The following is a 57671-nucleotide window of genomic DNA, read 5'->3' as shown; positions in this document are numbered from 1 at the left end:
AGCAGCGACGCATCCGCATGGCGCAAACTCAGCGTCATCAGGATCTGCGCCATGCCGCCAAACAGTCCGCAGCCGGTCAACAGCAGCAACTGACCGCCATCCGGCGTCCGCCAGTCAAAGAACAGGGTAGCCAGGCCGATAAACGTGGTCATCAGGGAAAAATAGAACACAATGGCGCCGGGTTTTTCGATACCGTTAAGAAAACGGATCTGCACTGAGGAGGTGGCCGAGCACAGCGCCGCCAGTAGGGCGAAGAGCACGCCGATAATCGGGGTTGAGCCGCCGGTGCCCAAATAGGCGGACATCATGACCATAATGCCGGCAAAGCCGATGATGACCGCCAGCCAGCGGGAGACGCGCACGCTTTCTTTTAACAACATCGCGGCCATGACGACGGTAAACAACGGCGCCGCATAGCTGATGGCGGTGGCATCGGCCAGGGAGATAGACACCAGCGCCAGATAGTTGAAGTACATGCCGCCGGTACCGGAAAACCCGCGGATGAGATGGCCGAAAATATTCTTTGTTTTAATCAGCTCGAGAATATTGCCCTGAAACTTCAGCCAGACGAGTAACAGGAACAGCGCCACGAACGAGCGGAAAAATATCACCTCCCCGGTGGGAATCAGGCCCTGCAATCCTTTAACGCAGGCAAGCATTAATGTTGCGCACAAGGCCGACATTAATTTCAGTAATACGCCCGTCTTTGCATCCATCACTGATATTCACTCTGTCACTTAACCACCCGCCCATCGGGAAATCATGCCTACCATAGAGGGGTAACCCGCGTTGCGGTTAAGATAATTTTGCTCTGCCTGGATACTTTTTCCTTATACCCGCGATACGCGCCCACCCTCTGGTCATACATATTGCATATCACCACACAATGTTTCCCTCTTATACAAGGCCGATGGTTGCTTATATAGTGGGTTTACTGAGAGGCAATGGCGAGGCATTCACGATTATCCCTCTGATTTTCCATTGTTTAACTCATCTTCCGCGCGTAACGGATACGCTGGGGGTACCGCCGGTAGACAGGCTCTTAATTGAAATGTCGGGGAAATGCTGATGAAGTTGACGTTACTGCCTTGCGCTGTGCTATCCATGTCGCTGCTGATGGCGCACGCTTCCGCTAAAGCGGATGAACTTGCCGAGATCCAGGCGCGCGGCCAGCTGAAATGCGCGGTCTATTCCGACGTTCCGCCGTTCTCTGCGCCGGATCCCACTACCCGTCAATTGGTGGGGATGGACGTGGACTTATGCGCGGCGCTGGCCAAACAGATGGGGCTGCCGGTTGAACTGGTGCCGACCTCGGTGGAGGCCCGCATCGCGATTATCGCCACCGGGCGCGCGGATGTGTTGATCGCCAACCTGGCCTATACCAAGACCCGCGGTAACCAGATTCAATTCAGCGATCCCTATTATGTGGCCAAAGAGATGCTGGTGGTGAAAAAGGTCAACGAGGATAAAACCCGCGCTGATTTTAAAGGCAAACGCATCAGCGCCACCAAGGGCAGCACCTCGGAACAGTCGATTTATCTGGCCGGCGCCAAAGCCCTGACCTTCCAGGATACCGCCTCCGCTTTCCTTGCTCTCGAACAGAATAAAGCGGTCGGTTTCGTCACCAATACCATGACCGGCATTAAATTGATCTCGCAGGCGAAAAAAGATGGCGTTGAACTGGCCATGATCAAGGAGCCGATGGCCCTGGAACCGATTGGGGTGGGCATGAAAAAAGACGAACCGGCGTTACTGGCACAGGTTAACGCCGGGCTGAAAGCGATGGAAGATCAGGGAACCATCGACGCCATCTGGAATAAATGGATTGGCCCCGGCACCGAATATCACATGGTGCGTGAAGAGAAAGTCCAGCCCTTATCCAGCCTGAAGTTCGAACCACTGGAATAATTGATGGACATGCTTTCCCGGGGAACCGCCGCGCGTACCGCTTTTCTCCTCGCCGGGCAGGACGAAAAGGTAAAAATATCCACCATCGGCAGCCGCGCCTGGCTGATTGAAGCCCCGGGTGATTTCGCTTTACCCGCCCAGCGGCGTATCTGGGCGTTGGCGGCCGCCCTGGGCCGCCGGGACGAGGTGGAATCGGTGATTCCGGGGGTAACCAATCTGCTGGTGCTGTTTCGCCAGACCCAGCCTGACAGCGACCTGGTGTATGCCCTGCTGCATCAGCTATGGGAGCAGGCGCTGGCGGTCAGCCCGGTGGGCAAATTGATTGAGATACCGGTGGTCTATGGCGGGAAACAGGCGATCGATCTGGACACTGTTTGCCGGCATAGCGGATTGCCGGCGGCGGAGGTGATCCGTCGTCATTACCAGGGGGATTATACGGTGTTCGCCTTGGGCAGCGCGCCGGGATTTGCTTATCTGCACGGCCTGGATCGGGCTATTGCCACCCCGCGCAAGCGCGTCCCTTCGCTGCATATGCTCAAGGGCACCGTGACCATTGGCGGCGCGCAGACCGGCGTGTCGGCGTTAAACGGGCCAAACGGCTGGAATGCCATCGGCTTTGCCGACATAACGGTATTCGACGCCGGCGCCGCTGAACCGGCCCTGATGGCGCCGGGCGATAGCGTGCGGTTCCTGCCGGCGAGGATTGAACTGTGATTGAGGTGATGGCTACCGGGCCGCTTAACACGGTGCAGGATCTCGGGCGCACCGGATTTCGCCATATCGGCGTGTCGGTCAGCGGAGCGATGGATTCGCTGGCGCTGCGCGCCGGCAATATTCTGCTCGGCAATGATGAGAACGCGGCCGGTATTGAAATCCAGCTGTTTCCTTTTCGGGTGCGATTTCTGGCCGCGACCAGTATCGCGGTGGTCGGCGCGGATTGCCGCGCGCAACTCGACGGCGTGGATCTGCCGCCCTGGTGGGGCTGCCCGGTACGAGCCGGTCAGCAACTGGAGCTGCGATTTCCCCGTCAGGGCGCCCGGGGTTACCTTTGCGTGGCCGGCGGTATTGATGTCCCCGTGGTCATGGGCTCGCGCAGTACCGCACTGCGCGGCGGCTTTGGCGGCCTGGAAGGACGGCCGCTGAAAAAAGGCGACCGCCTGTCTCCCGGGGCGACGGCATGTCCGCCGCTGCCCCCGGAGGGATTGGGCATCGCGCCGCCGTCGGTGGCGCTGGGCGGGGTCTTTCCCCAAACGCCGGATGGCGTGATTCAGCTGCGCGCGATCCCCTCCGGGGAATATGAACTCTTCGCGGCGGATGCCAAACGGTTCTGGTCGCAGCATTGGACCGTATCGACGCACAGCAACCGCACCGGCTACCGGCTCTCGGGCCAGCCGCTCCATCCGTCGAAAGCGGTGGAGATGCGTTCCTATGGCTTGATGCCGGGCGTGGTTCAGGTGCCGCCCGCCGGCGAGCCCATCATTCAGCTCAGCGATGCCAATACGGCGGGAGGATATCCAAAAATCGCCGGTATTATTGAAGAAGATTTATGGCGGCTGGGCCAGACATTGCCCGGTAAAAACATCCAATTGGTGCCGAGCGACGTCCGTGAGGCCATCGCCGTGGCGGTGGAAATCGACGCCTATTTGAATCAGCTGCGCGCCGTATGTCCGCAGATAAAGGTCGCCATTGGCCGGTAATGATTTCTCATAAAGCGGGTAATGACTATGAAGATAGATGTGAATTCCGACATGGGCGAAGGGTTTGGCGTTTATCAACTCTGCGACGATGACGCATTGATGCGGGTGGTATCATCGGCCAATATCGCCTGCGGGTTCCATGCCGGCGACCCGGATATTATGACGCGTATGGTGCGTTTGGCCAAAGCGAACGGCGTGGGGATTGGCGCCCATCCCGGCTTCCCCGATCGCCAGGGGTTTGGCCGCAAGGCGCTGCCCTTTAGCGCGCAGCAGATTCGCCAGCAGGTGCTCTACCAGCTCGGGGCGCTCAGCGCCATTGCCAAAGCGGAAGGGGCGGTGGTGGCGCACGTCAGCTTCCATGCGGCCATGGGCAACCAGATTAACGCGGATGAATCGCTGGCGCTGCTGGTGATGCGGGCGATAAAAAGCGTCGACCCTCAGCTGATCATCTTTTCCCAGCCGGATACGCCTATTGAGCTTGCGGCAAAAGCCTGCGGGATGCAATCCATCACGCTGTTTCTTGCCGATCGCGCTTACGATCCGCGGGGTCAGCTGGTAGCGCGCGGGATCGCCGGCGCGGTGATTACCGACGAGGCGGCGGTGCGCGCCAGGGTGCGCCAGTTTTTATTGTCCGGCACCGTGGCGACCCTTGACGGGCCGGTGATCCCGGTCAGGGCCAGGTCCATCCTGATCCACAGCGATACGCCGGGATCCCTCGGGCTGGCCCGCATCGTGCGCAGCGAAATCGAGGCGAATGGCGCCGCTGTCGCCCCGGCAGCCGAGGTGTTGGCATAGCGCCTCGTTTGCAGCCGGCAAAATGCGCCAAAGCCCGATTTCAGCAAACGCGCGGTGATATAAAACCCAAGGCCGCGCGCCGCCCCGGAAACCCTGATGACGCGCTGTCCCGCTTCTGGCATGGCCTGTCCCCGGTTAGTGGATTCCCCGGCAGAAAGCGGCGATGCGATCGCAGCCTTCTTGCAGCATTGCCATACTGGTGGCGTAAGACAGACGAAAAAACGGGCTTATGCCATATGCCGCGCCCTGTACGGTCACCACATGGTGTTCCTCGATCAGTGCCAGCACAAAATCGGCGTCGCTGGTAATCCGCCGTCCGTTGCGCGTGGTCTTGCCGATAAACGCGGCGATATTGATAAACAGATAAAATGCGCCCTGCGGTTTATGGCAGCTCAGGCCGTTAACCGCGGCCAGACGCTCCAGCACGTAATCGCGGCGCTGGCGATAAATCTCCGCCCGTTCCCGCAGCAGATCCTGTGGCCCCTCCAGCACCGCCACCGCCGCCGCCTGGGTCAGGGTACAGACCCCGCCGCTGTTCTGGGTATTGACGTTGCTCATCGCGTTAATCAGGTCCTGCGGGCCACCGCAGAAGCCGAGACGCCAGCCGGTCATCGAGTAGGCTTTGGATACGCCATTCACGGTGAGTACCCGGTCGTAAAGCCGCGGTTCCACCTGTGCGATAGTGTAAAACGTCACGCCATCATAAATCAGATGTTCGTAGATATCGTCAGTCAATATCCAGATCCCGGGATAACGCAGCATTACCTGTGCAATAGCCAGCAGGTCCGCGCGCGTGGCAACGGAACCGGTAGGGTTGCCGGGATAGTTAAGCAGCAGCCATTTTGTTTTGGGCGTAATGGCGGCGGCCAAATCGGCGGGGTAAGGCTTAAACCCGTTGCTTTGGGGACACAGAACCGGTACCGGGATACCGCCGGCGAATTTTACAATATCGGCATAGCTTATCCACGACGGGGTGGGAATGATCACCTCGTCGCCCGGATTAATGGTCGCCAGCATGGCGTTAAAAATAATCTGTTTGGCGCCACCGGCGGTAATGATCTGACAGACATCATATTCAAGCTGGTTATCGCGTTTAAATTTGCGCGCAATAGCGGCCCGCAGCGCGGGGGTGCCGTCGGTGGGGGGATAACGCGTATCCCCGGCGCGGGCTGCGGCATAGGCCGCCTCGATAGCGTGTTCCGGCGTCGGGAAATCGGGTTCGCCGGTCGATAAACCGACCACGCGCACGCCCTGGGCGGCAAGGTCCCGCGCCTTCTGTGTCATGGCTACGGAAGCGGAAACGGCAACATTTTTCAGGCGATCGGCTATATCAGGCATGATCCGGGGATTCCAAAGGTCGGCGGCGACAAGAATGACGGCGCGCGAACACCCGGCGTCAGGTGATGCGCATCGGCAGAAGTCAGATAATCAAGTCCATGGAGTGACTTGCGGTCGGGATTAGGATAAAAGCGAAGGGCGTCAACGCGCTAATAGCGCTTTGTTGTGGAGGCATAACACAAAACAATAGTTATAAACATCATTGGCCGGCCACAGGCTATTGATCCCCATGACGCCGCTTCATAAGCGAAGGGAATCGCCACCGGGTGAAAATGTGTTGGTTTTTTGCGCCTCGATCATATTACTGTTTGATCATTATACCGATAAAGAGTGTTATCGAATAAATCCAATAACTTAACTATTTTCGGTTCTTTGTTCCTGATTGCGGCTTATAACGATGACGGTTAGCGATAATCGTAAACCGAAAGTTGTTCGTCCACAGGATATCTGATGACCGATATTTCCGCTCCGACACCTGGCGCCAGAAAATGCACGTTATGGCAATCATATTATTGCGCCGGGGTAAGAGAATAACGGCGTTACGCACCGAAACGGTGCATCTCGCGCCGCCGGCTGGCGGGATTAAACCATGGAGCGCAGGGGTAGGCGCGGTTTTATTTTGTAATTAACTGATAATCAGGATTAAATTAATAATAACGCCATCATCGGCGTTGCATAAATTCTTATGGCCTTGATCTTGCATTTATCTCAAGCTTAAGGCTGTGAGGAACACATCATGAATCTGCGACGACTGAAATATTTTATTAAAATTGTTGACGTTGGCAGCCTGACGCAAGCCGCCGATATCCTGCATATCGCCCAGCCGGCGCTCAGCCAGCAGCTCGCCACCCTTGAGGGCGAGGTGAACCAGCAACTGCTGATCCGCACCAAACGCGGCGTGACGCCCACCGTCGCCGGCAAAATACTCTATAGCCACGCGCAGTCGATACTGCGCCAATGCGATCAGGCGCAAAGCGCCATTAACGGCGCCGGCCTGGCGTTGTCGGGCAACGTCTCGGTGGGACTGGCGCCGGGAACCGCCGCGCAACAGCTGGCGCTGCCACTTATGGAGGAAGTCCATCGCCAGCATCCCGGGATTGTCCTTTATTTTAATGAGAATTTCGGCACCACCCTCAGCGAACTGATCATGAACGGCCGGATGGATATGGCGGTGATTTACGGCAGCCGCGATATCCACGGCCTGCGTTTTATGCCGTTAATGAAAGAAGATCTTTATTTTGTTTGCGCCCACGATATCGGAGAACCGGTCAAAAACATCGATCTGTCGAGCGTCGCCCGCTATGAGCTGTTCCTGCCGCGTATCTACAATATCATGCGCAAAGTGGTGGACGACGCCTTTGTCCAGCAGGGGCTAAGCTATCGCGTCAAATGTGAAATCGAATCGCAGACCACCCTCAATGCGGCGGTGGCGGCCGGCCTGGGCTGTACCATTATGCCGGAATCGGCGGCCAGCGCCATGCTGCAGGCTTCAACCGCCTGGATGGCCAAAATCGTTAATCCCAATATCCAGGCTTCCCTGTCATTTTGCATGTCCGATCATCTGCCGCTGTCGCAACCCGCTGAAGTCGTGAAGGCCATTTTGCTGTCGCTGATGGCCAAACGCACGGTGGATAACCGCCCGCTGGCGCTGGCGGGATAATAAGCATCCCTTATCGCCGCAAAGCGAAACCCTCTTACCGGAAAATCACCCGCGCGGGTTACAGTCGTTTTATCGTTTAGCGTGGCATCGCACCGGTGCGTCGGTTATGGAAGGGTATGCAAAATCGTTGTCTGGAGCTTAAGGCCCTACGTCAGATGGCGCACAAGATGCGCCGGTCGGGATTAGCCAGCCTTGAGATCAGCGGCGGCAATTATCGCCTGCGGCTGAAATTTACCCCCGTCCAGCAAGCCGATCCCCCCCTGCGCACGAGCATGATTGCGCCGCCGACGGCCGTCACGATTGTGCGTTCGCCCATGCCGGGCACGGTATTACTCCACTATCCACCGGACGGTAAGCCTTTCAGCGCGCCCGGCGCGGCGGTGAAAAAACAGGATCTGCTGGCGCTGGTTAAAGTGGGGCTGGTCTATTTGCCGGTGCGCAGTCCGGTGGATGGCATCGTCGAGACCCTGGCAATCGGGCACGGCGCCGGCGTCGGTTATGACGATGAGCTCATCACCGTGCGCGACCACGCGCCAATCGGGTTGTTATAAGCCTCCTTTATCGCATCACATAGTTTATGTCTTATACCGGTTTTCATTTAGTGGATAGAGTCATTAATACACCAGGGCCGGCGCGATAACGATAGCGCCGGCAAGCAAAAAGGAGAGGGGACATGCCATTTTCAGATTATAAGACCGCGCTGGTGACCGGCGCGTCGGCAGGGATGGGGGAGGCAATCGTTGAGCGCCTGTGCAAAGAGGGCATCACCGTCCACGCCGTGGCCCGGCGCGCGGAACCGCTGGCCGCGCTGGCCGCCCGTACCGGCTGCATTGCCCACGTTCTTGATGTGAGCGACCTTGCGGCGCTGACCCGCCTGTGCCGTGAAATCGAGGTGGATATCCTGGTGAACAATGCCGGCGTTTCCCGGCCCGGCTCCATTCTTGACGCCGATGAGGAAGCCGTGGACACCCAGGTCGATGTAAACCTGCGGGCGGTGCTGCACCTGTGCCGACTGCTGGTGCCGGGCATGATGGCCCGTGATTGCGGCCACGTCATCAATATTACGTCCATTGCCGCCATTTACAATTTTAACGGCAACTCCATTTATCATGCCACCAAAGCGGGGGTTCATGCCCTGTCGCGCCAGCTGCGTGTGGACTGCTACGGCAAACGGGTGCGTATTACCGAGATCTGTCCCGGACGTGTGGCAACGGACATTTTTGGCAAGGTCATGGGCGATCTGGCGGAAGGACGCCGCCGTTTTATCGAAGGTTTTGAACTGCCGCTGGCAATAGATATTGCTGATGCCGTCGCGTTTGTCCTGGCGGCGCCGGCGGCGGTCAATATCGGCCATATGGAAATTACGCCCACACTGCAGGTGCCCGGCGGTTTATCCACCATGCGGCCGGGTGAAACGGTGCAATAAGCGCGGACCAGCCGCTTAGGAGAGAACAAACGATGACACTCGATTTCACGACGGTTTTTACCGGCCGGTATGGGCAAATGATCGTCGACGGCACGATTGTCACTCTCGAACTGGCGTTGGCCGCCTGGCTGCTGGCGATGGGCCTGGCGCTGCTGCTGGTGGTCATCCGCCTTACCCACAGACGTTGGGCGGTCATGCTGGTAACGGCTTATGTTTCTTATCACCGTAACGTTCCGACCCTGGTGCAACTGATGATGTGGTACTTCGCCATCCCGACGTTACTGCCGGAATCGTTGCAGATGTGGATCAATGATTTCAATGCCGAGTTTTTATTCTCGCTGTTCGCGCTGGGGCTATGCCAGGCCGCCTATTTTTCGGAGGATATCCGCAGCGGGCTGCGGGCCATTCCCGATGGCCAGAATGAAGCCGCGCGGGCGCTGGGGATGGGGTACGCGCGCGCCATGCGCCTGGTGATCCTGCCACAGGGCATGCGTAATGCGCTGCCGTCCCTGCTTAACCATACGGTATTGCTGTTTAAAAATACCAGCCTGGCCATGGTTATCGGCGTGGCCGAGTTGACCTACGTCAGCCGCGATATCGAGAACAAAACGTTTCGTACCTTTGAGTCCTATCTGGCGGCCTCGGTTGCCTATCTGTTTTTTTCATTGCTACTGATGGGTATCGGCGCGCTGCTGGCGCGGCGTTTCCAGCGCATCTCTGCGAGGTGAACCCATGTTGGATATCATTACCATAGTGCATGATAACTGGATGCTGCTGCTGCTGGGCCAGTATCCTAACGGACCGCTGGGGGGGATCGTCTGCACACTGCTCATCTCCCTGCTGGCGATGGCGTTTGCCTTGCCGCTGGGTATTGTCCTGGGCCTGGCCAGGATCGCGCCGTTTCGCTGGCTGAGCTGGCCGGCGGCCTGCTGGGTCTACCTGCTGCGCGGCATCCCGTTGTTAATGGTGGTATTTTGGACCTATTTCTGCGTGCCGTTGCTGCTCGGCCATAATATCAGCGGTTTTGCCACCATGCTTTGCACCCTGGTGATATACGAAAGCGCCTATATTGCGGAAATCGTGCGGGGCGGTATTCAGGCGCTCTCCGCCGGCCAGTATGAAGCCTCGCGGGCGCTGGGGATGAGCTATGGCAAAACCTTCCGACTGGTGATCCTGCCCCAGGCGCTGTTCAATACGCTGCCGAGCCTGGTGAGCCAGCTTATCTCCATCATCAAAGACAGCACCCTGGGCTACGTTATTAACGTACCGGAACTGACTTTTGCCGCTAACCAAGTTAATAATCAATTACTTACAAAACCATTTCAGGTTTTTGCCATCGTTGCCGCGGTTTATTACCTGCTCGGCTTCTGTCTCAACTGGCTGGCTAACCGGCTGGAACGGCATGTGACGCGTAAAAGCAACCGCCAGACCGGGGAGAAAACCGTGAACATAGCCGCCACCGACCAAAACACCATCATTATGAAGGAATTGATATGAGGCCCATGATTATATTCAACCAGGTCAATAAATGGTATGGCGACTATCAGGCGCTTACCGATCTGAGCGCGGAAATCAAGAGTGGTGAAGTCGTGGTGGTGTGCGGTCCGTCGGGGTCGGGGAAATCGACGCTTATCCGCACCGTTAACCGGCTGGAGCCCATTGAGCAGGGACAGATCCTGTTTGATGGTCTCGATATCCATGGCAGCAGCACCCGGTTGAACCAGTTGCGCACCCGTATCGGTTTTGTCTTCCAGAGCTTTAACCTCTTCCCCCATATTTCCGTTATCGAAAACATCATGCTATCACCGGTAAAGGTGCTTGGCTTAAAACGCGCCGAGGCGCGCGGGCAGGCCGGCGCGCTGCTGGAGCGGGTAGGGTTGTCTCATAAGGCGAATGCCTATCCGGCCCAGCTTTCCGGCGGTCAGCAGCAGCGGGTGGCCATCGCCCGTGCGCTGGCCATGAAACCGCCGGTGATGCTATTTGATGAGCCTACGTCCGCGCTTGACCCGGAAATGGTGGGGGAAGTGCTGAATGTGATGCGGGGGCTGGCGCAGGAAGGGATGACCATGATGTGCGTGACCCACGAAATGAATTTTGCCCGCGAAGTGGCCGATACCATCTGGTTTATGGACCAGGGAAGCATCCTGGAAAAAGCGGCGCCGGAAGACTTTTTCTCCGCGCCGAAACATCCGCGCGCGCAGCGTTTCCTCAGTGATTTGCGCCAGCACTAAACCGGGATTGGCCCATTGGAATCCGGTATTACACTGGCAAAACGAGCGATTGTGGCTGTTTTATAAAGTGGGACCAACGCCACTGGGACGCCTTTGTCGATATCAGCGCAGACCAGGGCGGACAATGGCAATCCGTAGCCGTACCGCTTGAGCATATCGACGCGGGTGACATGTCTCGGGACGGGTTTTGGCGGGGTCTAGGGCAAAATGCCCTGTGGGAAAACGACCTGGCGCGGGTGTTCCAATGGGACGGCGTGATTCAGCCAACGGCATGGGAGTCGCGCCAGGGCCACATCCATCTGCTGATGCGCAGTACCCGGGGACGGATTTGCCGCAGCGACTCCATCGACAACGGCCGAACCTGGTCGCCGGCGGACGCCACGGCGCTGCCGAATAATAACAGCGGAATCGACCTGGCGCATCTGGGCGGCGGCAGGCTGGCGCTGGTATACAACCCCATCGCGGACCACGCGCCGGCGGCAATAGTGCTAAGCTGTTATTGACTGCTTATCAGTGCCGATCGCCGGTCGCCTGAACGCCGGGGCGCGGGACGATTGGCGCTCAGGACATTGAAAGGAACGCCGCCCCATGCACAAACGTTTTACCCTTATCGGAACCGGCCCGATCGGAACCGGCCTGGCCCGCCGCGGACCGGCGCCGGCAGGCGGATATAGCGCCATCGGCCGCCAGCGCGCGGGCGTTGTTGCGCGATGCTGAAGCCGGAACGGACCCCCGCAGATCCCCTCAGCCGGTTTCACCCCGCCACCCGCGAGTGGTTCGCCGCCGCGTTCGCCGGGGCGACTCCCGCGCAGCAGGCCGCCTGGGCGGCGATTGGCGCCGGCGACCATACCTTGGTGATTGCGCCCACCGGTTCGGGCAAGACGCTGGCGGCCTTTTTGCACGCCATCGACAGCTTGTTCCAGGAGCGCGAACGCGATCCCGCGCGCGCGCGCCAAACCGCCACCCGGGTGATCTACATCTCGCCCATCAAGGCGCTGGGCGCCGATGTGCGACGCAACCTGAGCGTGCCGCTGCAAGGCGTCGGCGCCAGGCGCCGGCGGCGCGGCGATCCCGAGGTGGCGCTGACGGTGGGCATGCGCACCGGCGATACGCCCGCCGCCGAACGCGCCGGTCTGCAAAGACGACCGCCGGATATCCTGATCACCACGCCCGAATCGCTGTATCTGATGTTGACCTCCAAAGCGCGCGACACCCTGCGCGGCGTGACCACGGTGATTATCGACGAGATCCATGCCGTGGCCGGCGGCAAACGCGGTTCGCATCTGGCGCTAAGCCTTGAGCGGCTGGACGCTCTGCTGCCCGCGCCCGCCCAGCGCATTGGTCTGTCGGCGACGGTGCGTCCGGTAGAGCGCATTGCCCGTTTCCTGGGCGGCGCGCTGGCGGTAACCGTGGTAAACCCGCCGGCTGCCCGGCCCCTCGAGGTGCGCATCGCGGTGCCGGTGGAGGACATGACCGAAATACCGCCGCACGCCGATGCCTCCCCGGAGATGAAGGCTTCCGGACGCGCCGGCTCGATTTGGCCGCATGTGGAAGCCGGCATCCTCGAGCAAATCCTCGCCTGCCGTTCCACCATCGTGTTTACCAATTCCCGCGGACTGGCGGAGAAGCTGACGGCCAGGCTCAACGAGCGCTATGCCGCGCGCTGCGCCGCCTCACCGCCCGCGACGGAAGATGCCGCGCATTACCTGTCCAACTCGGGCGGCACCGGCAAGCGCGCCGCCGGCGAAACGCCGGCCATTGCCCGTTCCCACCATGGGTCGGTGTCGAAGGAGCAGCGTGCCGAGATTGAAATCGCGCTTAAATCCGGTGAATTGCGCTGCGTGGTCGCCACCTCCAGCCTGGAGCTCGGCATCGATATGGGACTGGTGGATCAGGTTATCCAGGTTGGCGTGCCGCCGTCGGTGGCAAGCGCGCTGCAGCGGGTGGGGCGCGCCGGCCATCAGGTGGGCGGCGTTTCGTCTGGCGTGATTTATCCGCGTACCCGGCGCGATTTGATTGACGCCACCGTGACGGTGGAGCGCATGCTGGCGGGGCGTCTGGAAGCGGTGGCGCCGCCGCGCAACCCGCTGGATGTGCTGGCGCAGCATACCGTTGCCGCGGTGGCCATGGAACCGCTGGAGATTGAGGCGTGGTACGCGCGGGTGCGGCGCGCGGATCCGTTTCGCGCCTTGCCGCGCAGCGCCTTCGACGCCACCCTGGATATGCTGGCCGGCCGCTATCCGTCTGAGGCGTTTGGCGAATTTCGCCCGCGCCTTATCTGGGATCGCGCCAGCGGCGTGCTCACCGCCCGCCCTGGCGCCCAGCAATTGGCGGTAATCAGCGGCGGCACCATCCCGGACCGCGGCATGTACAGCGTCGTCCTGCCGCAAGGCGAGGAAAAGAGCGGCGCGCGCCGGGTCGGCGAGCTGGACGAGGAGATGGTCTACGAGTCGCGGGTCAACGACGTGATAACCTTGGGCGCCACCTCCTGGCGCATCCAGCAGATTACCCACGATCAGGTGGTGGTCATCCCGGCGCCGGGCCGCTCCGCCCGCCTGCCGTTCTGGCATGGCGACAATGCCGGGCGCCCGGCGGAACTGGGGGAAGCCATCGGCGTCTTCCTGCGCGAGGCGGAGGCGGCGACGGCGGGCCAGCGGGGGGCGCTTGCCGAGGGGCACCCGCTGGCGGCGCGGCTGAAAGCCGCCGGTCTGGACGATAACGCGATAAATAATCTGGTGGCATTGGTGGCGGAGCAACGCGAGGCCACCACGGTACTGCCCACCGACCAGACGTTGGTGATTGAGCGCTGTCGCGACGAGAGCGGCGACTGGCGGGTTATGCTGCACTCTCCTTATGGCCAGCGCGTGCATGCCCCCTGGGCGCTGGCGATCGCCGCGCGCATCCATCAGCGGATGAACATCGACCCCGCCGTGGTGGCCGGCGACGACGGTATTATCGTGCGCATACCGGATAGCGTCGGCCGCCTTCCCGGCGCGGAACTGTTTGTTTTCGATCCCTATGCGCTGGCGCAAATCGTGACCGATGCGGTGGGGCAGTCGGCGTTGTTTATCGCCCGCTTTCGCGAATGCGCGGCGCGCGCCCTGCTGCTGCCGCGCCGCCGTCCCGGCAAGCGCTCACCGCTCTGGCAGCAGCGCCTGCGCGCCGGGCAATTGCTGGAGATTGCCCGGGAGCATGATGATTTTCCGCTGATCGTCGAGACCGCGCGCGAGTGCCTGCAGGACGTTTACGATCTGTCCGCATTGCAGACGCTGATGCAGCGGTTGCATGACGGCGCGGTGCGGTTGCTCGAGGTGACCACCGAGATCCCCTCGCCGTTTGCGGCCAATTTGCTGTTTGGCTATGTGATTGAGTTTATGTATCAGGGCGATGCGCCGCTGGCCGAGCGCCGGGCATCGGTACTGTCGCTGGACAGCGGGTTGCTGGGCGAACTGCTCGGGCAGGTGGAGCTGGGCGAATTGCTCGATCCCGGGGTGGTGGCGCGGGTCGGACAGGAATTGCAGCGCACCGTCGCCGAGCGTCGGGTGAAGGGCGCGGAAGGGGTAGCCGACCTGTTGCGCGAGCTGGGTCCGCTGTCGCGTGCGGAAATCGCGGCACGCCTGGCCGATGGGGACGCGGCCGGCGTGCTTGGCGATTATCTGGCGGAGCTGGAGACGGCGGTGCGGATCATTCCCGTGCGCATTGCGGATGAAACACGCTGGGCCGGCATAGAGGACGCCGCCCGTTTGCGCGATGCGCTCGGCGTCGGGCTGCCGCCGGGCATCCCGGCCGCGTTTTTGCAAGCGGCCGGCGATCCCCTGCGCGAGCTGCTCAGCCGCTATGCCCGTACCCATGCGCCTTTTACCCCGGCGCAGGCGGCGGCACGCTTTGGGCTGGGGGTGGCGATCGTCGATGAGCAACTGGAACGCCTGCGCGATCAGGGCAGGATCTTACCGTGCAATCTCGCCGACGGACCGGGATCGGAGACCACCTCCGGCGCCGGCGATAAACGCCGGTGGGTATGGGATGAGGTGTTCCGCCGCCTGCGGGCGCGTTCGCTACAGGCGGCGCGCGAGGCGACCCGGCCGGTGCCGCGCGAGGCGTTTGTGCAACTGCTGCTGGAACGCCAGGGGGTGCTGACCGACGCCGCGCCGTCGCCGGGCCAAGGTCCGTCCGCGCCGCCGGGCGCGTTTGCCGGCGTCGAGGGGGTAGCCCGGGCCATTGAACAACTGGCGGGAATCGCGCTGCCGGCATCTTTATGGGAGAGCCGGATTTTGCCCGCCAGGGTGCATGACTATCAAGCATCCTGGCTGGATGAACTGATCGCCGCCGGCGAGGTGCTGTGGGCCGGCCATGGCGCGCTGGGCGACGACGACGGGCTGGTGTCGCTGCATCTGCGCGATAACGCGGGTGAAACACTGCCGCTGACGGACGATAGCGCGGACACATCGCCGCCGGGCAATAACGCGGCAGTAACGCCGCCGCTTGCGAACGACGAGGGCGGCGCGACGGCGGCGCTGCGTCAGGCCATTCTGGCGGTGCTGGCCGATGGCGGCGCCTATTTTGTCCGCCAGCTGGCGCCTCTGGCCCAGGCGCGGTTGCCCCATGCGGGCGCACCGGCAATGGCGGCGGAGCCGTCGCAGGCGGAGGTGGCGCAGGCCGTATGGGATCTGGTCTGGCAAGGCCGGGTTACCAGCGACACCTGGTCGCCGCTGCGCGCGCTGTCGGGCGTACGCCCCCCCGCCCGTTCGCGCCCGGCCCGTTCCCCGCGGCACCGGCGCCAGATCGTGGGCTGGGTGCCGGTATGGACGCCGGCCAAAGCCGTACCGGCAAGCGGCGCCCGGTTTGGCGACGCGGCGCTGGCCGGCCGCTGGTCATTGCTGGGCGCGGAACCGGCCGGTCCCACCGTCAGGATGCTGACCCTGGTCGAGAACCAGTTCGACCGCTATGGCGTGATAAGCCGTGGCGTGGCGGTGGCGGAGCAGGTGCCGGGGGGCTTTCCCGCCCAGATGCCGGTACTGCGGCGCATGGAAGAGGCGGGCCGGGTGCTGCGCGGAAGATTTGTCACCGGCCTTGGCGCCGCGCAGTTTGCCGATAAAGACTGCATCGATCGTCTGCGTGAGCTGGCGCAGGCGCCGCCCGGCGAACCGCTGGCGGTGGCGCTGTCGGCCAGCGACCCGGCCAATCCCTTCGGCTGGCTGTTGCCCTGGCCGCCCAACCCCGCGGGCATCCGCCCGGTCCGGCGCGGCGGCGCCATGGTGGTGATATGCAACGGCAGGTTGGTCTGTTATCTGGGGCAAAGCGGCCGCCAGCTGTTAACCTTTGCTGAGGGCCATGATGCCGCCGCCGGCTGGCTCGCCGGGGCCTTGGGCGCCCTGGCGGCCGCGCTCGGGCGCGGGAAACGCCGCATGTTTACCCTTGAGGAGGTGAACGGCGCGCCGGCCGCCGGCCCGGTGGCGGACGCCTTATCCGCCGCCGGTTTCTCGCGCGTTCCTAAAGGATACGCCTGGTACGGGTGAACTGTGCTTGCCGCTATTGCGAAACTATCAGTTGATATTCCCTCCGAGCGCGCCGGCGTCCAGCAATTCCTGCCGTTCAGGCCCGGACGCCAGGTGCTTTCATCCTTTTTTACCGCGCGCGGCAAACGTGACTAGTCTGAAAAATTCTCCGCCGATCCCCCCAAATTCAACCAGTTGCTATTATCTATAGATAGCCAATCAAGTAATTCCATCATGATGGGTCCGTTGGCGCTTGTGCATTTTTGAAAATTTTTCATGTAAAGGATAATGAATTTGAGCAGCAGCGATGAAGAGCAGAACAGGCGGGAAGCGTCGTCTGAAAAAAACCATGATAAAGACAGTACACCCGGCGACGCTAAGCAGTCCGGGGATGAAAAACAGCAGCCGGAAGAGAAGAAGCCTTCGCCGCTGAAAAATCCCAAAGTGAAATGGACGCTGATTATCCTGGGCGTGGTGGCGCTTATCGCCCTGGTGGCCTGGCTGGTGTATTACCTGCTGGTCGGCCGCTATATGCAGGAAACCAATAACGCTTATCTACAGGCGGATTCCGTGGTGGTGGCGCCCCGGGTGAGTGGCTATGTGACCGCGGTGTTTGTCCAGGATAACCAGCGGGTCAAGGCCGGCCAGCCGCTGCTGCAAATTGACGAACGCACTTACCAGGCCACGCTGCAGCAGGCCCAGGCCGCGGTGGCGGTGCGCCAGGCGGATATTACCGCCGCCAACGCCAACCTGGTGACCCAGCAGGCCGCGCTGCGCCAGGCGAACGCCCAGGTGATGTCGGCCGCCGCCAGCCTGCATTTTGCCCAGTCCGAGGTGACGCGGTTCGCCCCGCTGGCCAAAAGCGGCGCCGATACCCACGAGCACCAGGCCAGCCTGAGCCATGACCTGGAGCGCGCCGGTTCGCAATACGAATCCGCCCAGGCCCAGGTGGCCAGCGCCAAAAGCCAGATCAAGGCGATGGAGGCGCAGATCGAGCAGGCCAATGCCGGGCTGGCGCAGGCGCAGGCCGACGCCGATCAGGCGCGGATCTCCGTGGGCGATACCCGCCTGACCGCGCGGATAGACGGCAATGTGGGTAATAAAACCGTTCAGGTGGGCCAGTTTGTCGCCGCCGGTACCCGCACCATGACCGTGGTGCCGGTCAGCGCACTTTACCTGATGGCTAACTTCAAGGAGACCCAGGTCGGGCTGATGCGCCAGGGCCAGCCGGTCACTATCGAGGTGGACGCATTGTCCGGCGTTAAACTCCAGGGCAGGGTGGAAAGCCTTTCCCCAGGCACCGGCTCGCAGTTCGCCCTGTTGCCGGCGGAGAACGCCACCGGCAACTTTACCAAAATCGTGCAGCGGGTGCCGGTGCGCATCAAGCTATTGGTGGGCGAGGAGGCGCGCAAGGTCCTGGTGCCGGGCATGTCGGTGGAAGCCACCGTGGATACCCGTTCGGCCAAAGAGGGTAAAAAACGCGCCGAGGATGAATCCGAACGCCTGAAAGAGCATAAGTCATGAGTGCGGCGCACGATAATCAGCAAGCGGGCGCGGGGGCGAGCGGCGGCAATGTGGAACCCGGCGCCTGGCTGGCGGTGGCCGCCGGCACCATTGGGTCGTTTATGGCTACGCTTGATATTTCCATCGTCAACGCCGCGCTGCCCACCATCCAGGGCGAGGTCGGGGCCAGCGGCACCGAAGGCACCTGGATTTCCACCTCCTACCTGGTGGCGGAAATCGTCATGATCCCCCTGACCGGCTGGTTTGTCCGCACGCTGGGACTGCGCAATTTCCTGATCATCTGCTCGCTGATGTTCACGCTGTTCTCGGTGCTGTGCGGGCTGTCCACCAGCCTGATAATGATGATTATCGGCCGCATCGGCCAGGGTTTTACCGGCGGAGCGCTGATCCCGACGGCGCTGACCATCGTCGCTACCCGCCTGCCGCCGTCCGAACAGGCCAAGGGCACGGCGCTGTTCGGCATGACGGTCATCATGGGGCCGGTGATTGGCCCGTTGCTCGGCGGCTGGCTGACCGAGAACGTCAGCTGGCACTACGCTTTTTTCCTCAATGTCCCGGTCTGCATCGGCCTGTTGGCGCTGCTGTTTATCGGGCTGCCCCATGAAAAAATGCACCCGCGCGAACTGCTTAACGGCGACTGGCTGGGCATTCTGGGCCTGGCGGCGGCGCTGGGCGGGCTGACCGTGGTACTGGAGGACGGCCAGCGCGAACGCTGGTTTGAATCGGAGATGATCATTTGGCTGACGATTATCTCCGCCAGCGGTTTCGTCGTGCTGCTGCTGGCGCAGTTTATCAGCCGCGAACCGGTAATCCGCCTGTCGATCCTGCTGGACCGGAGTTTTGGCGCGGTGTTCGCCATGGTGATGGCGGTCGGCATGATCCTGTTCGGCGTCATGTATATGATCCCGCAGTTCCTGTCGGCGATCGCCGGTTATAACACCGAGCAGGCCGGTTATGTGGTGCTGCTGTCCGGGGTGCCCACCTTGCTCCTGATGCCGGCGATGCCCTGGCTGATGCAAAAGGTCGATGTGCGCATCCTGGTCCTGGCCGGCCTTTCATGCTTTGCCCTGGCCTGCTATGTCAACATGAATCTGACCAGTCAAAGCGTCGGCATGGACTTTGTCCCCGGCCAGCTGTTGCAGGGGGCCGGCCTGGCGTTGGCCATGCTGTCGCTGAACCAGGCGGCGGTCACTTCGGTGCCGGCGGATCTGGCCGGCGATGCGTCGGGGCTGTTCAACGCCGCGCGCAACCTTGGCGGTTCCATCGGCCTGGCGATCATTTCCACCTTCCAGGAAAGGCGCATGACCTATCACACCCAGGTCATCGGCGAAGCCACCACCGCCAACTCGCCGCTGGCCCAGGACTATATGCAAAATCTGACCAGCCAGCTGCAATCCTCCGCCGGCGGCGACGCCGCCGCGCAGGCCTGGGGACGGCTGGCGCAGCAGGTGCAGGAGCAGGCGCTGGTCATGGCCTATAACGATCTGTTCTGGATTTTCGGCGTGATAGTGCTCTGCTCCATACCGCTCGCCTTTTTGCTCAGGCCATTGCCCAAGGGCAATTCTTCCCAAGCGATGCATTGAGAAACGTAAATAATGACCAAGCCAAGAAAACTGCCGTATCCCTTGAGCGTCGCCGCGCTGTCGCTGTCGCTGGCCGGTTGTATGCTCGGTCCCGATTATCACCAGCCTCCGGCGGTGGCCGGGACCGCCGCCACCGCCCTGCTGCGGGCCAATCAGCCGGGCGTGGCGCTGGCCCCGCCGGTGCAGCGCTGGTGGCTGTCGCTGCATGATAGCGATCTGGACTGGCTTATCGAACAGGCGCTGCAACACAATCCCAATCTGCGCGCCACCGAAGCGCAGCTGCGCTCCGCCCGGGCGCTGGTGCGACAGCGGCGGGCCGAGCTGCTGCCCCAGGTCAACGCCAGCGCCGCCTATGCCAATATCACGCCGCCGGATTCCATAAAAAACAGCGTGAACCAGGCGTCCGAAAGCGCGGCGGCAGCGGCGCAAACCTACGGCGGCACCGAGGCGGCACAGGCGGTGCGCTCGCGGCTGGGCAACGTGGACCTGGACACCGAGCTGTATAATGTCGGTTTCGACGCCAGTTGGGAACTGGACGTCTTCGGACGGCGGCGGCGCGCCGAGGAAGGGGCGCGGGCCGAGGCCGAGGCGTCCGAGGCGCGCCTGGCCGATGCCCGGGTGCAAATGGCGGCGGAGGTGGGCCAGGCCTATATCAATTATCTCGGCATCCGGCAACGTATCGCCATTGCCGAGCGCAACCTGGAGATGGTGAACAAAAGCCATCAACTGAACCAGCAGCGGCGTGAGCGCGGCGTAGCCTCGGAAATGGATGTGCAGCGATCGCAGCTACTGGTGCGCCAGCAGGAAGGGCGCTTACCGATGCTGCGGGCGCAGGCGCAGATCGCGCTGGATCAGCTCGCGCTGCTTATCGGCCGCGAGCCGGGCGTGTTGGATGCGCGGCTGGCGGGCAATAAACCGCTGCCGACGCTGCCGGCCGTGGTGCCGGTGGACGACGCGGCGTCGCTTATCCGGCGCCGACCCGATGTGCGCCAGGCGGAGCGGGAACTGGCCGCCTCATCGGCGCAGATCGGCCAGGCCATCGCGGGCTATTTCCCCCAGGTGACCCTGTTCGGCAGCGTCGGCATGACCACCACCTCGCCGAAGGATTTTAACTCCGACGCCATCAGCACCCTGTGGGCGCCTTTCCTGCGCTGGTCGTTCCTCGACTTTGGCCGGGTGAAGGCGCAGGTGGCCCAGGCCCGCGCCGGCAACGATGCCAGCGCCGCGGCTTATGAAGGCAAGGTGCTGGCGGCGCTGCAGGACGCCAACGGCGCGCTGGCGCGTTTTGGCGCGGCGCGCCAGCAGTTGGTCAGCGCCGGCCAGGCGCGGGAGTCTGCCGCGCGCTCGGCGGATTTGGTGTTGCAGCGCTATCGTGCCGGGGCAACGTCATTGATCGATGCGCTGGACGTTCAGCGCCAGCAGCTTTCCGCCGAGGATAGCCAGGCGCAGGCCCAGGTCGAGCTGCTGGTGGATTATGTGGCGCTGCAAAAAAGCCTGGGGCTGGGATGGGTCGCGCCACCGCCGGCAGCCGTTCACCGACCCTGACCCCCGGGTCAGGACACCGGCCTGGCCGGCCTGATACCGGCGGTTGTTTGGACCCTGAGCGCAATCACCAGTGCGGCGACCAGCATTACCGCACCCGCGGTGACAAAGACCCCGGTAACGCCGGCCAGACCGAATACCACCCCGCCCAACGCGGCACCCGCGGCTATCGATGATTGCACCGACGCGACGACCATGCCGCCGGCGGTTTCAGCCTGGTCGGGGACGGCGCGCGCCACCCAGCTTGACCACGCAACCGGCACGCCGCCGAACGCCAGACCCCACAGCGCGACCAACAGCATCAGCCCCGTTGCCTGGACCGGCAGCCAAATCATGCCGAAAGCGGCGATGCCGACCAAGGCGGGCATCAACGCCAGGGTAGCGCGCAGGCTACGCTCCATCAGCCAGCCGGCCAGTAGCGTACCGGCGAAATTGGCGACGCCAAAGCCCAGAAGCATCAGTGACAAGTGGTCAACATCAATGTGCGCCACGCTCTCCAAAGCCGGCCGGATATAGGTAAACAACGCATATTGGCCGGTATGGGCGAGCACGCAGCCCATCATCCCCATACCGATCCCGGGGCGGCGCAGCAGCGCCAGAACAGACACGGTATGCAACATCCTGCGCGGCGCCATGCGCGGCAGCGTGAACCATTGGAAGACGAACGTCAGCGCCCCAACGGCGGCGGCGGCCACAAAGGCGCTGCGCCAGCCGTACAGTCCGCCCAGGTAGCTGCCGAGCGGTACGGATACCACGGTTCCCACCGCAATGCCGCTGAAGATAATCGACAACGCTCGTGGCAGCCGCTTCGCCGGCGCCAGACGCATGGCCACGGCGGCCGCCATGCTCCAGAAGCCGCCCAGGGCGATGCCCAGCAGAATTCGCATGACCAGTAACACCGCCAGACTGGAGGACAGCGCCACGAGCAGGTTGGATGCAATCATCAATACCGTAAACGCCAGCAGGACCTGACGACGGTCAAGGCTGCGCGTCAGGCCCGGCACCAGCAGTCCGGCAAACAGCGCCACCACGGCGGTCACCGTAACGGCCTGGCCGGCCAGCGCTTCCGACACCGCGAAGTCGGATGCCATCGGCGTCAGCAGACTGGCCGGCAGGTACTCTGCGGTTAATAAACCGAAGACCCCCATCGCCAGCGAAAACACCGCCATCCAGGCCGTCGTGGCCGGAGCTTCATCGCCCGGTTGGGTACCGGATACACCGTCTTTTACAAAATGACTCATCTTGGGAAATCCCTGAAAACGATTGAAGTCGCAAGTCTAGAGAGATACCCCAGGATGATCTATGATAGTCCGTCCTTAATATTTGACTGTAACCCCTAAAATGACGCAACTCGATAAATTTGCCCTGTCGTCGGATCTCATCAGCGAACTGTTGACCGGTATGCGGCTGCGCGGTGTCCAATACCGCCGCATCCAGACCGGTCCCTCTTTTGGCCTGGGTTTTAACGCCAGGCCGGGACAGGCTTACTTCCATTTCCTGGCGGTAGGCAACGCTATCCTGCGCACCAGCGATGGCGCATTGCATGAATTGCCGGCGGGCAGCGCGGTGTTTATGCCCCAGGGCGGAGGGCACCAGTTGCTGTCCGACGCGGAGATGTCATTTCACGACATAGACCGGTTTACGGCGACACCGCTTGGCGATAGCGTCAGCGGTGTCGACACGTGCCCCAGCACACATCCTACCCCCAGCGCGGTTCTCTTTTACGGTTGCATGGAGTTTGATCTCGGCGGTATGCATGGGCTCGGCAAGCTGATGCCGGGCATCATGGTAGCGAACACCCGGGAAGCGCGATATCCCGGATTGATGCCGATTCTGGACGCGATGAAACGTGAAATATGCGCGGGCCGAATCGGTTTCGCCGGGGTCCTGGCCCGGCTGGCTGAAGTGGCGGCGGCAATGATCGTCCGTGGCTGGATCGAATGCGGATGTGAGAACGCCTCGGGACTGGTCGCCGCGCTACGCGATCCCCGCTTAGCCCGCGCCATACTGGCTTTGCACCGCCAGCCCGGCCATGGCTGGACCGTGGCGGAACTGGCCGCGCAATCGCATATATCCCGTTCGGTGTTTGCGCAACGATTTCAAGCCACCCTCGGTGTGCCGCCGCTGCGTTATGCCACGGAGCTGCGCATGCGTCTTGCCGGCCAATGGCTGACTCAAGACAGGCTGTCGATCGAGACGGTGGCGCAACGTCTGGGCTATACGTCCCAGGCCGCCTTCAGCCGCGCTTTCAAGCGTATCACCGGTCGGCCGCCGGGCGCCAGCCGGCAGGTTTTTGAATAATAATAACGGCATGCCGGCTTGCGGCCGGGCGTCAACGCGCCGGCCCCGGCGGCGGATGGCCAGGCATTGCGGCTTCGCGCCCGGACGGAAATCAACGTCGTGACAGGCTTAGTCATTTATTCGTTAACCTTTATCGGAATTGTACTTTGGCATCCGCGAACGGCTTGGTTAGAGTTGTAACCCGGTTTAGTTGTTGGATAGTCAGGTAAAATATCAATGAGTTCTTTAATTCCGGTAGTGGATCACGTGGTCATCAACGTCGCGGGAAAGCTTGATGAAACGCAGCAATTATTCACCCATCTAGGGTTCCAACTGACGCCGCGCGGCCACCATTCGCTGGGTTCCAGTAACCATCTGGCCATTTTTGGCGAAAACTATTTTGAACTGCTGGGATATGAAGCCGGCAACGCGGATAAACGCCAGGACCTATGGAACGCGCCCCTCGGCCTCACCGGCCTGGTGTGGAAGACCACCGACGCCGACGCGGTTTACCGCCACCTGCAATCCGTCGGCCTGGACGGCGATGCGCCGGCGTCGTTTTTCCGCCCGGTGGACCTGCCCGACGGCGGCAGGCCCGACGCCCGCTTTCGCACCGTCAGGCTTGACGCCGGGCGAATAAACAACGGCCGCAGCTTTTTTTGCCAGCACGACACGCCGGAACTGGTCTGGCGCCGTGAGTGGCAAGCCCACCCCAACGGCGTCACCGATATCATCGGTTTTGTCATTGCCGCGGCGGACCCCGCGGCGGTGGCCCGCCTGTACGGTCTGGTGTTCGGCCAGTCGGTTATCCAACCCGATCAGCACGGCGGCTATTGGCTGCAGGCGGGAGAAACCCGGGTGCGTTTTATCACCCCCCGGCGGGCCGTCGAGCTGTATGGCCCCGTCCCTGAAGGCGAAAACGGCACCGAACGCATGGTGGCGCTTAAGTTTGCGGTAGCACAGCCAAGCGCCAGCGCCGCCTATTTCCAACGCAACGGCATCAAGACAGTATCCCCGGCGCCCGATAGGGTGCTGATAAGCGCCGATCGCGCCTTCAACGTCGCTTTGCTGTTCACCTCCCGTTGATTTACTGATTTTAAGGTGCGCCAAAAATGAAAGCCCTGGTTTTACGTGAACACGGCGGCAATGAAAAATTGCGGCTGGAAAATGATTTTCCCGATCCGCAAGCCGGCCCGGGTGACGTGGTGCTGCGCGTGCGCGCCTCTTCGCTCAATTACCATGATGTGTTTACCCGTCGCGGCATGCCGGGCATTACGTTGCCGATGCCGATCATTATCGGTCTGGATGTGGCGGGCGAAATCGTCGCCCTGGGCGCGGGGGTCGACGGCTGGAAGATCGGCGACCGCGTGGTGGTAGACCCGATAAACCGGGTGGACGGCGGGCTGGTGGGCGAAACCACCCATGGCGGCCTGGCGGAGCTTTGCAGGGTGCCGGCCCACCAACTGATTGCCTTGCCCGATGAAATCAGCTTCGCCGAGGCGGCGGCCCTGCCGGTGGCTTACGGTACCGCCCGGCGCATGATGGTCACGATTGGCCAAATCCAGCCCGGAGAAAAGGTATTGATTCTCGGCGCCAGCGGCGGTGTCGGCGTGTGCTGCGTGCAACTGGCGAAGCTTGCCGGCGCCCAGGTCATCGCCTGCGCCGGCAGCGAGGAAAAGGCCGAACGCCTGCGGGCCGTCGGCGCCGACCAGATCATCCGCTACACCGAGCGCGATTTTATGAAGGAAGTGTTCCAACGCTTTGGCAAACCGGCGCGCCAGCGCAACGCCGCGACGCCGGGCGGCGTGGACGTGGTGGTCAATTTCACCGGCGGCGATACCTGGGTAAATTCCCTGCGCTGCCTGCGGGTGGGCGGAAGGCTGCTGACCTGCGGCGCGACCGCCGGTTTTAATCCCGCCGAGGACCTGCGCTATATCTGGACGTTCGAATTGCAAATCCGTGGCTCCAACGGCTGGGAACGTGAAGACCTGCATCAGTTGCTGGATCTGGTACGCCGCAAGCGGCTCAAGGTCCTAATCGATCGTCAGTGGCCGCTTGAGCAGGGCGCGCAGGCGCTGGCCTCGATTGAGCAGCGCCGGGTGACCGGCAAGGTGGTGGTGATATGAGCGCCAGGCTGAGTCAAGCGCAAATCGAGGAAAAATTCCGTACATCGCCGTTTATCGCCTGGCTGCAACTGCGTATAGAAGAGGTGGATTACGACAGCCAGACCCTGACGGTGACGGTGCCGATGCGGGCGGAGTTTGAACGCAGCGCCGGCAGCGGCCAATGGCATGGCGGTCCGCTGGCCTCGATTATCGATACCGTGGGGGATTTCGCGCTGGCGATGATGGTCGGCGCCGGTTTGCCCACGGTCAACTTTCGCGTCGATTACCTGCGCCCGGCGGTGAATACCTCGCTGCGGATCGTGGCGCGCAGCAGACGCATCGGCCGCACCTTCGGCGTTGCCGACGTGGACGTGTTCAATCAACAACATCAGTTGCTGGCCATCGGCCGCGCGACCTACGCCACCGGCGTCGCACAACCAGGAGTTTCATCATGAGCGGACAGTTTTCACGGCGCACATTTCTCGGCATCCTGGGCGTGGGGGGATCGCTTGCCGCCCTGTCGGGCGGGTTCCCGGGCGTAAAGCTGGTGGCGAACGCCACCGCCGCCGAGGTGGCGGGCGCGGTGCCGCGCCGGGGCGGCACCCTGGTCATTTCCTGGGGCGGCCTGGAGCCGCAGGCTTTATTTGTGCCGGGCGGCGGCGGTTCGTCGCCGTTCCAGACGTCAACCAAAATACTTGAGCGTCTGCTGAAGCTCGATAATAAGCTGAATTTCCAGCCGGCGCTGGCCGAGTCGGTGGTGCCCGCCGCCGACTATAAGAGCTATGACATCACCCTGCGCCAGGGGGTGAAGTGGCACGACGGCGCCGATTTTACCGCGGACGATGTGGTGTATAACGTGCTCGAGCATTGGAAGGCCATTTCAGCCGGCATCGCCCTGAAAGCGCTGAATGCCGCCACCGCGCTGGACGCGTATCGGGTCAGGCTGAGCTTTGATCATCCGGTGCCGGAATTTTTCCTTAAATCCATACTGGCCGGCCAGTATCAGTTACTGCTGCCAAAACACCTGTACGCGGGCAAGGACATTCTGACCAATCCGCTGAATAACCAGCCGGTGGGCACCGGTCCCTGGATTTTCGATAAATGGACGCGCGGCAGTTATGTGCAATACCGCCGCAACGGACAGTACTGGGCGCCCGACCAGCCCTACCTCGATAAGCTGCTGGTCAGATGGTGGAGCGACGCGGCGTCGCGGACCGCCGCCCTGGAAACCGGGGAACTGGGCCTGGGCTATTCCAACCCCGTGCCGGCCAGGGAAGTGGACCGCCTGCTGAAAACCGGCCAGGTGGTGCTTGACACCAGCGGGTATGAAAACAGCGCTTGGACGGTGACGGTGGAATTCAACCAACGGCGCGAGGTGGTGAAACGCCGCGACGTGCGCCAGGCCATCCTGCACGCCATCGACCGCGATTTTATCGTCAACACGATATATTTTGGCCGAGGAAAACCGGCGGTGGCGCCCATTTTCAGCAGCAATAGCCTGTTTTTCACCGATGATGTGCCCAAATATGAATTTGACGTTAAAAAAGCGGCCGCCCTGCTGGATGCCGCCGGCCTGCCGGTGAAAAACGGCAGCCGCTTTACCGTTAATCTGCTGGCGGCGGCCTGGTTCGAGGAAAACGCCAAGCTGGGACAGTACCTGAAACAGGCCCTGGAGGATGTCAATATCACCGTACGGCTCGACTCGGTGGACCGCGCCACGGCGCTGAAACGGATCTACAGCGATTACGATTATGATATCGCCGTCTCCAACTTTACCGCGCCGCTGGAGCCGGTGCCGACGGTGACGCAATTTTTCACCAGCGACGGCATCGTCAAAGGCGCGGCCTTCCGTAACGCCACCGGCTATAGCAACCCGGCGATGGACGAACTGGTGAGCAACATTACGGTTGAGGTGGACGAGGCCAAGCGGCGCGACCTGATCCATCAATTTGCCCGGCTGGCCAGTACCGACGTGCCCATCGTCCCCCTGGTGGAGATGCAGTCCTACACCCTGGCGCGCGCCAACGTACGCAACTTTACCACCGATGCCAATGTCCAGGGCACGTCCCTCAACGACGTCTGGCTGGCGGGGTAGCGGCATGACGCGCATCATTGTCCGGCGCTTGCTACAGGCCGTGCCGCTGCTGCTTGGGGTGGTGATTATCAATTTCGTGTTGATGAAATGCGTGCCCGGCACCCTGCTGGATGTGATGACCGCCGAGCAGCAGGTCACCGATCCGGCGATGATCGATCGGCTGCGCGCCTTATATGGACTGGACCAGCCGGCCTGGCTGCAATTGCTGAAGTATATCGGCGCGGTGGCCCGGCTGGATCTGGGCTTTTCCTATCGCCATAACCTGCCGGTGCTGGAGGTTATCCTGTCGCACCTGCCCGCCACGCTTTTACTGATGCTGACCAGCATCGCGGTGGCGCTGCTGGTCGGGATCGGCGCGGGCGTTTTGGCGGCCATCAAAGTCAACAGCGCCTGGGATACGCTTATCTCGGCGTTGGCGGTGCTGTGTTTCGCCGCGCCCGGATTCTGGCTCGGCATCATGATGATTATCCTGTTCTCGGTAAAACTCGGCTGGTTTCCGGTGGGAGGGATGGAAACCATCGGCGCCGATGAACGGCCCTGGGGGAGGGCGCTGGATATCGCCCACCATCTGGTGCTGCCGGCGCTGACCCTGGGCCTGTTTTACGCCGCCACCTACGCCCGGGTGATGCGCGCCTCGATGCTGGAGATTGCGCAACTGGATTTTGTGCGCGCCGCCAGGGCCAGGGGATTGAGCCGGCTGCGGGTGATAACCGGCCATATGATGCGCAACGCCCTGCTGCCGGTGGTGACCCTGTTCGGCCTGCAGCTCGGCACAGTGCTTGGCGGCAGCGTCGTGGTGGAATCCGTGTTCAGTTGGCCGGGGATCGGCCAGGTATTGTTCGACAGCGTGATGAGCCGCAATTTCCCCGTGGTGATGGGGGTTTTGGTGCTCAGTTCGCTGGTGGTGATTGTGGTCAATATCCTGGTCGACGTGATCTATTCTCGTCTGGACCCGCGAATCGGGAGTTAAAAATAATGTCGGTTACCGCCTTTCCATCGCCCGCCCCCGGCCCGCGCCTGGCGCTGCTGCGCCGTTTTTGCCGCCATCGCGGCGCGGTTGTGGGCGCGCTGATTGTGTTGATTATCGCGACGGCCGCGGCGCTGGCCGGATGGCTCTATCCCGTCGACCCGCTGCGCATCGTCGCCGGGCCTGAGATTTGGCCCTTTACCGACCGGCGTTTTCCGCTGGGCACCGACTCCCTGGGCCGCGACATCATGGCGATCATGGTACACGGCGCGCGCGCGACCTTGCTGATCGGACTGGTGGCAAGCCTGGTGGCCACCACGCTCGGGGTAGCGGTAGGCGCCGCGGCCGCCTGGTTTGGCGGTTGGGTCGACGAGGTGTTAATGCGTATTGCCGAGCTGTTCCAGATCATTCCCAACGTGGTGTTTGTGCTGACGGTGGTGGCGGTGCTGGGCCCGCGCATGGAAAACATCATTATCGCCGTCGGCCTGGTCTCCTGGCAGCCCATCGCCCGGCTGACCCGCGCCGAATTCCTGTCCTTCAAGGAGCGTGAATTCGTGCTCGCCTGCCGGGCCTGTGGCATGGGCAATCTGCGCATCGCCTTGGGCGAGATACTGCCCAATGTTATGCCGCCGGTTGTCGTCCTGTCATCGCTGGTGATTGCCGGAGCGATTCTCTACGAGTCGGTTATCTCTTTTCTCGGCTTCGGCGATCCCGGCCTTGCCAGCTGGGGCCGGCTGGTGGGGGAAGGACGTACGCTTATCCGCTCCTCATGGTACATCTGCGCGGTGCCGGGCGTGGCGATTATGCTGGCGGTGCTGGCGCTGAATCTGATTGGCGACGGGCTGAACGACGCCCTGAACCCGAAACTGAGGGACCGCCTGTGAGCAGCGTACTGGAAGTCAGGAATCTGAGCGTTGAACTGCGCGGCCGCCAGGGCGGCGTTATCGCGCTGGACGGGGTTTCCCTGTCCCTTGAGGCGGGGGAGACCCTGGCGGTGGTCGGGGAATCCGGCTGCGGAAAATCCCTTACCGCGCTGGCGCTGATGGGACTCCTGCCCAGCCCCCCGGCGCGGCTAAGCGGCGGTGAAATCTGGTTTGAACGGCAAAATCTGGTGGCTCTGGGAGAAGGGCGGATGCGGCAACTGCGCGGCAATCGCCTGGCGATGATTTTTCAGGACCCGATGAGCTCGCTCAATCCGGTAAAAACCGTCGGCAACCAGCTTGGCGAGGTGCTGCGGGTGCATTTGGGACTGACGCGGCGCGAAGCCTGGCGCCGGGGCATTGCGCTGCTGGAGCAGGTGCATATTCCCGATCCGGCCAGACGCATGGATGAATACCCGCACCGGCTCTCCGGCGGTATGTCCCAGCGGGTCATGATCGCCATGGCCATCGCCTGCAGGCCGGCGGTATTGATAGCCGACGAACCGACCACCGCCCTGGATGTAACCATCCAGGCGCAGATATTGGCCCTGCTGCGGGAATTGCAGGCCGATACCGGCATGGCGCTGATGCTGATTACCCACGATTTAGGCGTGGTCGCGGCCATGGCCCAGCGCGTCGCGGTGATGTATGCCGGTAAAATAGTCGAGGAAGCGCCGGTGCTGGAACTGTTCGATCATCCCCTGCATCCCTACACGCAGGGGCTGCTGCGCGCCACGCCGACCTCGGGGCGGCCCGACGAACGGCTATTGGACATCCCGGGCAGGGTACCCGCCCTGTCGGCGTTGCCCGAAGGCTGCGCCTTTGCGGCGCGCTGCCGCTATGCGCTGCCGGCCTGCGCGCGGCAAAGGCCGGCGTTATCCGCGCTGCGCAAGGACCATCAGGTGGCCTGCCTGGCGGCTGAACAGGACGCACGGGCGCCGGCGCCCAGGCTGGCTAACGGCGGGTGGCGCGGATGAAACCTTTTTTGACCGTGGAAAACCTGCAGGTGAGTTATCCCACCCGCGATGGCCGGGTGTTCGCCCTGGCGGGCGTAGACCTGACGCTAAGCCCCGGCGAGACCGTTGGGCTGGTGGGGGAGTCGGGCTGCGGCAAATCCACCCTAGGCAAGGCGGTAATGCGGTTGATTCCCAGCACCGGCGGGCGCATAGCCATTAACGGCAAGGATATCACCCATTTGGGGCGTAAGGCCTTGTTACCCTACCGGGCCGATATGCAGATGATGTTCCAGGATCCGCAGGGGTCGCTGAATCCACGCCAAAGCGTGGGCAAAAGCATCGGCCGGCCGCTGGAGGTCGCCGGCTGGGCGGGGGCGGCTATCCGCTCGCGGGTCGGCGAACTGCTGGAAATGGTAGGGCTGCCCGCGGCCGCGGCTTCGCGCTATCCCCATGAGTTTTCCGGCGGCCAGCGCCAGCGTATCGGCATCGCCCGGGCATTGATCCTGGAGCCGAAGGTGATTATCTGCGATGAGCCGGTTTCCGCCCTGGACGTATCGGTGCGGGCGCAGGTGATTAACCTGATGCGGGATATCCAGCAGCGCACCGGCGTGGCCTACCTGTTTATATCCCACGATCTCTCGGTGGTGGAATACATCGCCGACCGGCTGCTGGTAATGTACCTGGGACGCATCGTCGAAAGCGGGCCTACGCGCCAGGTGTGGGCCAATCCCGCCCATCCTTATACCTTTGCCCTGCTGGCGGCGGCGCCGGTGGCGGATCCCCGCGCGGCGCGCGGCCGTAATCTTTTGACGGGCGAATTGCCCAGCCCCATTTCCCCACCGTCCGGCTGCCCGTTCCATACCCGCTGCCCGCGCGCCGGCGAGCTCTGCCGGGTCGAGCGTCCGCCGCTGCGCGCCGGCGGTGAACAACGACAGGTCGCCTGCCATTTTCCCTTATTTGACGTTGACGCCAGGCAATTACCGCCACCGGCGTTATAAAGGAGTAGCCATGCCGTTTCAACACCATAACCTGGGCGATCTGATCGTCCGCAGCGCGGATTTACAGCGTGACGCGCTGATTGATTTAAGCGATCCCGCCCGGCCGCGCCATTGGAGCCATCGGCAGATCGACGAACTGGCCGGCGGCGTCGCCCGCTACCTGACCGATCTTGGCCTGCCGCGGGGCAGTACCGTCGCCATCGCCTCGCTTAACCGCGCGCAATACATTGCCGCGTATTTCGGCATTATGCGCGCCGGTCTGGTCGCGGTGCCGCTCAATATCAAAGTGCCGACCGACACCCTGGAATACCTGCTGGCGGATGCAAAAATCCGTCTGGCCTTTGTCGACGACGCGCGCCATGAAATTTTGCGCGGCAAGCTGCCCTTGGTGAACTTCGACGGGCAGGGCGAGGAGGGATTCGGCACACTTATCCGGCCGCAGGCCTTCGACACCGTGAAACCTGAGGCGGGCGAGGTGGCGATGATCCTCTACACGTCCGGTTCCACCGGCCGGCCGAAAGGCGTGCCGCTGACCCACCAGGGACAGCTGTGGGCGCTGGAAGCCACCCGCAGCGGCGGCGTGGAGCCTGATGGAACGCAGGCCCGCTATCTGCTGGCGCAGCCGTTGTTTCATATGAACGGCCTGTTCCTGACCAAACGGGTGTTTGCGGTTAACGCCCTGCTGGTGGTCCTGCCGGCCTTTGACGCCGAGCGCTATGCCGCCGCCCTGGCCGATTATCGCATCAATATCGTCACCGCCGTGCCGACCATGTTCGCCCGGCTGGTCCGCGATCCGGGTTTGCTGGCCGGGCGGGATTTCTCCGCCCTTAACCGCCTGATGCTGGGTTCCGCCCCCATGTCGATCTCGCTGCTCAATCGCATCCAGCAGGCGTTTCCCACGGCCACCATCACCCATGGTTACGGCACCACCGAGGCGGGGCCGGCGGTATTCGGTCCCCATCCCGACGGGCTGCCCACACCGCCCCTGGCGTTGGGATATCCGCTGGCGGCGGGGGAGGTCAAGCTGGTGGATGGCGCGAGCGCCGACGAAGGGGTGCTTTGCATGCGCAATCCGGCGGTCACGCCGGGCTATCTCGGCCTGCCGGAGAAAAGCGGCCAGGTATTCCGGGATGGCTGGTATTACAGCGGCGACGTGATGCGCCGCGATGCGCAGGGGTTCTATTATTTTACCGGCCGGGCGGACGATATGTTTGTCTGCTCCGGAGAAAACATCTTCCCGGTGGAGGTGGAAAAAACGCTGGAGACCCATCCCCAGGTACGTCAGGTTTGCGTGGTGCCGTTGCCGGATGAGGAACGCAGCCAGGTACCGGTCGCGTTCGTGGTATTGCAGCCAGACAGCACGCTAAGCGTCGCTGCGCTAAAGCAGCATGCCCTGGATAACGGCCCGGCCTACCAGCACCCGAGGCGCATCGCTTTCCTGGCCGAACTGCCCTGGGCGGGCACCAACAAGGTGGATCGCAATGCGTTGACGACGCTGGCGCGCGAGCTGGAAGCGCGCCAGGGCTGGAATGCGCCGCTGGCGGCGGCGAAGGCGGACCACGCCTGAATCAGCCCTGGCTACCGGCGCCGGTCGCGGCGCCGTGCGGGTCGCTGATGGGCGATTACGCCTGCAGCTTATGCAGCGTCTCCTGCGCCAGGCGGGCGAAATAGCGCGCCGCCGGCGCGATTAACGCCTCCGAGGGATCAAAGCGCGGATGATGCAGGCCGAAGGCGCTGGCCGAACCGATATTCACAAACGCGCCGGGCAGGTGATGCAGATAAAAGGCAAAGTCCTCGCCGCCCATCAGCGGCGGCAGGTCATGTACCCGATAACCCTCCGCGGCCGCCACATCCTTGGTGAAATCCGCCCATTCGGCGCTGTTCACCAGCACCGGCGGCCCGGCGTGCCAGCGCAGCTCGGCGTGGGCGCCGAAGCCGGCGGCGATATGTTCAATCAGGCGGGTTATTTTTTCCGGCACCAGGGCGCGGACCGCCGTATTATGGGTGCGCACCGTACCCTCAAGTTCCACCTGCTGCGGCAGCACGTTCCAGGTATTGCCGCCGGTAATGCGCGTGACGCTTAGCACCACCGAGTCCAGCGCGCTAAAGGCGCGGCTGGGCAAGGTTTGCAGCGCGGTGATGATATGGGCGGCCAGCACGATGCTATCGACGCCCTCCTCGGGCCGGGCGGCGTGGGCGCCTTTGCCGTTAACCAGGATTTCAAAGCGGTCAACGTTGGCATGCAGCGGTCCTGACCGGGTGCCAAATTCGCCCACCGGCAGATCGGGGGCGTTATGGCCGCCGAAAATCACGCTTACCCCCTCCAGCGCGCCGGCATCGATTAATTGCCGGGCGCCGGTAAAGATTTCCTCCGCCGGCTGGAACAGGATCCTGACTTTACCGGCAAGACTGGCCTCCCGCTCTTTCAGCAGCAGCGCGGCGCCCAGCATCACCGAGGTATGGATATCATGCCCGCAGGCGTGCATAACGCCCGGATTGCGGGAACTGAACGGCCGGTCTGATTGCTCCTCAATGGGCAGGGCGTCAATATCGGCGCGCAACGCGCAAACCGGCCCGTCGCCCTGGCCGATTTGCGCCACTACGCCGGTTTTAAGCGCGAGCGGCAAAATGGCAATGTCCGCCTCGCTCAACCACTGCCTGATTTTTTGCGTGGTCTGGAATTCGAGTCCGGAAATCTCCGGATTTTGATGCAACTCCCTGCGCCATCCCACCAGCGTGTCACTCAACCCGTTAGTCAAAACTTCGGCTGCCATGTCCAGTCTTCCCGCTAAAGCGATTTCTTATGTCGGACAAAAAAGCTAACAACCCCGCCATCGTGGGTCAAAGATTAAATATTGATGAGCTTAGACAGTAAACGGCAAAGCAACACGCGCCACCCCGATTGTCTCATTCCCGGGTTCTTTGCTTAGCGAAAATCGTACCTTAACAACGTCAATAGCCCTTGATAGGGTAACGCCGATACTCGCCGGGAATAAACATTCATGCTGTGTGTCTGGAATATCCGGGTGAAATTACAGCAAAAGTATATAAGGGGATCGAAATGACGCTTGCCAGCGATATACCGCAAGACCTCAGGGCGAAAAGCCGCAAAGTGGCTTTTGCGGCGTTTATCGGCACCACCGTCGAGTGGTATGATTTCTATATTTACAGTACCGCCGCCGCGCTGATTTTCAGCCATACCTTCTTTCCGCCGTCAACCGATCCGCTGTCGGGATTATTGGCTTCGTTCGCCGCCTATGGCGTGGGTTTTTTTGCCCGCCCGTTGGGCGGCATTATCGCCGGGCATTTCGGCGACAGGATCGGCCGCAAGCAGGTCCTGGTCTATTCACTGGTGCTGATGGGCATCGCCACGCTTCTGACCGGCCTGCTGCCGACCTATGCGATTGCCGGGCTCTGGGCGCCGGTGCTGCTGGTACTGCTGCGTTTATTGCAGGGGTTGGCCACCGGCGCGGAATGGGGCGGCGCATCGCTATTGTCGGTTGAACACGCGACCGCCAAAAACCGTGGACTGTTGGGATCCTTTACCCAAATTGGTTCCGCGGCCGGCATGCTGCTGGCCTCGGCCACGTTTTTGATCGTGAGGGCATCGCTCAGCAGCGGGGACTTCGGCAACTGGGGCTGGCGCCTGCCGTTTTTGTTCAGCATCGCGCTGATTGCCATCGGCATATTCGTCAGATTGCGGATTGACGAGCCGCCGGTTTTCCTGCGGGCCCAGGCCCAGGGCAGGATCAGGCGTTATCCGGTGGCGGATGTCATCCGCAACCACCCCAGGGGATTGCTGGTGACCATCGGCCTGCGGCTGGTGCAGCCGGCGATGTATTCGATCCTCACCACCTATGCGCTAAGCTACCTGGCGCTTAAGCGTGGCGACGCCACCATGGCGCTCACCGCGGTACTGGTAGGTTCCGCGGCGGCCATTATCGCCACGCCGTTTTGGGCGCTGCTGTCGGACAAAATTGGCCGGCGCGGACCCGCGGTATTCGGGATAATCGGCATCGGCGTGCTGGTCTGGCCGTTCTTTTTGTTTCTCGATCGGGGCAACCTGCTGTTTCTGCCGCTGGTGGTGGCGGTTGGCCTGGCGGTGTTCGACGCCGCCATATATGGGCCGGGCGCGGCCTGGTTTTCAGAACAATTCCCCACCGAAGTGCGTTACAGCGGCGTATCCATCGGCTACCAGGTGGGCACCCTGATTTCAGGGGGATTGACCCCCTTTATCGCCACTTACCTGTTTTCGGTGGGCGGCGGCTCGCCTTGGCTTATCAGCGCGTTTATTTCTTTTTATGCGGTCCTTAGCCTGTTCGCCGCCTTCGCCGCCAAAGATCCGGTGCGGGAAAACCGCCGGGCGTTGCACGTCAGCGATGATCCCGCCGCGAAAGCGCCGCTGAACAGCCAGGAGGCATGATGAGTCATGAACAGGACGTGGCGATATTATCCGCACTGGAAGGAAAAAATGCCCAGGCCAAAGCCTTCAGGGCGCTGTCGCGCCGGTATTGGGGCGAGGGCGCGCTGAGCAGCCGCGACAAGCATATTGTCGCGGTGGGGGTGGCGCAGGTCACCCGGTGTGAATATTGCATTGAACATCATGCGCGCATCGCCCGCCAACTGGGGGCTACGCGCGACCAACTCCTGGCGGCCGCCTACATTACCGCGGCGCTGGAAACGCTGTTGGGCGACACCATCGGCATTGACGCGGACTCGACCCTGCGCCCGCAGCGGTCGGCGTTAAGCGCAATGCCCATTGAACAGGACCGCAACGCCTTTGTTAACCAGGTATTCCAGGAGGGTACGCTGCCGTTGCCGCTGCGCTATGTGATTGCCGCATCGGCCGCCCTGGCGAAAGAACATGAAGGGCAAAGGCAGGCTTTTCACCATGCGGCATTGGCGGCGGGGGTGCCGCCGGCTGCCCTGGAAGAAGGTTACGCCATCGGGGTGATACTGAAGGCGGGCGCGGTGTATGCCCATACCCTTGGCATCGCGCGGGCGTTTGCCTGAGCATGCGCAAGAGAAGAAACGGGGTGCTCTCAATCACAAAACATAAATATTTTATCTCATATGTGCATATCTCATGAGCGTAACTATGTATACTCCTTTGAGTTGATTATAGGGCGGGGCGGCGTTCTGCACATGCCCATGCCATAGTGGCAGTAAATGGGCAATACTATGACGAAACAGAAGAAGAATTCCCGCTGGCAGGCCTATGATTCCTGCTACATCTATTCTCTTGTTGTCAGGCGTTACTTTGCAGAGATGAAAACAAAAATCGAGATTGCCGAAGAGCTCGGCATCTCTCGCTTCAAGGTCGCGCGTCTTATCGATGAAGCCATCCATCAGGATTATGTCAGGTTTATTTTCCCGAAACAGCAGGCGATGGACGACGAAATAGCCGGCAACCTGCGGGAAAAATACCACTTAGATGCGGCGGAAGTGCTTTCGGTCGCGGAATCCTGGTCAACGCAGGACGAGTTAAACCACAAGTTGGGGGCAATCGCCGCGATTTATCTGGGCGAAACGCTGAAAGAAGGCATGAAGCTGGGCATCGCCTGGGGACGCGTGCTATCAAGCACCGTCAGTCAGTTAACCACGCTGCCCCCCCTGGACGTGGTACAGCTTTCCGGCGTCCATCCCGGCATTGAGTTTAGCCAGGGACCCATTGATCTTATTCATAAAATCGCCGCCCTCTCCCACGGTAAAGCCCACCCCATGTATGTGCCGATGTGGGTTGATGATGAAGGGCTCGCGGTAAAACTGGCGGGCGATCAGGCGGTGCTGGATACCCAGCAGTATTATCCGCAGCTGGACGTGGTGATTACCGGCATCGGGGCCTGGAAGTCGGGCTCGTCCAGCCTGTGCAATATTTTCCCGCCCGCCTGGCGCGAGTCCCTGCTAAAGCAGGACATCGCCGCGGACATCTGTATCTCGCTGGTTAACAGCCAGGGGGACGTCCTCGACAGTCCGATGGATCGCCTGGGATTCGGTATCTCCACCGAACAGCTGAGAAAAACCCAAACAGTCATTGGCGTGGCCGGAGGCGAAGAGAAGTTCGACGGTATCGTCGCGTCTTTGAAATCCGGCTTGCTCAACGTCTTGATAACTGATTTTGATACCGCCGTGAAGCTCCTGGATTAAGGCCGCGGCTGCCAAGGCGGCGCTTGCCATTTACCTGGGTTAACTGCGTTAATGCCGGGTCCGGGCGGCCCGCCCAGGTGAAAAAACCGGTATTGGCGTCCGGCGTCCGGCGTCCGCTCCCGCGTTACCTGCCGGAATGCACACCAAGGCTGGCTAGGCCTTCAGCCAAAACCCGTTTCAACCGGTCCATTCTCCCGCCTTTACCCCTTTTTATTTATAAAAGGCCATGGTTGTCCCCCCTTGGCCCTGACCCGGATAGTGCCGTTGACCAAGCCTCGATTATTCTCTGTTTGCTCATATGAGCACTGAATTAAGCTCCCTAATGTGATTTTATGTGATCGAAGTACAAGTTCTGGCAACCACCATTTCGCGAACAAAACTGATGTGTTATAACTGCTCACATGATTTTTGAGTTAAGCTCATATGAGCAAAACTAAACGGCGTAAGGAGAGGGTGGTGAGTACATTAAAGGTCAGCGTTGCCGATGGCGCGGCATTCAGCAATTACGATGAGGTACTGCAACATATTCACGGCAAACTCTGTGCTGAAGGTACGGTAAAGGCATCCTACCTGACGGCGCTTCGGCAACGCGAAGCCGACTATCCCACAGGGATTTTGCTGGACGGCTACGCGGTGGCCATTCCCCATTGCGAAAGCGAACATGCCAATCATCCCTCAATTTACCTCATTCGCTTGCCGGCGCCGGTATGGGTCAATCAGGCCGACGGCGACGATAAGTTATCGGTAAGCCTGGTTGTCAATTTAGTCGTAACCGATCCGGCCGACCAATTGCAGCTGCTAAAAGCGTTGTTTAGCCATCTGCAAAGGGCGGAGTTCTATCACCAATTGCTGGAGCTTCCTGCTGATGAAGCAAAGGCGTTGTTCGTATCCACGATAATTACCAACACTACACCGGAGTCTTAATATGATTACCATCCTCGTAGCCTGCGGAAGCGGTGTCGCAACGTCCACCTTAGCCGCTGAAGAAGTGAAATCGGTTTGTTCCGAATATGGCATCACGTCGTACAAAATCAACAAATGCAGTATGTCCGAATTGCCTTCCGAGATGTCCCATGCGGACGTGGTATTAACCACCAATAACTATAAAGGTGATATAGGCAAACCCCATATGAGCGTAGCGGGATTTATCACGGGTATTAACGAAGTGGCATTGCGCAAGAAATTAGGAGAAATATTAACAGAGTTGGCCAAAAGCTAAAATCGACATGGGTGAAAAAAAATGGAAACGTTAAAAAATATCATGTTAACAATAACAAGCATGGGGGCTACCGCCATTCTGCCGCTTGTTATCTTTATTTTAGGATTGGTTTTCCGTATGAAAGTCGGTGCCGCGATTAAATCAGGCATCACGGTAGGTATCGGTTTTATAGGCTTAGGATTGGTGGTCGGGTTATTAAATGCTTCATTGCAGCCGGCGATCGCCTACTATTCAAAAATAGGCAGTGGTTTCACCGTGGCCGATATCGGCTGGCCGGCGGTAGGGGCGGCCGCATGGGTAGCGCCTTTCGCCGCGTTAGTCATTCCCATTGGCATTGTCTTGAATCTGTTCTTGGTTCGTTTAAAATTAACCAAAACATTAAACGTCGACATCTGGAACTACATGCATTTTTTGGTACCAGGTTCATTAGCCTATTTTGTATTCGATAACTTTTTTATTGGTCTGGGTGTTGCCGTTGCGCTCAGTGTGGCGGCCTTATTTATCGGCGATTTGATTGCACCCAGATGGCAAAAATATTACGGACTGGAGGGTACCACATGCACCACGATGATTCATATCGGCTGGACATTACCTTTTGCCTGGCTGGTTAACAAGATCATCGATTTCATTCCTGGCTTGAATAAGCTGGATGTCGACCTGGAAAGTGTGCAGAAACGGCTAGGGGTATTTGGTGAGCCGGCAATTATCGGCGTCATTGTCGGTTGTCTGCTGGGTATATTGACCAAGCAGGATATTACCAAAATCGTGCCTATGGCAATGGGGGTCGCGGGCGTAATGGTGTTGCTGCCGAAAGTCGTCAGCGTCCTGATGGAAGGGCTTAACCCCATTGGCAAGAGCGCCAAAGAAATTATGCAAAAACAAATGGGTAAAGACGCGGAACTGAATATCGGTATGGACTGCGCTTTAGCGCTTGGCGATCCCGCGACGATCACCGTCACGGTCATTACCATACCTCTGACCATGCTTTGCGCACTGGTATTGCCGGGCATACAAATTTTCCCCATCGGTGTTTTGATGTCAATAATCTACATGTCGACCATGACCGTGATGATGAGTAATGGAAATGTCATTCGCTCAATTATTTCAACCCTGCTTTTCTGTATTGTTGTTATGTACCTGGGCGGATATGTCGCGCCTGGCGCCACGCAATTTTTGAACGGCGCGGGTGTTGGCCTGAACGGTCAAGGCACGGACTTTGTATTAACCGGACCCTGGGAAGTATTGACCTATTGGTTAAGTACTGTATTTCATTAAGTAACCAAGAATGGAGCTGATGACCATGGCGCAGATCTTACCTTCCGTATTCGGCGCAAATATATTACATTTGCAAGATGAAATAAATTTTTTAGAAACAGAAAATACCGAGATTTTACATGTAGACTTAATGGACGGCACTTATGTCAATAATATTGCCTTTGGTCCCAATCAAATTGCCGCGTTAAAAAAGGCCAGTGTGATGACATTTGATGTTCACATGATGTTGGCCAATCCTGAGAAACATATTGATGATGTCATAAAAACCGGCGCGGAAATGATTTCAGTACATTATGAGTCCACTCCGCACGTGCATTATATTTTGCAAAAAATCAAGAAAGCCGGACGAAAAGCTGGCGTGGTGCTCAATCCTGGAACACCTGAAAATGTACTGCAATATCTGCTGGATGATATTGATTATATTTTAATCATGACCATTAACCCAGGGCGCCCCGACCAAACCTTTATTGAAAAAAGTTTGGAAAAGATAAAAAACACCAAAAAAATGATCTCCGATCGCAATATCCAAATTGAAGTTGATGGCGGCGTCAATATAGATATCGCAAAAAAAGTGAAAGAGGCCGGAGCGGATCTGATCGTTGTAGGGGGCGCGTTGTTTAATGCAAATCCCAAGGCAAGCTATCAGGCATTAAAAAATGCAATTCAGTAAACATGACCCGGGATACCAGGCTTGGCAAGCTGGCGATGACCCTTGGGCAACATCTAAACCGCCGGCATGGGCAGCAGAAGATCCCCTTGGTCGGCAAAGATGAAGGAGTAAGGAAAATGAGCAATTTTGAAGGGAAAGTGGCGTTGGTGACGGGTGGCGCGCATGGGATTGGCAAAGGGATTGCCAGACAGTTTGCGGAACGTGGCGCGCATACGGTCATTGTGGATTATAACGAAGAAAACGGCAGCAAAACCGCGGCTGAACTGACTTTCGGCAGTGTAAAATCCTTGTTTGTCAAAACCGATGTGTCCGATCCCAAGGCGCTGGAATCGGTACGCGAAAAAGTGTTCGAAACCTTTGGCCGCATCGATATTCTGGTCTTGAACGCGGGCGTGGCGTTTGCCAATACCGTCAAGAATATAACGTTTGAAGAATGGAATACAACGCTTGCGATCAATCTGACCGGTTTGTTCAATACGGTGAAAGCCTTCTACGATGACTTCGTTATCAACCAGGGATCCATCGTTTACATTTCATCCGGTTCGGCGCTGTCGGGCACCGGCGGCGGGGTAAGTTATCCGGCAAGTAAAGCGGGAGGAGAGGGGTTGATCCGGGGTTTGGCAAAAGAATTGGGACCCAAAGGCGTCAACGTCAACGCCATTGCCCCCCGTCTGATTGACACCGGCGAAATGATGCGTGTCAATTACCCGACGCAAGCCGATTTGGATGCTGTTTTGCAAAAAATTCCGGTGCGTCGCCTGGGCACCATTGATGACGTGGCTAATTTGGCGATTTTTTTAGCGGACAAGGCTAATTCGTATATTCAGGGCCAAACGATTTTGATGGACGGCGGACGCACGATAGCCTAACGGGAGGAAAAGTGAATGGGTGTTCAAGAAAATACGATCGGTATTTTAAAGGAACTAGGAAACAATGCTGTAAAAATTGACAATGCACAAGCGGATCAATTTATTACTCAATTGAGGAAAGCTAAACATATTTTCCTGCAAGGGGCGGGACGTAGTGGGATTGCCATTTGTGGTTTTGCCAATCGTTTACTGCATTTGGGCTTTTCCGTAAGCATTGTCGGCGAAATTTCGTCGCCACGCGCCAAACCGGGAGATTTGGTCATTATTGGATCCGGCAGCGGCGAAACGACAAGTCTCGTCAGCCTGGCGCAAAAAGCCGTGGAAAGCGATGTGGATGTAGTCTTGGTTACCATGAGACCCGACTCGACGATTGGCAGATTAGCCAGCGGCGTGCTGGTTTTACCGGGAACGGTGAAACAAGAAAACCAGCAAAAGGACGGCGCATTTTCACAACCGATGGGTTCCGCTTTCGAGCAACTGTGTTTTATCACCTATGATGCGATTGTGCTTGAGTTGATGGCGCAGCTTGGCGAAACCGGTAATAGTATGTTTGCCAGACACGCCAACCTGGAATAACGCTTTCCCGGGCCACAAAGTATCATAGAAACATTCAGGGTAAGCATTCATGAATAGGGTTCATAGTGCCTATCCTGGAACCCACCGTTATTTTTATACCAACCCGTTAACCTGTATCCCTGTCTGCTTTGAGTTCCCCGGATAACCCGTTATTCATCGAGCGTGATGGGCAATGAGTTCGCTGAAATTTTATTGTACATGGCGCAGCGCATCTATCATAAGCGCAAAGGCGGGCGGATGCTGCTTGCGGCTGGGGTAGTAAAGGTAATAACCCGGGAAGCGCGGACACCACTCATCCAGAACCTGGATAAGTTTTGCGGATTTTACCAAACCCGCAATCATATCCTCCGGCACACAGGCAATGCCAAAACCTGACAGCGCCGCATCGATTCTTTCCGACAGCAAATTGAACGTCAGTTGTCCTTCGACCCTGACGCGCAGCGGTTTCCCTTCCCGTTCAAACTCCCAGTGATACAAACTGCCGGCGGTGGGTAGCCGCAGATTGATGCACCGGTGGTTCTGCAGGTCATGCGGCGCATGGGGAATGCCGTTCGCGGCAAAATAGGCCGGCGCGCCGACCACGGCCATGCGCATATCCGGGCCTATCTTTACGGCGACCATGTCTTTATCGACACTTTCGCCAAGACGGACGCCGGCATCAAAACGGTCTTCGACAATATTCACAAAGCCATTATCCACCACCAGCTCGACGCTGATTTCCGGGTATGCCCTTAAAAAAGGTTTCAGCTTTGGCCATAACAGGCTGCGCGTCGCGTGCTCTCCCGCCGAAAGCCTGATATTGCCAGATGCGCGGCCGTTGAGTTGAAGCAGGGTTTGCAGTTCGTGTTCCAGATCGGCGAGGCGGGGTTCCAGACAGGCGATAATTCTCTCGCCCACCTCGGTGGGGGCGACGCTACGGGTGGTACGGGTCAAAAGCCGCAGGTTTAAACGTTCTTCCAGGGCCTTGATGGCATGGCTGAGTGCGGACTGGGAAACCCCCAGCTTACCCGCTGCTTTCGTGAAACTTCGCTCCCTGGCGACCACCAGAAAGATCTGCAGCTCATTGAAGTTTTCTTTCAGCATGGGGGATTTCCTTAATTAACCGGGCTACGGGATATGGCGCTGGTGAAGCCTGTTCACGGACGTCATCATTTTAGCCCGATCACCGAGAGTAAGGACAATGGTTACGTCCCGCGCCCGGATCCAAACGATCGCCTCATCCCCGTGGAGGGAAAAGGCGTGATGCCATTGACATTCAAGCTACCAACTAGTAGGTTTGTTTTAGCGGTTCGGTCACAGAGGGGCGTCGCGAAGACCATTGGCGCCCCTTCCGTGTCGACCGGATGACTGAATCCGCAATGCAATGGACGGGTCGTTTCGGTTTACCAGGGTAGGTGAGAAGCCCTGGCGCCGTTTGGCCTGATTCTGATAAATAAAAGGCAAAGCCACAGCCTTGGTGGTCGGCTTTGTGTAAATACGTTTTTGTCCTGCGGGAATAGATCTCCCCGTATTCGTCCGCGGGTTCAATTTTGACAGTGTGAGCGAAAAATATGACAACCTCTTCACTTTCCACCGGCCAGAAAATCGTGCGCCTGTTGCTAGTCGGTATTATTCCACTCGGCGTGATAGCGCTGTTTCTGTGGACGGGCGGCTGGCTGGCGCCGGAACGCCTTACCTCTGACAAACTGGTGACGGTACTGCAAAAATCGGGCGGTGATCATCCGGGCTTTCGCCGCAACCATGCCAAAGGCGTGTGCGTCGTCGGGAGTTTTATCTCTAACGGCAATGCCGGCCCGCTATCGCGCGCCGCGCTGTTCGCGCCGGGTGAAACGCCGGTAACGGGGCGCTTTGCCATCGCAGGCGGTAATCCCGCCGCGCCGGATTATGCCGTTCCCGTGCGCAGCATGGCGCTGGCGTTCAGGCAGGGTAACGGTGAACAGTGGCGCACGGGAATGAACGCCATGCCGCTGTTTCCGGTATCGACCGTTGAAGAGTTCTACCAATTGCAAACCATCACCCTGCCTGACCCGGCAACCGGCAAACCCAATCCTGAAAGGCTGAAGGCGTTTGTGGGGGCGCATCCCCAGATGCAGCGCTATCTTGCCTGGGCAAAGCAATATGTTCCCTCATCCAGCTGGGCGAGCGATCGCTTTAACAGCCTGAATGCATTTAGGTTTATTGATAAAACGGGCGGGGAGCACCTGGTTCGCTGGAGCATGGTGCCGCACACCGGCTATCAACCCATTAGCGAGGCGGATAAAAGCGATAAGGATTTCCTGCAGCGCGATATTGAGCAGCGCCTGGCACAGAACCCGCTGAAGTGGGATTTGGTGATTACCGTCGCCCGGCCCGGCGATGCGGGTAACGATGCCGCCAAGGTCTGGCCCGACGATCGGCAAACCATCAATGCCGGCACGCTCGTGCTGACAAGCGTTGTCCCGCAGCTAAATGGTCCGTGCAACGATATCAACTACGATCCCCTGATCCTCCCGGACGGCATCGCCGCGTCGGACGATCCTTTGCTCAATGCGCGCTCGTCGGCCTATGCCAAATCGTACAACGCCCGCACCCGTGAACAGTCCCAACAGTCAGGAGCCCGCTTATGAAACAGGTTGCTCATTTCCATCCAGCGCTGCGTTTCCTGCACTGGCTGATGGCCGCGGCGATCGTGGCGATGCTGTTTATCGGCGTGGCGATGGTTGCAACGGTTTCGTCGCTGCATGCCTTACTGGTGTCGGTCCACAAGCCGCTGGGCCTGATGATTCTGGTGCTGGCGGCGGTCAGGCTGTGGCTGCGATTTTACACCGCGGTACCGCCGCTGCCTGCCTCCGTACCTGCCTGGCAGAGAGGTATGGCGCATCTTTCGCATTGGGCGCTTTATGCGATGATGTTCCTCCAGCCGCTTATCGGCTGGGCGATGCAATCGGCGGCGGGGTATCCGGTCTCTTTAGGCGGCTCCTTTGTTTTACCGCCCATCGTGCCGGTGAATAACGACTGGTACGCCGTTCTGCGCCCGCTGCATTCGCAGGTTGCGCTGGCGCTGTTCATCACCGTGATGCTGCACCTGGCCGCGGCGCTGTTCCATGCGCTGGTGCTGCGCGACGGGGTCTTTGACAGCATGTCGGGCGCCCGCAGGCGGTAGGGATCTGGCAACCTGGCTTGGTAAACGCGTTACCGCACAGGCAAGAAAAGCCGTGCCGAATGATTTTCGGCACGGGACGGCGGTCAGTCCGGGTTCATGGCGTGGAAAAGGGCGGAGAATGTTCCCTCTTTTTCCGCCCAGCGGCGTGCTTTATCGCCGTCAAGCAGGATCTCTCCGTTCAGGTGCTGATGGCCCTCGATCAGCGCCATTACCCTGGCGATGTACTCCGGCAGCGGCATAGCTCTTGGATCCGCCGCCTGGGCGATGCCCGTGAGTTCAGTCTGCACGTAGGGAGGGGAAAGCTCCAGCACTTCAAGGGGAATATGGCGCAACTGGTGACGTAGAGAGATCAGCCACGAGTGCAGAAACGCTTTGCTGGCGCAGTAGGTCGGGAAGTCCGCCCTGGGCACAAACGCCAGCGCGGAGCCGGTTGCCATAAAGGTGGCGTCGGACCGGCCTTTAATCAGCGGCAAGAAAGCCGCCGTGGTGCGAATGATACCGAGGACATTGGTGTTGACGATCTCCTCGGCGACGTCCGCGTTCCAGCCGTCTTCGATAAGCTTTTCACTGCGTGAAACACCGGCATTGGCAATCAGAACGTTCAGGGCGGGAAAGCGCGATCTGACCTCTGCGGCAACATCGGCGAGCATGGCGTCATCGCGTAGATCAAGCCTGAAGCCCGCCATTCCCGGATTATCCCCGGTAATGTCATCAAGCAGCGCCTGGCGACGCCCGGTGATAATGATGTGGTTGCCGCGCGCGTGGAATGCTTCAGCCAGGGCTCGACCTATACCGCTGGTGCCGCCTGTGATCAGAATGGTATTACCGCTAATTTTCATGACGATTTCCTCTCCGGGTGGTGCTGATGGAAAGGCGGCGACGGGACTATCAGCATGGCCGTATACCAGGATAGCCCGAATGAAAAACAGGAAGTCGCGCCTTACGATCCCCGTTTTCTCTGCTGAGACCCTGGGGTATCCGGGCGCGTTGGATGACGATAACGCCTACGGCATTGTGGCAATGCCAGCTGATTATATTGGCGGTATCTTTTACCGGCAAGGAAATCTTGCGAATTGACGCCGGCGGCGCAAGGCAACGCATGTCGGTGCGTGCCATTTTCTTGTTTGCCCTACGGTTTTCGCGATCCCTTGGCGGCAAGGTTACTTGCATCCATCAGGCATAAGGGCGTTAACATCCTGAACCAGTTTTGGCAGGGTGTCGGCGGCATTGTCGCGCGCGGTGACTAATGCTTAGGTGTGGTCTTTAATCACTTCGATGATTTTCAGCGAGTTTTCACCCGGAAACGAGGCCCATTCGCCTAATACCTGCACCTGTTTCAGGCTGGTGGTATGGTTCGGATGGGCGGCGTAAAAATTGCCGAGCGGCGAGGAGAGTACGAGCAGGTTTTGCAGGCTATCAATCGTCCCCGCTAGGCTACCGCTGCTTCCTTGCGCCTTATCCCTGGTCCACGCTTCGCCAACGCCGGGCTAGAGCAGCCCTTCCTGTTCGGCCTGGTAAACGGTTCTGATCTTGGGTTGAAAACCAAGCGTGCGGGCAAGTGATGCATCGATATGAAGATGCCAGGGATTGCTGAGCGGTTCGGATGAAGGCGGCATTTCCCCCCCAACAAGCTTGATTAATTCGTAAATCGAGGTTGTCGCTTCATCTGCGATATTGACCAGTTGACCGTCCATGCCACCTGACAGCGCAAGGGTCATTGCAGTCGCGATATCGCTATGGTGAAGGGTGCTGATTTTACTTGCCGGATGCATCTTGTTCGCGACCGCCATTTTAGACAGCATGTCCAAATGCCCGTCGGCGTCGCCATAGATAAAAGGAAAACGCAGGATAATCCAGTTAAGTCCACTTTTGCGCAACTCATTCTCAGCGGCCACTTTGCTTGCGGGATAAGCATGATCGGGCGAAACCTCATCCTCCTCCCGACCCGGATGTGGATTGTTTAGGTTGTAAACATTACTCGTGCTCGCAAGTATGAAACGCGCCTTTGGCGCGCAGGCCTGTGCCGCGGCGATAAGCCTGCGCGTGCCTTCAACATTGCTCTTCCAGATCAGATCGGTGTCCTCGGTGCGAAATACAGCGGCGAGGTGGATAATAGCCGAAACGCCCGTCACTGCTTGCTCGAGTACCCGAGAATCGAAAATGTCACCCTTCACGGGGGTAACCCCTGCGGGCAGCGCCGCGTCATTTCGTACCAATGCCCGGCAATCGACGCCGGTGTCAACCAGACGGGGAAGCAATCGCGCGCCCACCATGCCTGTTGCCCCCGTTATCAGGATAGTCATTCTTTTATTTCCTTACGTATGAGGTCATCAAGCCGGCCGGTGGCAATTCGCAGTACCCGAATGGCAGTGTCAATATCCGCTTCATTGATGCCGGCAAACGCCGCTTCATGAATGAAACGCAGGTCAGGGAGCCTTTCCCAAAGAGTTGTCCCCGCCGGGGTTAAGCGTAACAGCTTCTGCCGCAAATCGACTTTATCCGGCACCTGCTCGATTAACCCTTTACGGACCAACGAACCGATGATAATGCTTAACGTCGCGCGCTCAAGCTGCAGCTGGCGCATCAATTCTCGCTGCATCGTCGGCCCGTTATGACTGAGCTGAAACAGCACATACCATTGCGTCGCGCCTAAACCATAGGGTCGAAGGACATTTTCCATAAGGACACGGCCTGAGAAATAGCAACGCTTTGCCCATGCCCCTATAGATCTGAGTTGTGAATCATTATCATTATCCATAGGAGAATAATGTTTGCACACAAACATTATGTCAAGGCATTAGTTCAACATTTTGCCTGCAACAACTCTTTTTATTGACGCCCCAACGCATTGCTCGCCTTAGCAATTCCATCAATATACGAGCAGAACATATCCGCCATGGCATCAGACCAGGAATTGATTTCCTGTTGGGTTCGCGGGCTTTCCGAAAAAGCATGGCCGACGCTGCCAAGGGTAGTAATGATCAGCCCGCTTGCCTGTGTCAGCACCTCTTCCGGCGTGTCAGGCAGCACTTCTCGCATAAATACCTGATAAATCTCGTCACCTTCTGACCTGGCCGCCAGCGCTTCAGGTGCGTCGCGGTACAACGGCGCGGCATCGTTTAGCGCCACTCTCATCGCGGATTCATCGCATTCAGACTGAATAAACGCATGCACCAGCGCCCGCAGGCGCATCAGCGGCGGCTGGCTGTCATCTTTGAGAATATCGCGCAGCAAAGCGGTGGTTTGTTGCCACTCATCGTATTGCAGACGGAACAGGATGGACGCTTTATTCGGGAAGTATTGATACAGCGAACCAATGCTGATCCCCGCTTTCTCGGCGACACGGGCTGTGGTGAAACGCTGTGCCCCCTCTGCCGCCAGAACCTGAGTAGCCGCCTGCAAAATGGCGGCAACGAGTTCTGTTGAACGGGCCTGTTTGGGTTGTTTTCTAGAGGATATACGGGGGGTCTGGCGGTCTGACATCGCGGCGTTCTCCCTTGAAAATGAATGCGAATAGCGAAAGCGAGTTATTAGTCGCATTATATCAATGTGACGAATCAATCACATTACCTTTTATGCTTAATTCACCTTGGAGCGTTATTTATGGCGACGACAATGACTTCCGCGGCTTTCGTGACGCTGCTGGACCGTTTGTTTCAACAAGCGGATATGGCGGCCAGCCCGGCATGGGCCGGAATGCCACGGGCGGAACGTGAACGCCTGATGAGCAGTAAAACTAAATATCTGGATTTTTACGGTTACCTGAAAGACCTCTGGTTACCCGTTTCACGTGAAACCGGCGTCTTGCTTTATATGTTGGCGCGGAGCACGCAGGCACACAACATCGTCGAGTTCGGCACGTCGTTCGGCATTTCAACGCTGCATCTTGCTGCGGCGCTACGTGATAACGGCGCCGGGCGATTGATCACCAGTGAGTTTGAACCCACCAAGGCGGCGCAGGCATATGCGCATCTGAAAGAAGCGGGCTTGGACGATCTGGTTGAAATCAGGCAAGGCGATGCTCTACGGACGCTGGCGGTCAATCTTCCGGACACGGTCGATCTGCTGCTGCTTGATGGCGCCAAATCAATCTATCTCGATGTTTTGGCAAAAGTGGAAAGCCATTTGCGCCCCGGCGCGTTGATTATCGCCGATAACGTCGATTTCAGCCCGGACTATCTGGACTATATCCGTTCTCCGAATAATGGCTACCTGTCAGTGCCGTTTGCGGGGGATGTCGAACTGTCGGTCCGCCTGCAGTGAGTTTTTTAAGGGTTGCCGACAACGTAATGGTTGGAGGCAACGGCTTCGGGACAGTAATAAAGAGGCGAAAGCCTGCATTACTGGTTATAAAAATGCATGTCTTTGATGATATCTATGACTGAAAAACAAATTCAATATTCCCCGGCGACGCCCAGCATCACCCCGCCGATAAAAAGCGTTTTCCTTACGCTGCTGCCGCTTGTGCTGTCCGTCTTCATCGGTTTTCTTATTATTGGCATGCAATTACCGGTATTACCGCTACATCTGCACGTCACGCTGGGAATGAGCGCGCTGGTCGTCGGTCTGGTCATTGGCGCCCAGTTTGTGGCTGCGTTGCTTTCCCGCTCATGGGCCGGAAACTTTGCCGATATCCACGGTGCAAAACGGGCCATGGTGATGGGCCTGCTTATCGTCGCGGTATCGGGCGTATTATTCCTCATCTCGCTGCGGTTCATTGGCATGCCGGGGGTTTCTGTCTGGATCCTCCTGGGGGGGCGAATTGTGCTGGCGATCGGGGAGAGCCTGATTGTCACCGGCGCCATGGGCTGGGGTTTTGGGCTGGTTGGGACGCGCAACGCCGGGAAAGTCATGTCCTGGAACGGCATTGCCATGTACGGCGCTTATGCGCTGGGAGCACCTTTAGGCGTGGCTGCCAATATTCAGGGGGGGTTTTTGGCTATTGCCCTTGCAGCGACCTTTATTCCCTTTATCGCTCTGATCATGATTGCCAACGTCAACGGGGTTGCGCCGATTGCCGCTGAACGGACCCCGTTCTACAAAGTGCTTAACGCAGTGTGGAAGCCGGGATTGGGGCTGGCGCTTTGCAGCGTGGGGTTCGGCGTGATTGAAGCGTTTATAGCCTTGCTGTTTACCGCGCGACAGTGGGGCGACGCGTCCCTCGCGTTCACCACCTTTGGCTTGGCCTTTATCGGCGCGCGTATTTTGTTTGGCCATCTGCCGGATAAACTCGGCGGGGCGCGGGTCGCGTTAGTGTGCGTGATTATCGAGGCGCTGGGACAGGTGCTGATCTGGCAGGCCGACACGGCAAATATTGCACTGTTGGGCGCGGCGTTGACGGGCTTTGGCTACTCGCTGGCGTTTCCCGGCTTTGGTGTTGAAGCCGTGCGACGTGCGCCTGCGCAAACCCGCAGCTTGGCGATGGGGGCCTATGTCGCCTTCCTCGATCTTTCCCTGGGCATAACCAGTCCGCTGGCCGGGGCGCTGGCAGGGGCGTGGGGGATCGGTTCTGTGTATCTGGCGAGTGCTGTCGCCGTTGCCTTGTCTGTGATTATGGCCCTGGTCCTTTTGCTGGGGCGTGAAACCGGCGCTGATGGCGTTGCCTGATTTCCAGCGGCCCAAAACTGACGAACACCGGCGTTGGCAGCCACCGGAGCGGAACCAAGAGCAACGCTGCGATGGTTGCGTGGCCGATACCGCTGTTGTTTGCTGCCATTTAGCCTGGGATCACTCGAGCGTAATATTATCTCGTCGGTAAGGCCTGTCTGTGCAAAACTGCGTTGCCTTTGATCTCTTCTCATTAAACAGGACCAGGCTAAACTGGCGTTTTCCGCCACACTTTTCAGAGAAAAAGAGCGGATTTTGAAAATCGGCGGTTCACTCAGCTGAAGCTTCAAGCGCCCGAATGGCCATGGCAACGGCTCGAACTACGTTATGGGGGGCTTCGGCATTTCTATCTGAAGGCGGGGTTTGCCGTAGGCTATGTTCCACTCTGGTAAGGGCCGTCATTATACAAGCAGGTCATATCAGCAGTTGCCGTGGCGCTACCCAGTTTTAGTTGACCACGACATGAACAATAATGCAGCCAGTGACAAAGAATGAGGGGAAGGTCAGCCGTCCGTAGAGCGCGTCACCGTTTCCCACTCATCTATCTCGGCGGCAAACGCTGTCAGCCTGTCACGAACCAGGCCAAGCGCATCGCTGCCCAGCAGCAGATGTGCGGGAGGTGTGCTGCTGTCTATGACCGCCAGCATCGCACGCGCAGCCTTCACCGGATCGCCGAGTTGCTTACCGCTCTTCTCTTCGCGAGCCTGACGGATCGGATCAAACAGGGTATCGTAATCGGGAATGGATCGGTCTGTCCGGATCATTGAGCGACCCGCCCAGTCCGTTCTGAAAGAGCCCGGCGCAACCGCCGTCACGGCGATACCGAAAGGCTTGACCTCTTTACCCACGACTTCGGATATGCCTTCCAGGGCGAATTTGCTGCCGCAGTAATAGGCGATGCCGGGCATGGTAATGAAACCACCCATCGAAGTGATATTCAGGATATGGCCGCAGCGGCGCTTGCGCATATAGGGCAGTACCGCCTTCATCATGGCTACCGCGCCGAATACGTTCACGTTGAACTGTCGGCGCATTTCGTCCAGCGGGGACTCTTCCATCACGCCCTCGTGGCCGTACCCGGCGTTGTTGACCAGCACGTCCAACGGCCCGACGTTGGCCTCAACCTCAGCGATCACGCCGCCGATAGTGTCGAAGTCCGTTACATCGAGAATACGTCCGAAGGCCCGTTCGGCATCAAGGGCTTCAAAGGACTGCTTCGCCTCGGCGCCACGCACTGTTCCGACGACGCGATGACCAGACGCGAGCGCCTCTTGAGCGAGGGCTCGGCCAAAGCCGCTGCTGACGCCGGTAATGAAAAGAATCTTGGAAGATGACATGGTAAAACTCTCTGTTATTGAGTAGGCTAATGCATAATATTCTTCCTATAGTTTAGCGAATAGGTCATATGCTATCCTTTTATTGCCTATTTCTATGAGGCCGGATCTTTTTATGGATAACATTGTTTCAACGCCAGCGAGACTGGAGTCGGATCGACAGCAAATGGTCAGTTTGCTTCTGGCCTTGGCCCCTGAGGAAGGCTATAACCTGACGACGCTACCCGGGGTGCGCCTGCTGCGCTCCAATCGTCCGTTAGCGCGTACACCGGTGTTATACGACCCGGGAGTTGTCATCGTATGTCAGGGTTGCAAAAGGGGTTATTTCGGTAGCCGGGTTTATCTCTACGACGAGCAGCATTATCTGGCGGTATCGGTTCCAGTCCCTTTCGTGATGGAAACCGATGCCTCGCCGGAGCGCCCGTTATTGGCCATTTACCTACACCTGGACTTCAAGGTGGCGGCTGAATTGATGATCCAAATCGACCGCCTGGGCGTCTCCATGCCGGCGGCCCCACCGCAAAGTATGATGTCCAGCCCGATGGACACTGCGCTAAGGTCATCCGTCCTGCGCCTTCTTGAAACGCTGGACCAACCCATGAATGCCGCGATACTTGGGCCAGCGATAGTCCGTGAGCTGTACTTCCGTATTCTCACCGGTGCTCAAGGCAGCGCCATGCGTTCGGCGTTGGCGATGCACGGTCAATTCGGAAAAATCAGCAAGGCTTTGCAGCGCATTCATGCCGCCTATGCGCAGCCACTTGATCTCCCGCAATTGGCGCGCGAAGCGGGGATGAGCGTGCCGACCTTTCATAGCCATTTCAAGGCGATTACCAGCACATCGCCCATGCAATATGTAAAGTCCACGCGGCTGCACCAAGCGAGGCTGTTGATGGTTCGGCAAGGCATGACGGCCGCCGCCGCCAGCCATGTCGTCGGTTATGAAAGCCCATCGCAATTTAACCGGGAATTCAAACGTCTGTTCGGTCTTCCCCCCGCCGAGGAAACCAGGCGCATGCGAGAGAACTTCGCAGTCCCGCCAGTCCATTCGGGATCAGACTATGTGTCTTCCCATTAGAAGGTATCGGGTTTACAAAAAAAACCGTCGATGACGGGTTGATTCGATAACCCGTAACGTCAGCGTTTGCCCAGCGCCGTCTGTTAATTGCCCGTCAACTTGTTGAAGATGATGTCCATTATTTTTTTTAATGGGCGCAATCCATGCAACAAACCCCGCAAAACTCGTCCCCATTTCCCACTGGAATATTAGCAACAACGATACGGCAAATCATCACCGGCATCAGAATCCTGGCGCAAAAAAGCGCATGGCTGTCGGTATGCATTTACCCTTTATCCCCCTCGCGCTAAACTCAATGTTGTCAATGGCATAAGCAGAGGCGGCGCTCAACGCTTTGACCGCTATTTTCAAACGCCAGAATTCTGATACACAGACTTCTGACAGAGATATTTGTTACTAATACGGCTCATGTGATTAAACGTGCTTAATTTGAGGAGCAAGGAATGGATTTAAAACTGGCTGGAAAAGTGGCGCTGGTAACCGGAGCCCGAACCGGAATTGGTTTCGGCATTTGTGAAGAACTGGCCGTGAATGGTGTGCATTTAGTCATGGTTGCCAGACGAGAACCTGACCTGATTCTGGCGGCGAAAAAAATCTCGGATAAATACGGTGTTTCGGTGCTGCCTATTGCCGGAGACGTGACTGATATCGAACTACCTTCCCAGGTGGTTGAACAGGCGGAAAAGGTTTTTCAGCGTATTGATTTACTGGTAAATAATGCAGGAAGAGCACATACGGGCACGCTGTTAACCACTTCGGAGGAAGACTGGTGGTTAATGACAGAGACCAAGCTCTCCGCCATGCGACGCTTTTGTAAGGCAGTCATCCCCGGGATGCAGAAAAGAAACTGGGGGCGCATTGTCAATATCTCCTCCATCGGCGGTATCTATCCCAACCCGCAGCTTACCGTTTCGCACGCCCTGAGCGCCGCCATCAACAACCTGACCCGCAGTTTGGCATTGAGCGTGGCTGCGGATGGTATTCTGGTCAATGCTATCGGTGTGGGCGCTGTCGCGACGGATAACTGGGCACAGAATATGCTACCGAATGTCCGCATTCGTCGTCCCGAACTCGCTGACAAAACGGACGCGGAGGTCATGGCATTACTGGGTAAAGAGAAAACCCCGGTGGGCCGCTTTGGACTGCCTGAAGATATTGCCGCGATTGCTGCGTTCCTGCTTTCTGGAAGAAACCAGTTTGTTACGGGACAGACCATTGAAGCATCAGGCGGAGCGGACAGATTTATGTGATTTATTCCATTTCCCCAAATGGATACGCGCTGAATCTGCCGCTTCAGGAGCGTTATGAAAACGCTGACCTCGATCCGCCAGCAAATACAGGCCCGTTTGGGCCGTGCCGGCACCGCAATCGGTGCGCTTACGATGTATTCGTGGATAAGCGGCCATTTTTCATCCAAGAGGTAGCCATGTTTGCAAAGTATATATATTGCGGCGGGTATTCTACCTAGGTGGGCCAAAGAGTAGATCACTTTGAGGGAACTCAATCCTGATTGAGCGACCTGATCAATCGCCAAAAAAAGATATGACATTCCATGAAACGATGACGCACAACTCCCGGCGCCGACATCTGTGACAATTATTGAAAAATATCGCCCAGTTTATGCACATGGCGTCACCATTTTCCGGCAATGGGCAGGGGCTAACAAAAATGGAGCGATATAAAGCACAGTTATTCAGGCTAAAACACCAGATAGTTGATTGTGCTATTAAAATAATTTGTGATTAAATATAAAATTCGCGATGCGAATGACCGAGGAAATAAATATGCCATATTATGGAATGGGTTTTTCAGTTCTTTCAAACTTGGGAGCATGTTGGGGTTGCCATGATGTTCAAGTGGTAGAAGCAAGAAAGAAAGCAGCGCGTGTATTAAAAGATGTTGAATTTTTTTATAAAAATGGCTATCTAAATAATGAACATGTCGCTCAAGCCGATCTTTATGAGAAATTTGCTCAAGCTTGGGCGGACGCTTTTCTCCTTAATCGGGGAAGATACGGTTTTGACATTCCTGAAAAACTCGAATTTAATTTTTCCGAACATACCATTACCATTATTACTGAGCAGGCCTATGGCCAAGATGTCGATTTGGCTACCATAAAAGTGAGCAGTAGCGAATGCACTGCTGAGTTATTGAGTGTTGAGCTATCGATTGATAAAAAGATATATGACAGTGTCAGCACCGCTGTGGTTTTACTGCACCAGTATCCCCAAGCCCGCTCGGACATATCCTTGACGGGCCAGCGGCGAATTATCATAAAAGGCGATTGCCTTAGAAATGCGGATCTGAGGGGGATTGAATTAGGCGAGGCAGACTTGAGCGGGGCAGACTTGTTCGCGGCTGGGTTGAATAGCGCTAATTGAAACGAGGCTAACGTGAACATGACTGACTTTAGCGAGGCTATCCGCCCGCAGTTCAGTTGACATCATTATTCAATGCTGATCTGAAATAATGATAAAAGCCGCGCCTGTAAGGTGCGGCACATTTTTTGGGAACTGGGTGAAAAGATAGTTATTGCTATCTGCTTAGGAAGCAACATTATCAGAGAGAAATACATTTTTATTGTGCAATGAACATGGCACGAAGCGCAAGTCAAATCTCAATAGGATATAGTAATAATGCACATATATTCACGAAACATAAACAGTTTGATATGATTAAAAAACTTTTAAATGCTTGTCGAAAAATATAACCTCTTATCAAAAAAATCAGATTAATTGTTTCAGGAATGCTTAAGGAATAACTGTGGGAATATTTTTTCCTCGGCGGGCAGAGCCGAAAATATTTGATTTACTATCAAATAAAAAGCTTCATGAAATTATTTTTCCAGTAATAGAGTCCAAATTATTACCATTGGGATTTGTTCGTCAAAAGCATCTAACGTGGCTACGCAGTGATGATGCACCCATTCGCCAAGTCTTTACTTTCGTTAAATGGAAAGGCGGCGTGTTTGCGCCAAAATGGGGTTTATCCCTTGATTTTGTACCACATGTGGTAGCCAACGCAACCATAAAGTGGCACCGAACTGAGAAGTCTGCCAACATCGACCTGATCGTTGATGCGAGGGATAGAGATTGTGATATTCCCTTTATTTATGGCCCTCAAGAAGTTTCCTGCCGGATAGAAAAAGTAATGCAGCGAGTGATACCATTAGCGACGAAATTATGGGACAACACCCGGTGCGTCAGACAGATTCCAGCAGCCTTTGAGTGGCGCAAGGGGGGAAAACATAGTGATTTTTACCGTTATTTTCCGCATCCCATTGCCTATGCCTTTTCGCTCGCGCTTAATGGGCGGCCTCACAGAGGCAAAAATAGAACTGGATAAATATGATATTTCGGGACGTTACGCTTCTCAAGTGCGGGAAAAGTTGTCTGTCATGTTAATAAAGTTAATGGATAGCCCGCTCAGGGTTACCTGACCGGACTTCGCAAGCTGGATGTTATTCGCCCAGCCATGAACTTATAGCAAAAAGCCCGCGTCAGTTACCTGACGCGGGCTTTTCCAGAATTTTGGCTCCTCTGACTGGGATCGCCTTTACCAGCAAGTGGCTAATAATTAAGCTAAAGGAAAATGACTATCCTGTCAAGACCACCAAAATGACCACCTTTATCACACCCTAATTTTAAAAGTTAATATCTTCTTTACCAGAGCAGGGTGAGAGGCCAATTACAGCATATAGATTTTATAATCATCCCAATGATTTTACGGTTGAAGATATCATCCCCGAGGTACGATAATACCCGAGTCTTTTCACCACATACGACATTACGCAACATCCCAGATATATACTTCATATGGTCCAGTCACTTTCCGCTTTGTCGCTGATCGAGGTACTTGTTCGCCTTAAGCTGTCCGGGACGGTTAATCTTTCCATGTGTGCCAAGATGCGACGATAACATCTCGGTAGTGTTTCGTTTATTGCGTTTTTCGTTTATTTCGATTATTCTTTCAGCAATAGTTAATCGATGGAGATATGATGATGACGAATACTACGCTGACCGGACTGGCTCTTCCGGCAAAACATGAAATAGAAACGGCTACACGTGGCCAGCGTGCCTTGGCCGCTTTCCTTTCAACAAAGCTTGAGACGCAGCAGATTCTGATTAAAGATGCGGATGACGTCTCACACCAGATCGAACTACCTACCGCGGCCTTAACGTTGCTGATGAATGTGTTGGGTGAGCTGGCTGAAGGTAATGCCGTACAGGTTGTG

The 57671-nt window shown here is 58.4% G+C and carries 53 protein-coding genes and 1 pseudogene (1 of these 54 running past the window's edge); 44 read left to right on the top strand and 10 right to left on the bottom strand.

Features of this window, described 5'->3' with window-relative positions; translation table 11 throughout:
• Positions 1 to 716 carry the 5' portion of a DMT family transporter gene (locus tag VGC33_RS07275; RefSeq protein WP_331120080.1) on the bottom strand. The gene continues 175 nt to the left of window position 1, outside the view, so 716 of the gene's 891 nt are visible here — the first part of the coding sequence; its start codon is at positions 714 to 716; its stop codon lies off the left edge, out of view.
• Between the two features lie 388 nt (positions 717 to 1104).
• Here VGC33_RS07275 and VGC33_RS07270 point away from each other — a divergent pair, with 388 nt between their 5' ends.
• From VGC33_RS07270 to VGC33_RS07255, 4 genes are read left to right on the top strand one after another with little or no spacing between them, the layout of a single operon-like run.
• Complete coding sequence (locus VGC33_RS07270) at positions 1105 to 1908, top strand: transporter substrate-binding domain-containing protein (protein WP_414636906.1); 804 nt, start codon at positions 1105 to 1107, stop codon at positions 1906 to 1908.
• Between the two features lie 9 nt (positions 1909 to 1917).
• On the top strand, positions 1918 to 2622 hold the full coding sequence (pxpB, locus tag VGC33_RS07265; RefSeq protein ID WP_331120115.1) for a 5-oxoprolinase subunit PxpB: 705 nt from the start codon (positions 1918 to 1920) through the stop codon (positions 2620 to 2622).
• Positions 2619 to 3605 carry a 5-oxoprolinase subunit C family protein gene (locus VGC33_RS07260; protein ID WP_331120078.1) on the top strand — a complete coding sequence of 329 codons (987 nt, stop codon included), beginning with the start codon at positions 2619 to 2621 and terminating at the stop codon, positions 3603 to 3605. The genes pxpB and VGC33_RS07260 overlap by 4 nt, the downstream gene beginning before the upstream one ends.
• A 27-nt stretch (positions 3606 to 3632) precedes the next feature.
• Positions 3633 to 4400 carry a 5-oxoprolinase subunit PxpA gene (locus tag VGC33_RS07255; protein WP_331120077.1) on the top strand — a complete coding sequence of 256 codons (768 nt, stop codon included), beginning with the start codon at positions 3633 to 3635 and terminating at the stop codon, positions 4398 to 4400.
• Positions 4401 to 4535: 135 nt separating this feature from the next.
• Here the strand turns inward: VGC33_RS07255 and VGC33_RS07250 are convergent, their stop codons facing one another.
• Complete coding sequence (locus tag VGC33_RS07250; RefSeq protein ID WP_331120076.1) at positions 4536 to 5738, bottom strand: pyridoxal phosphate-dependent aminotransferase; 1203 nt, start codon at positions 5736 to 5738, stop codon at positions 4536 to 4538.
• A 736-nt stretch (positions 5739 to 6474) separates the two neighbouring features.
• On the opposite strand from VGC33_RS07250, the gene nac reads away from it, so the two are divergent.
• The 11 genes from nac to VGC33_RS07195 all read left to right on the top strand — a co-directional run bounded on the left by nac (position 6475) and on the right by VGC33_RS07195 (position 21202).
• Entirely contained in the window at positions 6475 to 7398 is a 924-nt protein-coding gene (gene nac / locus VGC33_RS07245; RefSeq protein WP_331120075.1) for a nitrogen assimilation transcriptional regulator NAC, read from the top strand.
• A gap of 116 nt (positions 7399 to 7514) precedes the next feature.
• Positions 7515 to 7949, top strand: coding sequence for an acetyl-CoA carboxylase biotin carboxyl carrier protein (locus VGC33_RS07240; protein WP_331120074.1), 435 nt, complete (start codon positions 7515 to 7517; stop codon positions 7947 to 7949).
• A gap of 122 nt (positions 7950 to 8071) precedes the next feature.
• Complete coding sequence (locus tag VGC33_RS07235) at positions 8072 to 8824, top strand: SDR family oxidoreductase (protein ID WP_331120073.1); 753 nt, start codon at positions 8072 to 8074, stop codon at positions 8822 to 8824.
• Between the two features lie 32 nt (positions 8825 to 8856).
• A complete protein-coding gene (locus VGC33_RS07230; protein WP_331120072.1) occupies positions 8857 to 9552 on the top strand; it encodes an amino acid ABC transporter permease in 696 nt (231 codons plus the stop codon).
• A 4-nt stretch (positions 9553 to 9556) separates the two neighbouring features.
• On the top strand, positions 9557 to 10321 hold the full coding sequence (locus VGC33_RS07225) for an amino acid ABC transporter permease (protein ID WP_331120071.1): 765 nt from the start codon (positions 9557 to 9559) through the stop codon (positions 10319 to 10321).
• The gene (locus tag VGC33_RS07220) at positions 10318 to 11055 is read left to right on the top strand and encodes an amino acid ABC transporter ATP-binding protein (RefSeq protein ID WP_331120070.1); all 738 of its coding nucleotides are present in this window, start codon (positions 10318 to 10320) and stop codon (positions 11053 to 11055) included. The genes VGC33_RS07225 and VGC33_RS07220 overlap by 4 nt, the downstream gene beginning before the upstream one ends.
• 14 nt (positions 11056 to 11069) lie before the next feature.
• The gene (locus VGC33_RS07215; RefSeq protein WP_331120114.1) at positions 11070 to 11558 is read left to right on the top strand and encodes an exo-alpha-sialidase; all 489 of its coding nucleotides are present in this window, start codon (positions 11070 to 11072) and stop codon (positions 11556 to 11558) included.
• 207 nt (positions 11559 to 11765) lie between these two features.
• A complete protein-coding gene (locus VGC33_RS07210; protein WP_331120069.1) occupies positions 11766 to 16571 on the top strand; it encodes an ATP-dependent helicase in 4806 nt (1601 codons plus the stop codon).
• Between the two features lie 273 nt (positions 16572 to 16844).
• A complete protein-coding gene (locus tag VGC33_RS07205) occupies positions 16845 to 18074 on the top strand; it encodes an HlyD family secretion protein (protein WP_331120068.1) in 1230 nt (409 codons plus the stop codon).
• Complete coding sequence (locus VGC33_RS07200) at positions 18071 to 19657, top strand: MDR family MFS transporter (protein WP_331120067.1); 1587 nt, start codon at positions 18071 to 18073, stop codon at positions 19655 to 19657. Before VGC33_RS07205 ends, VGC33_RS07200 begins: the two co-directional genes overlap by 4 nt.
• A gap of 12 nt (positions 19658 to 19669) precedes the next feature.
• Positions 19670 to 21202 carry an efflux transporter outer membrane subunit gene (locus VGC33_RS07195; protein ID WP_331120066.1) on the top strand — a complete coding sequence of 511 codons (1533 nt, stop codon included), beginning with the start codon at positions 19670 to 19672 and terminating at the stop codon, positions 21200 to 21202.
• A gap of 8 nt (positions 21203 to 21210) precedes the next feature.
• Here the strand turns inward: VGC33_RS07195 and VGC33_RS07190 are convergent, their stop codons facing one another.
• Positions 21211 to 22440, bottom strand: a complete 1230-nt coding sequence (locus VGC33_RS07190) for an MFS transporter (protein ID WP_331120065.1) — start codon at positions 22438 to 22440, stop codon at positions 21211 to 21213.
• Between the two features lie 100 nt (positions 22441 to 22540).
• On the opposite strand from VGC33_RS07190, the gene VGC33_RS07185 reads away from it, so the two are divergent.
• The 10 genes from VGC33_RS07185 to VGC33_RS07140 all read left to right on the top strand — a co-directional run bounded on the left by VGC33_RS07185 (position 22541) and on the right by VGC33_RS07140 (position 33087).
• A complete protein-coding gene (locus VGC33_RS07185; protein ID WP_331120064.1) occupies positions 22541 to 23500 on the top strand; it encodes an AraC family transcriptional regulator in 960 nt (319 codons plus the stop codon).
• Positions 23501 to 23716: 216 nt separating this feature from the next.
• Positions 23717 to 24565: a VOC family protein gene (locus tag VGC33_RS07180; protein ID WP_331120063.1), complete on the top strand. Its 849-nt coding sequence runs from the start codon at positions 23717 to 23719 to the stop codon at positions 24563 to 24565.
• Positions 24566 to 24591: 26 nt separating this feature from the next.
• Entirely contained in the window at positions 24592 to 25605 is a 1014-nt protein-coding gene (locus VGC33_RS07175) for a quinone oxidoreductase family protein (protein WP_331120062.1), read from the top strand.
• Complete coding sequence (locus tag VGC33_RS07170; RefSeq protein ID WP_331120061.1) at positions 25602 to 26039, top strand: PaaI family thioesterase; 438 nt, start codon at positions 25602 to 25604, stop codon at positions 26037 to 26039. Before VGC33_RS07175 ends, VGC33_RS07170 begins: the two co-directional genes overlap by 4 nt.
• A complete protein-coding gene (locus VGC33_RS07165; protein ID WP_331120060.1) occupies positions 26036 to 27679 on the top strand; it encodes an ABC transporter substrate-binding protein in 1644 nt (547 codons plus the stop codon). The genes VGC33_RS07170 and VGC33_RS07165 overlap by 4 nt, the downstream gene beginning before the upstream one ends.
• Positions 27680 to 27683: 4 nt before the next feature.
• A complete protein-coding gene (locus VGC33_RS07160) occupies positions 27684 to 28649 on the top strand; it encodes an ABC transporter permease (protein ID WP_331120059.1) in 966 nt (321 codons plus the stop codon).
• 5 nt (positions 28650 to 28654) lie between these two features.
• Complete coding sequence (locus VGC33_RS07155) at positions 28655 to 29530, top strand: ABC transporter permease (RefSeq protein WP_331120058.1); 876 nt, start codon at positions 28655 to 28657, stop codon at positions 29528 to 29530.
• Positions 29527 to 30543, top strand: a complete 1017-nt coding sequence (locus tag VGC33_RS07150) for an ABC transporter ATP-binding protein (RefSeq protein WP_331120057.1) — start codon at positions 29527 to 29529, stop codon at positions 30541 to 30543. The genes VGC33_RS07155 and VGC33_RS07150 overlap by 4 nt, the downstream gene beginning before the upstream one ends.
• Positions 30540 to 31520: an ABC transporter ATP-binding protein gene (locus VGC33_RS07145; protein ID WP_331120056.1), complete on the top strand. Its 981-nt coding sequence runs from the start codon at positions 30540 to 30542 to the stop codon at positions 31518 to 31520. Before VGC33_RS07150 ends, VGC33_RS07145 begins: the two co-directional genes overlap by 4 nt.
• Positions 31521 to 31530: 10 nt before the next feature.
• The gene (locus VGC33_RS07140; protein WP_331120055.1) at positions 31531 to 33087 is read left to right on the top strand and encodes a class I adenylate-forming enzyme family protein; all 1557 of its coding nucleotides are present in this window, start codon (positions 31531 to 31533) and stop codon (positions 33085 to 33087) included.
• A gap of 55 nt (positions 33088 to 33142) precedes the next feature.
• Here VGC33_RS07140 and VGC33_RS07135 read toward each other — a convergent pair whose 3' ends face one another.
• Positions 33143 to 34279 (bottom strand): amidohydrolase, encoded by a 1137-nt coding sequence (locus VGC33_RS07135; RefSeq protein ID WP_331120113.1) that lies wholly within the window; start codon positions 34277 to 34279, stop codon positions 33143 to 33145.
• Positions 34280 to 34581: 302 nt separating this feature from the next.
• Between VGC33_RS07135 and VGC33_RS07130 the strand changes: the two genes are divergently transcribed.
• From VGC33_RS07130 to hxlB, 9 genes are all read left to right on the top strand, one after another.
• Complete coding sequence (locus VGC33_RS07130; RefSeq protein WP_331120054.1) at positions 34582 to 35943, top strand: MFS transporter; 1362 nt, start codon at positions 34582 to 34584, stop codon at positions 35941 to 35943.
• Positions 35943 to 36533, top strand: a complete 591-nt coding sequence (locus VGC33_RS07125; protein WP_331120053.1) for a carboxymuconolactone decarboxylase family protein — start codon at positions 35943 to 35945, stop codon at positions 36531 to 36533. The genes VGC33_RS07130 and VGC33_RS07125 overlap by 1 nt, the downstream gene beginning before the upstream one ends.
• 168 nt (positions 36534 to 36701) lie before the next feature.
• Complete coding sequence (locus VGC33_RS07120; protein ID WP_331120052.1) at positions 36702 to 37667, top strand: sugar-binding transcriptional regulator; 966 nt, start codon at positions 36702 to 36704, stop codon at positions 37665 to 37667.
• A gap of 456 nt (positions 37668 to 38123) precedes the next feature.
• The gene (gene gatA / locus VGC33_RS07115; protein ID WP_331120051.1) at positions 38124 to 38591 is read left to right on the top strand and encodes a PTS galactitol transporter subunit IIA; all 468 of its coding nucleotides are present in this window, start codon (positions 38124 to 38126) and stop codon (positions 38589 to 38591) included.
• A 1-nt stretch (position 38592) separates the two neighbouring features.
• On the top strand, positions 38593 to 38886 hold the full coding sequence (locus VGC33_RS07110) for a PTS sugar transporter subunit IIB (protein WP_331120050.1): 294 nt from the start codon (positions 38593 to 38595) through the stop codon (positions 38884 to 38886).
• A gap of 21 nt (positions 38887 to 38907) precedes the next feature.
• Positions 38908 to 40161, top strand: coding sequence for a PTS transporter subunit IIC (locus VGC33_RS07105; protein ID WP_331120049.1), 1254 nt, complete (start codon positions 38908 to 38910; stop codon positions 40159 to 40161).
• Between the two features lie 25 nt (positions 40162 to 40186).
• On the top strand, positions 40187 to 40831 hold the full coding sequence (rpe, locus tag VGC33_RS07100; protein WP_331120112.1) for a ribulose-phosphate 3-epimerase: 645 nt from the start codon (positions 40187 to 40189) through the stop codon (positions 40829 to 40831).
• 116 nt (positions 40832 to 40947) lie between these two features.
• The gene (locus VGC33_RS07095; protein ID WP_331120111.1) at positions 40948 to 41700 is read left to right on the top strand and encodes an SDR family NAD(P)-dependent oxidoreductase; all 753 of its coding nucleotides are present in this window, start codon (positions 40948 to 40950) and stop codon (positions 41698 to 41700) included.
• A 15-nt stretch (positions 41701 to 41715) separates the two neighbouring features.
• On the top strand, positions 41716 to 42276 hold the full coding sequence (gene hxlB, locus VGC33_RS07090) for a 6-phospho-3-hexuloisomerase (protein WP_331120048.1): 561 nt from the start codon (positions 41716 to 41718) through the stop codon (positions 42274 to 42276).
• A gap of 189 nt (positions 42277 to 42465) precedes the next feature.
• On the opposite strand, the gene VGC33_RS07085 is transcribed toward hxlB, so the two are convergent.
• Positions 42466 to 43359, bottom strand: coding sequence for a LysR family transcriptional regulator (locus VGC33_RS07085; protein WP_331120047.1), 894 nt, complete (start codon positions 43357 to 43359; stop codon positions 42466 to 42468).
• Positions 43360 to 43826: 467 nt separating this feature from the next.
• Here VGC33_RS07085 and VGC33_RS07080 point away from each other — a divergent pair, with 467 nt between their 5' ends.
• The gene (locus VGC33_RS07080) at positions 43827 to 44882 is read left to right on the top strand and encodes a catalase family peroxidase (RefSeq protein WP_331120046.1); all 1056 of its coding nucleotides are present in this window, start codon (positions 43827 to 43829) and stop codon (positions 44880 to 44882) included.
• Positions 44879 to 45418, top strand: a complete 540-nt coding sequence (locus tag VGC33_RS07075; RefSeq protein ID WP_331120045.1) for a cytochrome b — start codon at positions 44879 to 44881, stop codon at positions 45416 to 45418. Before VGC33_RS07080 ends, VGC33_RS07075 begins: the two co-directional genes overlap by 4 nt.
• An 83-nt stretch (positions 45419 to 45501) precedes the next feature.
• On the opposite strand, the gene VGC33_RS07070 is transcribed toward VGC33_RS07075, so the two are convergent.
• Positions 45502 to 46257, bottom strand: a complete 756-nt coding sequence (locus VGC33_RS07070) for an SDR family oxidoreductase (RefSeq protein WP_331120044.1) — start codon at positions 46255 to 46257, stop codon at positions 45502 to 45504.
• A gap of 79 nt (positions 46258 to 46336) precedes the next feature.
• Here VGC33_RS07070 and VGC33_RS07065 point away from each other — a divergent pair, with 79 nt between their 5' ends.
• A complete protein-coding gene (locus VGC33_RS07065) occupies positions 46337 to 46495 on the top strand; it encodes a hypothetical protein (RefSeq protein WP_331120043.1) in 159 nt (52 codons plus the stop codon).
• A 410-nt stretch (positions 46496 to 46905) separates the two neighbouring features.
• Here the strand turns inward: VGC33_RS07065 and VGC33_RS07060 are convergent, their stop codons facing one another.
• From VGC33_RS07060 to VGC33_RS07050, 3 genes are all read right to left on the bottom strand, one after another.
• Entirely contained in the window at positions 46906 to 47721 is an 816-nt protein-coding gene (locus tag VGC33_RS07060) for an NAD-dependent epimerase/dehydratase family protein (protein WP_331120042.1), read from the bottom strand.
• Positions 47718 to 48098, bottom strand: coding sequence for a MarR family winged helix-turn-helix transcriptional regulator (locus tag VGC33_RS07055; RefSeq protein ID WP_331120041.1), 381 nt, complete (start codon positions 48096 to 48098; stop codon positions 47718 to 47720). Before VGC33_RS07055 ends, VGC33_RS07060 begins: the two co-directional genes overlap by 4 nt.
• 149 nt (positions 48099 to 48247) lie before the next feature.
• A complete protein-coding gene (locus tag VGC33_RS07050; RefSeq protein WP_331120040.1) occupies positions 48248 to 48901 on the bottom strand; it encodes a TetR/AcrR family transcriptional regulator in 654 nt (217 codons plus the stop codon).
• Positions 48902 to 49021: 120 nt separating this feature from the next.
• On the opposite strand from VGC33_RS07050, the gene VGC33_RS07045 reads away from it, so the two are divergent.
• Together VGC33_RS07045 and VGC33_RS07040 are read left to right on the top strand one after the other, a co-directional pair.
• Positions 49022 to 49681 carry an O-methyltransferase gene (locus VGC33_RS07045; RefSeq protein ID WP_331120039.1) on the top strand — a complete coding sequence of 220 codons (660 nt, stop codon included), beginning with the start codon at positions 49022 to 49024 and terminating at the stop codon, positions 49679 to 49681.
• 114 nt (positions 49682 to 49795) lie between these two features.
• Complete coding sequence (locus tag VGC33_RS07040; protein ID WP_331120038.1) at positions 49796 to 51025, top strand: arabinose transporter; 1230 nt, start codon at positions 49796 to 49798, stop codon at positions 51023 to 51025.
• Between the two features lie 503 nt (positions 51026 to 51528).
• Here the strand turns inward: VGC33_RS07040 and VGC33_RS07035 are convergent.
• Positions 51529 to 52362, bottom strand: coding sequence for an oxidoreductase (locus tag VGC33_RS07035; protein WP_331120037.1), 834 nt, complete (start codon positions 52360 to 52362; stop codon positions 51529 to 51531).
• Between the two features lie 163 nt (positions 52363 to 52525).
• Here VGC33_RS07035 and VGC33_RS07030 point away from each other — a divergent pair, with 163 nt between their 5' ends.
• The 5 genes and pseudogenes from VGC33_RS07030 to VGC33_RS07010 all read left to right on the top strand — a co-directional run.
• Positions 52526 to 53437: an AraC family transcriptional regulator gene (locus VGC33_RS07030; RefSeq protein WP_414636905.1), complete on the top strand. Its 912-nt coding sequence runs from the start codon at positions 52526 to 52528 to the stop codon at positions 53435 to 53437.
• 443 nt (positions 53438 to 53880) lie between these two features.
• Positions 53881 to 54687 (top strand): SDR family NAD(P)-dependent oxidoreductase, encoded by an 807-nt coding sequence (locus tag VGC33_RS07025; RefSeq protein WP_331120035.1) that lies wholly within the window; start codon positions 53881 to 53883, stop codon positions 54685 to 54687.
• Positions 54688 to 55221: 534 nt separating this feature from the next.
• Positions 55222 to 55818: a pentapeptide repeat-containing protein gene (locus VGC33_RS07020; RefSeq protein ID WP_331120034.1), complete on the top strand. Its 597-nt coding sequence runs from the start codon at positions 55222 to 55224 to the stop codon at positions 55816 to 55818.
• A 382-nt stretch (positions 55819 to 56200) separates the two neighbouring features.
• On the top strand, positions 56201 to 56782 hold the full coding sequence (locus tag VGC33_RS07015) for a hypothetical protein (protein WP_331120033.1): 582 nt from the start codon (positions 56201 to 56203) through the stop codon (positions 56780 to 56782).
• Positions 56783 to 57437: 655 nt separating this feature from the next.
• Positions 57438 to 57671 (top strand): annotated as a pseudogene (locus tag VGC33_RS07010) (DNA-binding protein); the annotation flags it as partial.

This window comes from Acerihabitans sp. (genome assembly GCF_036398755.1).
GTDB lineage: Bacteria > Pseudomonadota > Gammaproteobacteria > Enterobacterales > Enterobacteriaceae > Acerihabitans.
The sequence above is the reverse complement of the archived record's forward strand: the minus strand, read 5'-3'. Positions and strand labels throughout refer to the sequence as shown.

Excerpts from the sequence above, each read along its gene's own strand:
- VGC33_RS07240 (WP_331120074.1), top strand. The coding sequence starts at position 7,515 with ATGCAAAATCGTTGTCTGGAGCTTAAGGCCCTACGTCAGATGGCGCAC.
- VGC33_RS07145 (WP_331120056.1), top strand. The coding sequence starts at position 30,540 with ATGAAACCTTTTTTGACCGTGGAAAACCTGCAGGTGAGTTATCCCACC.
- pxpB (WP_331120115.1), top strand. The coding sequence starts at position 1,918 with ATGCTTTCCCGGGGAACCGCCGCGCGTACCGCTTTTCTCCTCGCCGGG.
- VGC33_RS07080 (WP_331120046.1), top strand. The coding sequence starts at position 43,827 with ATGACAACCTCTTCACTTTCCACCGGCCAGAAAATCGTGCGCCTGTTG.
- VGC33_RS07085 (WP_331120047.1), bottom strand. The coding sequence starts at position 43,359 with ATGCTGAAAGAAAACTTCAATGAGCTGCAGATCTTTCTGGTGGTCGCC.
- VGC33_RS07075 (WP_331120045.1), top strand. The coding sequence starts at position 44,879 with ATGAAACAGGTTGCTCATTTCCATCCAGCGCTGCGTTTCCTGCACTGG.
- VGC33_RS07110 (WP_331120050.1), top strand. The coding sequence starts at position 38,593 with ATGATTACCATCCTCGTAGCCTGCGGAAGCGGTGTCGCAACGTCCACC.
- VGC33_RS07165 (WP_331120060.1), top strand. The coding sequence starts at position 26,036 with ATGAGCGGACAGTTTTCACGGCGCACATTTCTCGGCATCCTGGGCGTG.
- VGC33_RS07140 (WP_331120055.1), top strand. The coding sequence starts at position 31,531 with ATGCCGTTTCAACACCATAACCTGGGCGATCTGATCGTCCGCAGCGCG.
- VGC33_RS07155 (WP_331120058.1), top strand. The coding sequence starts at position 28,655 with ATGTCGGTTACCGCCTTTCCATCGCCCGCCCCCGGCCCGCGCCTGGCG.
- VGC33_RS07225 (WP_331120071.1), top strand. The coding sequence starts at position 9,557 with ATGTTGGATATCATTACCATAGTGCATGATAACTGGATGCTGCTGCTG.
- VGC33_RS07230 (WP_331120072.1), top strand. The coding sequence starts at position 8,857 with ATGACACTCGATTTCACGACGGTTTTTACCGGCCGGTATGGGCAAATG.
- VGC33_RS07190 (WP_331120065.1), bottom strand. The coding sequence starts at position 22,440 with ATGAGTCATTTTGTAAAAGACGGTGTATCCGGTACCCAACCGGGCGAT.
- VGC33_RS07270 (WP_414636906.1), top strand. The coding sequence starts at position 1,105 with ATGTCGCTGCTGATGGCGCACGCTTCCGCTAAAGCGGATGAACTTGCC.
- rpe (WP_331120112.1), top strand. The coding sequence starts at position 40,187 with ATGGCGCAGATCTTACCTTCCGTATTCGGCGCAAATATATTACATTTG.
- VGC33_RS07195 (WP_331120066.1), top strand. The coding sequence starts at position 19,670 with ATGACCAAGCCAAGAAAACTGCCGTATCCCTTGAGCGTCGCCGCGCTG.
- VGC33_RS07255 (WP_331120077.1), top strand. The coding sequence starts at position 3,633 with ATGAAGATAGATGTGAATTCCGACATGGGCGAAGGGTTTGGCGTTTAT.
- VGC33_RS07120 (WP_331120052.1), top strand. The coding sequence starts at position 36,702 with ATGACGAAACAGAAGAAGAATTCCCGCTGGCAGGCCTATGATTCCTGC.
- VGC33_RS07035 (WP_331120037.1), bottom strand. The coding sequence starts at position 52,362 with ATGTCATCTTCCAAGATTCTTTTCATTACCGGCGTCAGCAGCGGCTTT.
- VGC33_RS07160 (WP_331120059.1), top strand. The coding sequence starts at position 27,684 with ATGACGCGCATCATTGTCCGGCGCTTGCTACAGGCCGTGCCGCTGCTG.
- VGC33_RS07040 (WP_331120038.1), top strand. The coding sequence starts at position 49,796 with ATGACTGAAAAACAAATTCAATATTCCCCGGCGACGCCCAGCATCACC.
- VGC33_RS07095 (WP_331120111.1), top strand. The coding sequence starts at position 40,948 with ATGAGCAATTTTGAAGGGAAAGTGGCGTTGGTGACGGGTGGCGCGCAT.
- VGC33_RS07180 (WP_331120063.1), top strand. The coding sequence starts at position 23,717 with ATGAGTTCTTTAATTCCGGTAGTGGATCACGTGGTCATCAACGTCGCG.
- VGC33_RS07065 (WP_331120043.1), top strand. The coding sequence starts at position 46,337 with ATGAAAAACAGGAAGTCGCGCCTTACGATCCCCGTTTTCTCTGCTGAG.
- VGC33_RS07130 (WP_331120054.1), top strand. The coding sequence starts at position 34,582 with ATGACGCTTGCCAGCGATATACCGCAAGACCTCAGGGCGAAAAGCCGC.
- VGC33_RS07070 (WP_331120044.1), bottom strand. The coding sequence starts at position 46,257 with ATGAAAATTAGCGGTAATACCATTCTGATCACAGGCGGCACCAGCGGT.
- VGC33_RS07250 (WP_331120076.1), bottom strand. The coding sequence starts at position 5,738 with ATGCCTGATATAGCCGATCGCCTGAAAAATGTTGCCGTTTCCGCTTCC.
- VGC33_RS07025 (WP_331120035.1), top strand. The coding sequence starts at position 53,881 with ATGGATTTAAAACTGGCTGGAAAAGTGGCGCTGGTAACCGGAGCCCGA.
- VGC33_RS07235 (WP_331120073.1), top strand. The coding sequence starts at position 8,072 with ATGCCATTTTCAGATTATAAGACCGCGCTGGTGACCGGCGCGTCGGCA.
- VGC33_RS07105 (WP_331120049.1), top strand. The coding sequence starts at position 38,908 with ATGGAAACGTTAAAAAATATCATGTTAACAATAACAAGCATGGGGGCT.
- VGC33_RS07170 (WP_331120061.1), top strand. The coding sequence starts at position 25,602 with ATGAGCGCCAGGCTGAGTCAAGCGCAAATCGAGGAAAAATTCCGTACA.
- hxlB (WP_331120048.1), top strand. The coding sequence starts at position 41,716 with ATGGGTGTTCAAGAAAATACGATCGGTATTTTAAAGGAACTAGGAAAC.
- VGC33_RS07175 (WP_331120062.1), top strand. The coding sequence starts at position 24,592 with ATGAAAGCCCTGGTTTTACGTGAACACGGCGGCAATGAAAAATTGCGG.
- VGC33_RS07125 (WP_331120053.1), top strand. The coding sequence starts at position 35,943 with ATGAGTCATGAACAGGACGTGGCGATATTATCCGCACTGGAAGGAAAA.
- VGC33_RS07210 (WP_331120069.1), top strand. The coding sequence starts at position 11,766 with ATGCTGAAGCCGGAACGGACCCCCGCAGATCCCCTCAGCCGGTTTCAC.
- VGC33_RS07055 (WP_331120041.1), bottom strand. The coding sequence starts at position 48,098 with ATGGAAAATGTCCTTCGACCCTATGGTTTAGGCGCGACGCAATGGTAT.
- VGC33_RS07220 (WP_331120070.1), top strand. The coding sequence starts at position 10,318 with ATGAGGCCCATGATTATATTCAACCAGGTCAATAAATGGTATGGCGAC.
- nac (WP_331120075.1), top strand. The coding sequence starts at position 6,475 with ATGAATCTGCGACGACTGAAATATTTTATTAAAATTGTTGACGTTGGC.
- VGC33_RS07060 (WP_331120042.1), bottom strand. The coding sequence starts at position 47,721 with ATGACTATCCTGATAACGGGGGCAACAGGCATGGTGGGCGCGCGATTG.
- VGC33_RS07030 (WP_414636905.1), top strand. The coding sequence starts at position 52,526 with ATGGTCAGTTTGCTTCTGGCCTTGGCCCCTGAGGAAGGCTATAACCTG.
- VGC33_RS07045 (WP_331120039.1), top strand. The coding sequence starts at position 49,022 with ATGGCGACGACAATGACTTCCGCGGCTTTCGTGACGCTGCTGGACCGT.
- VGC33_RS07185 (WP_331120064.1), top strand. The coding sequence starts at position 22,541 with ATGACGCAACTCGATAAATTTGCCCTGTCGTCGGATCTCATCAGCGAA.
- VGC33_RS07050 (WP_331120040.1), bottom strand. The coding sequence starts at position 48,901 with ATGTCAGACCGCCAGACCCCCCGTATATCCTCTAGAAAACAACCCAAA.
- VGC33_RS07200 (WP_331120067.1), top strand. The coding sequence starts at position 18,071 with ATGAGTGCGGCGCACGATAATCAGCAAGCGGGCGCGGGGGCGAGCGGC.
- VGC33_RS07020 (WP_331120034.1), top strand. The coding sequence starts at position 55,222 with ATGCCATATTATGGAATGGGTTTTTCAGTTCTTTCAAACTTGGGAGCA.